Below are 57,671 nucleotides of genomic sequence, written 5' to 3'. Positions count from 1 at the left end.
CTGTTCAATCGCAGCTGCAATCTCCTGCATTCCCTTTTGATAAGTGTCAGCCATCTTGCGCAAATTAAAGGCATTTTCCCGCCTAACAGCCATTCCGTAAACCCCTGCCACTTTACTTTTATCATCATCATCAAAAGCAGGAACTGAAATTACCTTTAAAGGCACACCGTAATAACTCTCATCTATTTCCATAATAACTGGCTGTTTAGTTTGAATAACCTTATCCGCCGGTCCTCCTTTGGCAAACGGTGCACCCACCTTAACAAACGGAACATCAAAATTGGTAGTATCTTTAAAAATAAAATTTTCCAGATCAGTTGCATAAAAAGTTGTGTCTTTCGGAAATAACGGTAAAATCATCTTCACTATCCACGGGAACTCCTCTAAAAATCTGCTTCCCATAATAACATCCCTCCATAACATCAAATCCATTTATACTTACTTTTCGCTTATTTGTGTCTTTTTCCTTTTTTGCTATTAAATTTATTTATAGAAAAATAATTCTATGTCAAGTGATTATCAAGCATCCTTTAAGAAAAATAAAAAATATTATAAAATTAAAAAGTAAATCTATACACTGGGCAATTTATAAAATCTAATATTTTATACAGGAGTTGAATCAGGTGAAATATCTAATCATTGTTCCCGATGGAATGGCAGATTATCCTATACCCGAATTGGGTAATAAAACCCCACTTGAATACGCAAAAACCCCAAATATAGATGGTCTAGCTAAAGAGGCAGTTATTGGTCTGGTAAAAACTATCCCGGAAGGATTTGCACCTGGAAGTGATGTCGCCAATCTTTCAGTGATGGGCTATGACCCTTCAATTTACTATACCGGACGTTCTCCCTTGGAAGCTATAAGCATGGGAGTAAAACTAGAGGAAAGCGACCTCACTCTGCGCTGCAATCTAGTTACCCTTTCCGATGATGAAAATTTAGAAGATAAAATTATGCTTGACTACAGTGCAGGGGAAATATCTTCCGGAGAAGCTAAAGAACTTATCGGCTGTTTACAAAAGGAACTGGGAAGCAGAGAAATAACATTTTATCCGGGAATAAGCTACCGCCACGTCATGGTCTGGAAAAACGCATCAGGCTTGAAACTTAAGCTTACTCCTCCTCATGATATATCTGACCGAAAAATCGATTCATATCTGCCTGAGGGAGATAAGGCGAATATTATTCTTGATTTAATACAAAAAAGTCAGAAAATTCTTAAAAAACACCCGGTAAATAAAAGACGCCGGGAAAAAGGTTTAAAAGAAGCCAACTCCATATGGCTCTGGGGAGAAGGCAGAAAGCCTTCCCTGAACAGCTTCCAGGAAAAATATAATTTGAACGGTTCAGTAGTCGCCGCAGTTGACCTAGTAAAAGGACTAGGGATAGCAGCCGGACTCAGACCTGTCCTAGTTGAAGGAGCTACCGGAAGCATCGAAACCAACTTCAAAGGGAAAGGAGAAGCTGCAATAAATGAACTTAAAAAAGGACAGGATTTTGTTTATCTGCACATTGAATCTCCCGATGAAGCAAGTCATCAGGGAAGCCTTGAAAAGAAGATATGGGCTATTGAGCAGATTGATAAAGAAGTAATAGGACTTATATTATCCGTGATAAACGAATTCGATGATTTAAAAATTATGATTATGCCCGACCATCCTACACCAATATCATTAAAAACACATACCGCGGAGCCGGTGCCTTTTATGATTTATGACAAAAATAATCCGGTTTCAGAAAGTATCAGAACTTATAACGAAAAATACGCCCGTGATGGAATATATTTCTCCAGTGGATATGAGCTTATGGATTATTTTATAAAAGGCGATAAAAAGTAACAGTATATTAATAAATAAGGCAGGGAACAACCCCTGCCTTATTTATTATTCATTGACCCAAAATACTACCGCTTTGTTCCTTATCATTCCAAAGATAACGGCTATTTTATATCCAAAAATCTCAACACGGTTTCCCTCATTTCAGTCTTGTCGCATTTGGTATTGTGAATAACCGGTTTTTTATCTAAATCCTTAATACCAGCAGGAATGGCTAAACCGGTATAAGAAGATAAAAGCTCTAAAACTTCAAATTCATTTTTTTCTTCCATCATATCAGGAGGCAAAACTGCCCGGGCTACACTGCTAGCAAATTTGAAAGGGCTGGCAGTAGATGCAATAACTGCAACCGTATTATCCCCAGAAGCTTTACGGTATTTGTTATAAACATTTACAGCTACTGCAGTATGAGTGTCTAAAAGGTATTTATAATCCTGCCATACCTCCCTGATAGTCCTAATAGTATCTGCATCATTGCAAAAATCAGCCCAGAACAATTCCTGCACTTTTTCACGGGTCAAACTGTCTACTTCATATCTGCCTGTATCTTTTAATCTTTTCATCCAATCCCTGACTTTTTGCGCATCATGTCCGGTAACCTCATATAAAAGCCTTTCTAAATTTGAAGAAATCAGGATATCCATAGATGGCGATATAGTCTTTTCAAACTTCCGGTTGCGGTCGTAAACCCCATTGCGTATAAAGTCAGTCAACACATTATTGGCGTTAGAAGCACATATCAGCCTGTTTATGGGAATACCCATCCTTCTGGTATAAAAGGCAGCCAAAATATTTCCAAAATTTCCGGTAGGAACCACAACATTTATTTTTTCACCTTGTTTTATTACTCCTTTTTTCTGCAAATCTACATAAGCCGCAATATAGTAGACTATCTGAGGTAAAAGTCTACCCCAGTTGATAGAGTTTGCTGATGACATTTTCTTATGGTTAGATGCAAGCAGTTTTCTTATATTTTCATCATTAAATATCTCTTTAACTCCATTTTGAGCATCATCAAAATTGCCTTTAACCGCAGCTACAAAAACATTTCTTCCTTCCTGGGTAATCATCTGCCTTTTTTGTACTTCACTTACCCCTTCATCTGGATAAAAAACTATTATCCGGGTATTTTCTACATCTTTAAAGCCGGCCAACGCCGCCTTGCCTGTATCTCCGGAAGTTGCAACTAAAATTACAATTTCATCAGTTTCGCCGGTAATGCTGGCGCTGGTAGTAAGTAAATAAGGCAGTATCTGCAATGCCATATCTTTAAAAGCACAGGTTGGGCCATGCCACAATTCCTGAATATAAGTCTTATCATCTAGAGGCACCAGGGGTGCAATATCTTCATGATCAAAACTTTCCCAGTTATAAGCTTTATGGACACATTCTTCAATCTGCTTTAGGCTAAAATCAGATAAAAATTGTTTTAAAATATATACTGCCTTTTCCTGATAAGTCAGGTTTTCCATTCCTTTTAAATCTTCACTGGTCAGTTCTGGTATATACTCTGGAACAAACAATCCACCATCCGGGGCTATTCCCAACTTGATAACTTCTGCCCCCTTAAGCCCTTTATATTGACCTCTGCTGCTCTCATACTGCATTATTAATAATCCTCCCTGTTTTAAAACATAATTTTTACACCTAACTCAGTATAATATCTATTTTCAAAAAGATTGCAATAGCTGATAATATATATAATAATGGAAAAGACAGCTTTTGGTAAGCAGATTTTAATCGGGAGGTAAAACATGGGACAGTTTATACTGGCTGTAATAGGGTTTATACTTTTGAAGCTTCTCTGGGATATATATAAAGAGAAAATATCGGAACCCAGAAAAAACAAACCGCAAAAAGGAGGCAAAGTCATTGATGTCAGCGAAGCCTGGATTGATATAAATAACTTGCCTTATACTAAAAAGACAAGCATATTATCTGCTGCAGAAAAAGATGTTTATAATCTGCTCAATAAAACTTTGCCTGCGGATAACTTCAAGATTTTTCCTAAAGTACGCTTGTCCGACTTTATGCAGGTTGATCCACACGTCCAAAATAGCCCCGAATATGTTAAACGAATAAATTCTAAAAGTGTAGACTTTCTCATCTGCCATTTTGAAAGCTTAGAACCTCTTTTTATAGTACAGGTGCATGAAGGCAGCAATGCTAAAAAAGAACAAATTGCTGAAAACTTTCTAGAAAAAGCAGCCAAAACTGCTGGAATACCTGTTTTAACACTTAACTTTCCTCATCTTCCTTCAACCCAAGGCTTAATCCGCAAAATAAAAGAATACGACATAAATATTTGACGGCTAACGCCGACCTAACCTTTTAAGGTCGGCATTTTTTGTTGTCAAAATATTTATTACCGTTATTGATATTTAATGTTTATAATTGTTAAAATAAAAATGCAAGCATTTTTTATTCACTAATAAATCAAGGAGGAACAGCTATGTCATCAACCTTTATGAACACTACCAGAGATCACAAATTTATATTAAAAGAATGGCTGGACATGAATACTGTTTTTAATACTGAACGATTCAAAGACGGCTATTCAGTAGAGGATCTTGATTTTATCCTGGAAAATGCACTTAAAGGCGCTAAAGAAGTGGTTGCCCCTTCAAATGAAGATTCGGATAAAATAGGTGCAAAATTTGAAAATGGCAGGGTAATCACCCCTCAATCCACCAAAGATGCCTACTATTTTATAGTTAACAACGGATTTGCAGCTTCCAATGTAGATCCCGACGACGAATCAGCCCTTCCTTTATCTGTGGTCTGGGCTCTCAACGAATATTTCATAGCAGCCAACCCTTCAATCCAAACCTTATGGCTCGCTAATTCAGGTGCAGCTGGTTTAATAAGGGATTTCGGCAGTAAAGAGCTCAAAAAAACTTATCTCCCCAAAATGTACAGCGGACAATGGTCAGGTACTATGGATTTAACTGAACCTAATGCCGGTTCTGATGTAGGAGATGCAACTACCAAGGCTATCCCTACTGATGAGCCGGGAGTCTATCTCATCAAAGGGACTAAATGTTTCATAAGCGGCGGTGAACAGGATGTAACCGAAAATATAATCCATTTGGTTCTGGCGCGTATAGAAGGGGCTGCTCCCGGTACTAAAGGCTTGTCCCTTTTTGTAGTTCCCAAATATCTGCCTGATGAAAATGGAAATCCCGGAGAATTCAATGATGTTCACTGTGCAGGCATTGAACATAAATTAGGACACCGCGGATCTCCCACCTGTGTGATAAATTTCGGTGAAGAAGGTAAATGTAAAGGCTTCCTTTTAGGAGATCCCCCAGGTGAAGATGGAGCCGGACAGGGCATGGCTCAGATGTTTAAAATGATGAATGAAGAAAGGCTTATGACCGGTTTATCTGCCTGTGCTTTAGCCGCGTCAGCTTATCACAATACAGTTGAATACTGCAGACAGCGCATTCAGGGGCGTCCTACCACTAACCCTAAATCAGGCAGATGCCAAATTATAAAACATGAAGATATAAAGAGAATGCTGATGTTCCAGAAAGCCCATATTGAAGCATTCAGGGCCATGGCAATTCAGACTTTCTGGTGGGCTGATATTGAAAACTACAGTTCTGATCCGGAAATGCGTAAAAAAGCTTCCATATTTCTGGCAGTAAATACTCCTATTGTCAAAGCATACTGTTCAGACATGGCACTGCAATGTATTTCTGAAGCTCTGCAATGCTACGGCGGTTACGGTTTTTCCGAAGAATATCCCATTGCCCAGATTTATAGAGATGCCCGTATATATCCAATATGGGAAGGAACCAACTACATACAGTCAATGGATCTAGTAGGCCGTAAAATGACCATGAAAAATGGCCAGGTTTTCGCTATGTGGCTCGATCACATCCGCCAGTTTGTTGAAGAAACCGGAAATGCACCCGGCTTTGAAAAAGAAATGGCTCTTTATAAAGATGCTTTAGCCAAATATGATGAAATCCTTAAAATCTGGCAGGGACTTTATGCTAAGCCTGGCATGATTCAGCTCTATGCCACCAGAATGCTTCATGCTACAGGCAAACTGTGGGCAGGCAAACTTCTCTTAGAAATGGCATTAATTGCCCAAAAGAAAATTGATGAACTTGGTGAAGATCACTATGACTATAACTTTTATAAAGGCAAAATAGTATCAGCCCGTTTCTTTATAAACAACATCATTCCAGAAATCGGAACCTTCCTCCAGGTTCTGAAAAATGAAGATAGGACCTGTTTAGAAATTGATGATAACATTTTCGGACTCTAAATTTAATATCTGGTGTTGATTAAATAAAAAAGCTTCCAGCTCACATAAGAGCTGGAAGCTTTAATTTTCTTGATTAAATAAAATGGTCGGAGTGACTGGATTTGAACCAGCGACCTCTTGCACCCCAAGCAAGCGCTCTAGCCAAGCTGAGCTACACCCCGACGCAAGGACTATTTTATATCATAATCCCTGTTTCGTCAAGATAATTAAATGGTTTATTCTATTTTGTCGAGCTCGAATTTCTTATGTAAGACTCGAACTGCCTTTTCTAACTCTTTTTCATCTATAACACATGATACTTTAATCTCAGATGTGCTTATCATATGAATGTTGATATTTTCCTCTGCTAAAGCCTCGAACATGTCAGCAGCTACTCCAGGATTAGTCTGCATTCCAGCCCCTACAATAGAAACTTTGGCAACATCATCCGCATAAGAAAAACCAGAAGCAGATATTTCTTTTACAACCTTTTGGACTACTGGGACAGCGCGCTTGAGATCATCTCTTTCTATGGTAAAAGCAATATCATTTCGATTATCGCGCATAGCACTTTGAATAACCATATCAACATTTATATTTTCTTTTGCTAAAGCTTTAAATATTTTCATTGCTATACCAGGAACATCAGGAACATCAAAAAGCGCAAAACGGGCGCAATTTCTATCATCTGCCACTCCACATACAACTCTCTGTTTCTCCATATTTTTTACCTCCGTTACTAAAGTTCCGGGATTAAAATTAAAACTGCTTAAAACTTCAACATCAACCCCATAAAGCATAGCAAACTCAACTGAACGCGACTGTAAAACTCCTGCCCCAAGGCTTGCCATTTCAAGCATTTCTTCATAGGAAATCTGTGAAAGTTTGCGGGCTTCAGGTACTATGCGGGGGTCGGCAGTATAAACTCCGTCTACATCCGTAAAAATAAGACAGCGATCAGCTTTCAATGCTGCAGCAATAGCAACAGCAGTAGTATCCGAACCTCCACGCCCTAATGTAGTTATATCTCCGCAGGGAGAAATACCCTGAAAACCAGCTACTATTACAATACGCCCTTTGGCTAATTCTGCTCTTAGCCTTTCTGTATTAATTTCACTTATTTTGGCTTTGCTGTGTTTATCATCACTCTTTATCCCCGCTTGCCATCCAGTAAGTGATATAGCATCACAATTCATATTTTGCAAAGTCAACGCAAGAAGGGCAGCCGACTGCTGTTCACCGGTAGATAAAAGCATATCCATTTCCCGCGGAGCTAAATTATCCCCGGTTAACTTAGCCAAATCAATCAATTCATCTGTGGTATCTCCCATAGCTGAAACTACTGCTACAACATCATTCCCTTTCTCCTTCATATCTTTAAGGCGCAGAGCAACATTTTTTATTCTTTCTAAAGATGCAACTGAAGTTCCACCAAATTTAGTAACTAATAAGGCCAAAATTTCACACTCCTTGCTGTGTCCAAATTTATCTATAATGTTTTTTCACATATAACTCCATTTTCATATGCCTTGAGATAGAATACATCACTATTTATGCCATGTAAAGCCCAAACATCCTGCATCCTTTTTCCTATGAAATGTTCTCTTTCTAAAGAAAATGCTATAATAGAAGGTCCGGCTCCACTCAATGCAGCCCCTAATGCACCCGCTTTTCTAGCCTCTCTTATTACTTCATCAAAACCCGGAATAAATCGTTTTCTGGCAGTTTGAAAAAGCTCATCAGACATAGCCTTATCTAAAAATTCAAAATCACCATTGTTTAAGCTTAAAGCCAGGAAACAAGCCTTTTGCAAAGCAGAGGTCACCTCTTTTATCCCTACTTTTTCCGGTAAAACTGTGCGCGCTTTTTTGGTCGGAAGAATAAAATCAGGTACTAATGCTATAATTTTCAGTTCACCAGGGAATTTAAGCTTTTTATAATAAACTTCATCTTTATCCACCATGACTGCTGTCAAGCCGCCTACAGCAGCAGGCACCACATTATCGGCATGTCCTTCCAGAAAAACTGCCATATTTATGAGTTCTTTTTCATTAAATCTATTTTTAAGGAGCATATTTCCGGCATAAAGCCCGGCTATTATTGCAGCAGCACTGCTTCCCAACCCTTTACCTACAGGTATGTTGTTTTTTGCATAAAGCTCTATCGGAGGCATCACAGCTCCTGCTTTTGTAAAAACTTTATGCATTGCCTTCAAGATCAAATTAGAATCAGGATTTTGTTTTATATCTGAAGCCCCGTACCCACAGAACTCAATTTTATTTTCGTTTACTGCCGGCTTTATCTTAACTTCAAGCATCAAGTCCAGAGCTAACCCTAAAGTATCAAAACCTGAACCTAAATTGGCAGCAGTAGCCGGCACTTTTACCGTAATCATAGACCCTCCTTACTGTTTATCCAATCCCTCTAACCTTATGATATTATTTATACTGCCTACTGTGTCTAAAGTTTTAACTTCATCCAATGATTTCCGCAAATCTCTTTCTCTAACTTCGTGGGTAATCAAAATAAGTTCAGCCATATCTTCGCCTTCTTTTTGCAAAACAGCAGCAATACTTACATTATTGTTGCCAAAAACCCCAGCAATACCTGCTAATACTCCGGGACGGTCTACCACAGTCATACGGATATAAAATCTTGCTTTCATATCATCAACTTTTAAGACCCTTTTTTCATCATAACAGGTACAGCCTATTCTCCCATTAGACCCACAGCGCATATTACGCACTATTTCAATAATATCGCCAACTACTGCACTGGCAGTAGGCATCTGTCCTGCTCCCTTTCCGTAATGCATTACATCTCCTACCGCATCACCTTTAACAAAAACTGCATTGAAAACATCATTAACACCCGCCAAAGGATGGCTTACAGGAATAAAAGCAGGATTTACCCTTACTTCAACATTACCTTCGTCATCCTGTTTGGCAACGGCTAGAAGTTTTATCACATAGCCCAATTCAGCAGCATAATTTATATCGGCAGGAGTAATCCCGGTTATGCCTTCAACATACACATCATCTAAAGTAATACGGCTGTTAAAAGCAATAGAAGACAAAATCGCAATTTTCCTTGCGGCATCAAGCCCTTCTACATCAGAAGTAGGATCAGCCTCGGCGTATCCTAATTCTTGAGCTTCTTTCAAAACCTGTTCATAGCTTAAACCTTCCCGGGTCATCTTGGTAAGCATATAATTGGTAGTTCCGTTTAAGATACCTATAACTTCTTTTATTCTATTAGCAGCTAAAGACTGTTTCAGGGGATATATGATAGGAATCCCTCCCCCTACACTCGCTTCATAATAAAAATCAACATTATTTTCTTCAGCCGCTTTAAATATCTCCCTACCTTTAACCGCAATAAGGTCTTTATTGGCCGAAACTACATGTTTTCCGCGATTAATCGCTCCAATTACATAGCTAAAGGCAGGTTCGAGGCCACCTATAAGTTCTACCACAATGTCTATTTCTTCATCATTTAAAATATCATCAATATCCTGGGCTATTTTCTCAGCAGGAATACCCAGTTGATAACATTTTTCAACATCGCGTTCCAAAACTTTATGCAAAACTACGGTTTCACCCGCCCGGTTTGCAATAATATCTTTATTCTGTTCTAACAGTTTGACAACTCCTGATCCTACCGTTCCACATCCTAAAAGCCCTATTCTAATCATTTTAAAACCTCCTAATCTCAGCTTCTTCCTACTATTTCTGCCTTTATTACACCATCTATTTTTTGTAAATCCATTAAAAATTCATCAACTGTAACTGTCATCTCTTCAATGCTCAAAGATAATGTTACATAAGCCATCCCATGTAAAGGCAAATTTTGATTTATAGTAAGAACATTAGCTTTAAGTGAGGCAACCAGGTTTAAAACCCCTGACAAAACCCCAGGAACATGGCTTAAAAAAAGAGAAATATTTATTATGCGCATGCTGTCGGCATCAAAAAAAGGCAAAACTCCATCTTTATATTTATAATAAGTACTACGGGCTATCCCTAATCTATTTACTGCATCTAAAACATTTTCCGCTTCACCTTTAGCTAAAATCTCTTTAGCTTTAGCCGTTTTAACAATAGATTCAGGCAGGATATCTTCTCGGACTATGTAATAATTCTTCTTATCTTTCAACATAAAAACCTCACTGTCCGCTATTCATAGATTTTTTTCTTTTTAAAACGGACATTACATATTATAACATCAATAATATGCAAATACAATAAAAAAGTTAAACCCCAGCCTATCATAATGTTTCAGCTGAGGTTTTTAAAACTTTATTTGTTCTTAAATTTTATATTATTATACAAATAAGTCCTCCACTGCCGTCATTTACTATCCGCTGCAGGGTATCCTGCAGTTTCACCTGAGCATTTTCCGGCATACGGTGCAGCTTATTTTGTATACCTTCACGAACTAAATCATGAAGTGACTTGCCAAAAATATTGGACTGCCATATTTTACCAGGATCTTCTTCAAATTCCTCCAATATATATCTTACCAATTCTTCGCACTGGCTTTCAGTTCCGATTATTGGAGTAATTTCTGTTGTAATATCAGCCCTTATAATGTGGAGAGATGGAGCCTTCGCTTTTAGTTTTACGCCAAAACGGCTACCCTGCCTTATAAGTTCAGGCTCCTCTAAGAACATCTCTTCTAATCTGGGGGTTACTACTCCATATCCGGTTTCTCGAACCTCTTTTAAAGCATCTGCCACTTTATCATATTCTTTCTTGGCAATACTCAAATCCTGCATAAGCCTCATAATATCATGAGTTCCTTCAACTGTAAATCCACTTACATCACTCAAACAGCGATAGAACATTTCTTCGGGAACCTCAACATCAATTGAAGCTATCCCGGTTCCTAAATTCATCTCTTTCAAACTTACATAGCTTATGTTTTCAATATCCGAGAGTTTAGAAATCGCTTTTTCAATGTCCTTCACTTTTTGTATCTCGTTTAACACTTCCCTTATTGAGGTTTCCATTTCTTCTCTAAACCAGAAGTCTTCTTTAAGCTCATCCACCCATCCAGGCAGCTTTATGTTTACTTCCTGCACTGGAAATTCATAAAGAACTTCTTCCAAAACAGCATAAATCTCATCAACAGTAATATTAGCTGCATCTATCGGAATTACTGTTACCCCATATTTAACAGTAAGCTCATCAACCAGCTCCAATGTCTCTTTTTTATGTGGATAGAGCGAATTCAAAAGCACAATAAAAGGTTTGTTCAGTTCCTTAAGCTCATTTATTACCCTTTCTTCTGCTTTAATATAATTGTCTCTGGGGATATCACTTATGCTGCCATCAGTTGTTATTACAAACCCGATAGTAGAATGATCAGTTATCACTTTCCTGGTTCCTATTTCGGCTGCCTCCTCGAAGGGAACCTCATAGTCAAACCAGGGAGTTTTTACCATACGAGGTTCATTATCTTCTTCATATCCCAACGCCCCATCAACTGTATAACCCACACAGTCAACCAGCCTGACTTTCAGATTAATTCCGTTGTTTGTGCCTATTTCAATGGCTTCATTAGGTACAAATTTCGGCTCAGTAGTAGTAATTGTTTTACCTGCACCACTTACGGGAAGTTCATCTTTAGCTCTCTCTCTATCATATATATCTTTTATATTAGGAATTACCATCAATTCCATAAATCTTTTAACAAAAGTCGACTTTCCCGTTCTTACAGGGCCCACTACTCCCAAATAAATATCGCCACCAGTTCTTTGCGCAATATCATTTAAAATATTAGTCCCTTCCACTCTGCTTCTCCCTCCCTCGGATTTAGACTCTTAAGGCACCATCCCTCCGAATATATGGATACCCCACAAGCAAATTCAGGCTATAACAGTATAAATATATTTATCAATATTCGGTAATATAACCAGAAAAGAAAAAAAGTGTGGTTTTTATTCACACTTTTTACCATCCTTCTATATCATGGACTATATCTTCTATCTCATGTTTTTTTCGGCGGTTCATTACATTTTCCAGTTCTTCTTCAGGCCTCTTTCCATTATAAAGTATGTTATAACAGGCATGGGTTATGGGCATTTCTATATTCATTTCACAGGCTAGATGATGAACTATTCTGGTAGTATGAACCCCTTCTACTACCATCCCTATCCTCTCCAGGACTTCATCAAGGGAATACCCCCTGGCTATAAGCTCTCCCGCCCTAAGATTACGGGAATATCTGCTTCCACAGGTAACAACTAAATCCCCTATACCGCTTAATCCTGAAAAAGTTCTGGAATCTCCTCCCAATGCTACTCCCATTCGGGTTATCTCGGTTAAACCGCGGGTGATAAGAGCTGCTTTGGTATTGTCTCCATAATTAAGCCCTTGAACGACCCCGGCCGCTAAAGCAATAATATTTTTTAAAGCTCCTCCCAGCTCTACTCCAGCTACATCAGGATTAGTATAAACACGGAAAAATGAAGTCATAAAAGCATCCTGTACATAAAAGGCAGTTTCGCGATTAAATGCAGCCACAGTAACTACTGTAGGAACCTTCCTGGCCACCTCTTCGGCATGACTTGGCCCTGACAACACCGCTAACCGTTTCTTTATCTCTTTGCCCAGGACATCTTCCACCACCTGACTCATGCGCATTCCGGTAGCGGTTTCTATACCTTTGGCAGTAATAACCAGATAGGAGCGGTTTTCCAAGTAATCTGCCATCATTTTCGTTACTTTTCGCACTGCCTGGGCAGGTACTGCTAAAACTATCAAATCCGCATCAGAAAGCGCATAAGACATATCTTTACTTACTTCTATATTGGACGGTAATTTTACTCCGGGAAGAAACCTTTCATTTTCCCTTCTTCTCTCTATAACTTCTACTCCGTCTTCCTTTCTCCCCCATAAGACTACCCTTTCAGCATTAGTACTCAAAAGGATAGCCTGGGCAGTTCCCCAAGAACCTGCACCTATAATGCACACCTTTTTCATCTATTTAAACCTCCCGGCCATACCTGTAAATTTTTAAGCCTTCTGCCCCAATTTCAATTCTTTTCCCTGACGCAACCTCATAATATTTTCGCGATGCTTATATATTACCAAGAAAGCCAGAAAAACACTCAGAATTATATAACTTAGAGGCTGGTCTAAAACTATAGCCATAATAGGAAACATAAAAGCAGCTATAATTGAGCCTAACGAAACATAGCGGGATATAATTACAACCACAATAAAAATAAGCGCTAAAATTCCTAAAATCTTTGGCATAAGAAAAAGAACGACTCCACCAGCAGTAGCTACTCCTTTGCCTCCTTTAAACCTCAAAAAAACTGGATAACAATGTCCAATAACAGCAGCAGCTGCACAAACTGAGGCCCAAACTTCTCCTCCTGCTTTCATACCCAAAAATGCAGCAACAATACCTTTTAAAAGGTCACCAATTAAAGCGGGCAAAGCCGCTTTAATCCCTGCAGTGCGCAAAACATTGGTAGCACCTACATTTCCGCTGCCTTTTTTTCTAATATCCTCTTCACCCCACAACCGGCTGAATATAAAAGAAAAAGGGATTGATCCTATCAAGTAACACAAAACTATCACACCTAAATTCTGCACATTTATCCTCCCCCAATTGAATTTCACATTAAAGGGCATATATATTTCTAAATATACGACAAACCTTTAATCTTCCCTTGCTCTTAGCCTTTTAGTTAAATTCTTTTTTTTCATTCTGTCTGGTTAAAAGCCTTATCGGAGTTCCTTCAAACCCAAAATTTTGGCGCAGGATATTTTCCAAATACCTCAAGTAAGAAAAATGAATAAGCTCAGGATGGTTGGAAAAAAACACAAAAGTAGGCGGAGCAGTTCTCACCTGAGTAGTATAGAAAATCTTTACTTTCTTGCCCCCGCCACCGGGAAGGGGATTTAACATAACTGCTTCATTTATTACCCGGTTAAGCTCAGCCGTAGTAATCCTTCGGTGATGCTGTTCTGCTACAAAATCCACTATCTCCAAAATTTTAAAAATTCTCTGCCTGGTTAACGCAGATACATACAAAATAGGAGAATAAGACAAAAACTTAATTTCATCTCTTATGCTTTTATCATATTGATTCATGGTATGCTCATCTTTAACTACCAAATCCCACTTATTAACTACAACTATGTTAGCTTTAGCCTGTTCATGCACATATCCTGCAATCCTCTTGTCCTGCTCAGTTACACCTTCAACTGCATCAAGCATTATAAGAACCACATCGGCTCTATCCACACTTCGCAAAGCCCTTATCACGCTGTATTTTTCAGTAGCATCTTTAATTTTAGACCTTTTTCTTATACCTGCTGTATCTATAAGAATATAATTACGGCCATTATAAGTAAAAGGAGTATCAATAGCATCCCGTGTAGTGCCAGGCATGTCACTTACAATAACCCTTTTTTCACCGAGCAAAGCATTAACCAGGGATGATTTGCCCACATTGGGACGCCCTACAACCGCAATCTTTATTGCATCATCATCCTCTTCAGGTTCATCAAGAGAAGGAAACTTTGTTACAACCGCATCTAAAAGGTCATTGGTATTCATACCGTGGATGGCAGATACAGGTACAGGATCTCCCAATCCCAGCTGATAAAACTCATAATAATCAAGCTGCTTTGTAAAATTTTCCACTTTATTGGCAGCCAGAACCACCGGTTTTTTCGATTTACGCAACATCTCTGCAACCTGTTCATCCTCTGGAGTAATTCCAATCTGGCTGTCTACAACAAACAAAATAACATCAGCTTCTTCAATAGCAAGTTCAGCCTGCATCTTAACTTCGGCCGCAAATATATCGCCTTCATCAAACCTTATTCCACCAGTATCAATAACAATAAATTCCCGCCCTTCCCATTCGGCAGTATCATAAATCCTATCCCTTGTAATCCCGGGTATATCTTCAACTATTGCTTTTCTTGCGCCTATAAGACGGTTAAACAAAGTAGATTTGCCTACATTAGGTCTACCTACAATAGCCACTACCGGTTTTGCCATAATCGATCCTCCATATTCCTTATTCTACTTCTTCGCAAATCAATCATACAAAATAGTCTCTACCAAAGAAAAGGCACTTCCATCAACCGTATAAATCTCAGCACCAGTTTTATCCTCTATTTCTTTAAGACTTACATCGTCTAAAAGGACATCTTCCCCTTCCTTGCATACTATACGGGGAATAATTACCTTCTTACCTTTATATTTATCACCTAATGCATCAATAATATCACGACCGGTCAAAAGTCCGGTAACTGTAACATATCCTCCGAAAAACTTATTTTCCACCGGAATAAGCTCTAATGATAAACCTTCTATATGGTTAAGCCTTTCCACAATAGGCGTAAGAACTGGAACTCCTGAAAAGCCAGTAACTAAAAACACTTCGCGCGGCTCTATTTTAGATGGCAGATCATGGACAAGTTCTTCAAATTCATCCAATAAAATTCGGGCAAGTCCTATTCCGTTTTCAATCTGACAGTAATCATCATAATACTCTCCTTTGGGAAAAGGTTTTCCTGCCTTTATAAAAAACTCATCTGCCAGATATACCAGCCCAATTCCTAACTCCTCTCGAAATCTTTGCTGATATCTGTCAGTCAAATCAATAATCACTCTCGCTTCTTCAGGTGTAAAAGTTCTAAGAGGCATAAGTTTATCCCTGTATCCGGTAAGCCCTACCGGAACAATTCCTATCGAACAAACTGAAGGATAAAAAGAAGCCAGCTTTTCTATGCTATTTATCAAGACTTCTCCATCATTAATTCCCGGACATAACACTATCTGGGTATGCACTTCTATTCCGGCATCTTTAAGCCTCTTTAAATCAGATATTATATTTTTAGCCTTTGGATTATTAAGCATCTTAGCTCTCAGTTCCGGATCCATGCAGTGTACCGAAACATACAAAGGGCTTAAGCGCATAGACAATATTTTATTCCAGTCCTTTTCCTTCAAGTTAGTAAGAGTGATAAAATTGCCGCAGATAAAAGAATAACGATAATCATCGTCTTTAACATACAAAGTCTTTCTCATTCCAGGAGGCATCTGATCTACAAAGCAGAATATACAGCGATTCTTACATACTTTCATGCGATCAAATACTATGCTGTCAAATATAATTCCCAAATCTTCGTCCCAATCCTTTTCGACATCAATTGTCCATATTTCACCGTTATTTTTCTTTACTTCAAGTTGAACAAACTCGTCCTGAGAATAAAACTTATAATCTAAAATATCATTAACATTCTGTCCATTTATAGTAAGAAGTTCATCTCCCTTTTCCAATCCTATCTCTTCTGCAATACTGTTTTCTATTATTTCAACAATCAAGGCACTCACAACTAAATCTCTCCAAAGCTTTTTGTTCTTAACAATTATCTAATAAAATTCTTCCTTTAGCAAGTTAGTTGCTTCATCAATAATAAAATATTAAGTCAAATAAAAACAAAATAAAAGCCAGGCATCAAGCCCAGCCGTCCAAAATTATTCTATTATTCTATATCAATTCTGCGTCTCTTTTTACCTTCATTTCTCTTGGGAAGTACAATAGAAAGGACTCCATCCTTAAGCTTGGCAGATACCTTTTCTTCATCTACATCTTCTACCAAAAAGGTTCTACTCATAGAGCCAGAGCGTCTTTCTCTGCGGATATAGTTAGCAGTCTCTTCTTTTATTTCTTCATTCTGATTTACAGAAATAGTAAGCCTATCATCCCTGAGTTCAATATTTATCTGTTCCTTGTTTACACCTGGCATTTCAACTTCTACCACATATTCGCTTTCATTTTCCCTTATGTCTGCCTTCATATAGTGGGGCTGATAAAAATTGGGGAAAAAGAAATCGTTGAAAAAGCTTTCCATTACTTCCTGGGGGTCAAAAACCTCAAAACCTCTTCTCCCTAAATCTCCTCTTCTGCGGTTGAACGGTGTTAAACCTCCAAACATTCAACATCCCTCCTTTTATTTGACCTTATTTTTCTTTTTGACTTTATTTGACCTTCTATCTATTAGATACTATCTTTATTAATTCCATGCAATAGCTATAAAGATTGATTTTCGGGAATTTAATCCTTTTAAATGAATTTACATTTTAAAATCTGCATTTTTCTTTTTTTATTTAATGTTTGCATATAAAATAAACTCCATTTTCTAAATCATGTACAACTCCACCTAACACTCGGGCTAAAAGCAAAGCCATCTTTTCTTGTTCTTTTTCATCCTCCGCTAAAAAAACAGGACATCCTCCCCCTGCTACTTTAGTCAGGTCTCTGGTAACAATAGCTAAAATATATTCGGCTATTTTGGTATCCATCAATCCGCCGCCTTTCTTCCGTAAAAACTCTTTAAAGCAGTTCCCTGGGCCGTTTCAATTAGCGGAACATTTCTTATAACCTGTTTAAGTATTTCCCGGTCAGGTTCATTGGGAAGAACAAAAAAAGCTAAATAACCTTTATCTACATGTTTTCTAGCCATAGGGATTACTTCGGTTTCATTTATATCCACCTTGGTTCCTAAAATAGATACTACATCATGAATTATCGCCATGCGCTGACCTGGGTTATGCAAGGTAAGTCGGGCATTATCATCTTTAGGTTTTATTAAAACCCCTATCCCTTCTTCTAAGATTTTTTGTCGGGTGTCAGGAAGACCTACATTCATTATTACCACGTCTTCTACCATTAAAAGGCTTCCTTCAAAATGCAGATCGGCATCTTCAACTTCTGCTATATCTCCTATATATGCACCACGCATAAGACGTATCGATAAATAAATCGAAACTATCCCTGTCAGTATTGCATACTGCCAACCTAAAAGATGGGCTGCCCCACTGGTAATTAAAGCAGTAAGTATAGCCAGGTAATTTCTAGCCTCAAAAACCCTAGCAATTCCCTCAATATAGTCCGTTCCCCGTCTTACCAGTTTAGTTTCTTCCAGCCTGGTCATAGTCTCTCTTTCCATATTTCTTATTTCCCTAAATTGCTGGGCAGCCAGAACGAGGAAAGTCACCGCTGTATAATCCGGTTTTGCTATAGCAGGAACTGCTACTGCCCCTAAACAGGAAGCAATAAACCCTAAAGCCAAATGGGTAAAATATCCATGAGGAAATGCTGGGTAATGTCTGTAATCACTGCGCAGGGTTAAAAGCCTTGATAAAAACCCAGCTAAAACCCCCATAAAAATTACTTCACCATACTTATCCATTACGCTTACCTGCCGACCCTTGATTTAAAAGATAATATCCTCCTACAGCTGCTGCCAAGACTACAATAATACCTATAATAGTACTATAAGCGCTTTTATTTTCTTCCCGATTCTGAGATAAAGGCTTTTGAGCAGGAGGTGCCCCCTGTCCTTCTACCCTTAAAAGAGTAGGCATAATATTAGCAAACTCTTTTATTCCTTCTATTGCATCATTTTTATCATTGGTATGGGCGCCAACTTCTATAAGCATTGCCCTAGGGCTTAAATCCTGGTTATAATCTCCTTTACCTATAAATATTCCATTAGAAAGTCCAGGTTTCTGTTTGTCCATAACCGTTTTAATCCTTTTGGCAAACTCCAGATTAGTTTTGGAATTAGGATTAGATCTTCCTACTACCAGTTTAACCTTGGTAACTTCCTTTCCTTCAACATTAGCCTGATACTGCTGTGGGGGAACTGCATCCCTGTGAACATCAAATATAATTTCCGGATTTTCTTTTAAAAGTTTTATTGCCGTTCTTCTTGAACGACTATAAGCATTAATATCATGAGGATTATGATTGTTTTTGCTGTATTTAACTTCAAAGCCATTTTTTCTAAGTTCACCGACAAAGGCCTCAGCTACATCATAAATACCACCATTTCCTGGTTTACTTTCAGTACCATCAGTTGGCACATATGATTCATCACTATGAGTGCAATATACAGCAATAGTCGGTTTATTTTTTCCACTAACAGTTGGAACTGCCTTTTCAGCTAAAATGTCTCTTTCGGCAGTTTTGTTTTTATCTTTTTCCCAGTTTATTTCAGGCATTTTTTCTTTGCCTTTATATCTACAGCGTGCAGTATGCCCTATAATTTCTACCACTTCATATCTGGAGTTATCTTCACTTATATATTCATCTCCTACATGAACTTTAATAGAAGTTTGATGGATTATATTGTTATGTTCATCAACCAGTGTATAATGCTGCCCTGCTGGGGTTTCCTCATGAGCACACAGCGAAGCTGGATTTAAGGTTAAAATAAAAGCAGAAAGAAAAATTAAAATAAAAAGTTTATTCCTGATTTTCATTATTTTCCCCTCCTCTCTCATTCATAAAGCCTTCTCTTTCCAAAGGCTTAGCAGCCGGCTGTGGTTCTCTTAAATTCTGTATAAGTTCTTCTGGCCTGTCATCGGTATCCGGCCCCCCCTGTATTCTTTCCAAGGTTTCACCTATAATTTCAGCCAATAAAACTGCTAGTATTCCGGCAAAAACCAGAGAATCAAAAGCCCCACCCCCACCAACTGCAACCGTTCCTCTGATATTGTTAGTTACCAGATATACATACTGTCCAATATCAAGGGCTAATACCCCTATTACTGCTGCAAAGAAAGCCCCTCTTCTGGATCTTCCTGCCAGGTATCCAACTATACCTGCAACTATCGGATAAATATATATAGGATCAATAAATATCTGCTCCGGTTCTGCTCCTAAAAATCTAGCCGCCAGGAACAATACCAGGGCAGTTACAGCCGCTGCTACTATAGCTCTTATTTTTTCATAAGCTGTTCCTGCTCCAGCCAGCAGATAAATAGCCAGTATAACAGTTATAATCCCGCCTAAATTAATTGTTACCCTGGAAGTTAAAGGGACATCAAAGAAGCTACCGATAATAATAGCCGCAATAACTGCTAAAGCGGCTTTGTCACTGAGGCGCATCCGGTCCAAAACCCGGTGAGCAGCTCCAAAATATATCAATATAGACACTGCCACCAGAGCAATCAGCCCAATAGGGAAGTTGGTCATTTATATCATCCTTTCCATTCATATTTTTTTGTAAATATCTTTCCCTGCTGAGCTTTTTTTATGCTTTCATTCCGGCACACCGCAAATTTAAAACTGTGTTTTTTAATACAAATATTTTATATTTGTTTTAAAACTACAAAAACGGGGACTAATACTTCCCCGTTTTCGCATTTTTAAGGTACCGGAAAAACCAGAGCGCTTTTGCCCTGATATTCAGGAGGAATCTGCCCTGTTTTCCAGCCCTTATTGGTAGTCTCGATATAAAAATATTTTACTCCATCTTTTGCAAAGTAGCTTCCATATGCACCAGGACATTCTACCCCTACGGCTGCATGTCCCGGATCGCCTTCAAAAATAAGCAAAGCTGTCTTATAACCCAGCGATTTTAATAAAGCAGCCAAAAGTATAGACTTGTCTTCACAGTCTCCGCCTTCTACCAGAGTTTCGGCCGGATATTTAGGATATTCGCCTTCCTCAAATACATATGGCAGAGCTTCCTGAACAAATGCTGCCACAAATTCTATTCTATCTCTATCATTTGAAGGTGCTTTAACCTTCAGCAATTCTGCCAGCTTTTCAACCAGAGCAAAGTTAATCTGTTCTATAACATAAGGCACATACCCTTCCCGAATAAGTCGCTCCACCTCTTCCTCATAATACCTCTTTAATCTCTGATATTCCTGATTAAGCCTTATTCTCTCCTGATTAAGGCTTGCCATTACCTGATTTAAGGATTGATATTTATACATGGCTTCTTGGGGAGAATCCTCCGGATATATCTTATAATACCAGTACCAGTATTCTATTTGCTGATCAATCTCATTCTCCTTGTGCTTCAGCTTTTCGATTTCTGTCTTGTAATCCTTAACCAACTGCTCATGTAGTCTAAGTTTATCATAGGAATAAGAATATATTGCCTCAGGAATATCAACTTTCCATGTCCATTTGTTTCCGTATCTATCATGCCATGTATATTCTTTGGTTATAAACGCATCATAATTGTTATAAACCGCAGTTTCCAGTGTATCTTCTTCTACGAAATACAGTTCCGAATTTTTCGGGTCATTGTCTTTTACCATAACCGTGATTTTTTTTTCTAACTGGTTCCATTCAACCTGTGCGTCTAAAGCCTCGGCTATCCACCTTACCGGGAGCATCAATCGATTTTTATATATTTCTGGAGCGACATCCATTACAACCTGTTTATCATCAACATATAAAATACGGCTCCCCAGCTTTACCTTTACCCTTTTGTCTTCTGCCTTTAAAAGTGCAGTATTCAAAGCTTGATCCCACAAAATATCTTCGTCCTTAACACCTGCTGCGTAAGCGGCAAACCGCAAAGGCATAAATGTGCGGTTATCTTTGATATAAGGAGCAACATCCATGGAATATCTGACATCGTTAAGCCAAAAATAATTTTTCCCAACATAAAATTCCGCCTGATTTGAACTTACGGAATATACAGGTACAGACAAAAAGAAAATTGTTAAAAAAATAAAAGTTAAGCTGTAAAGAAAGATTTTCTTATACACACCGAAACTCCTTTCCCAGTTAATAGCTGCGAATAGTTCTATAACCTCTGTGACCAGTAAGAAGGATCTATACCTCTAAGCTTCAGCCATTCGCCGGTTTTGCCGGTTATTAAAACCGGTTTTTGTCTTATTTCATCAATATTCCGGGAGCCGGTCATAAGAAAAACAGATTTAAGACGATAAATCATTTCCTCTATTTTTTGGTCCAATTCCTCTGCACCTTTATATAGCAAAATCTTGAGAAATGATCCGGCAATTCCTACTAAATCAGCTCCCATAGCCAAAGCCTTAGCTGTATCTGCTGCAGTTCTTATCCCCCCCGAAGCTATAACCGTAATCGGGAGGTCAAGGCTTAACACCTCAGATAAGCTGCAGGCAGTAGATATCCCCCAACTATCTAGCTCACGGTTAAATAAGCCCCCCCTTTTATCTTCAATAACTATGAAATTAGTTCCCCCCATTCCGCCTATATCAATTATTCTTACCCCTGCTTGGTAAAGGAGAGAGGCGCTTTCCTTTGAAAAACCAAATCCAACTTCTTTAGCTATAACTGGAACCGGACAATTCTCTATAATATAAGCTACATTTTCAATTATCCCCTTAAAACAGCGATCTCCTTCAGGCATAGCCAATTCCTGAGGAACATTAAAATGCAGTTGAACTGCATCAGCCTTTATCATTTCAACTGCTTTCAGAACATCTTGAATAGAGCGATTTGCGCCTACATTGGCAACAATTATCCCTTCGGGGTTAATTTCGCGAACTACACTGAAAGTAGATTTAAGCTGAGGTTCATCTATACTTATAGTTTGAGACCCTACAGCCATGGCCAAGTTGTATTTCCGCGCAATATATGCCAAATCACGGTTTATTTCTTTCGCTCTTTCAGTTCCACCGGTAATGGCATTCAAAATCACCGGCAAATTCAACTTTTTTTCCAAAAAACAGCATGATAAATCAATTTCATCCATATCAAGCTCTGGTATTGAATTGTGCACAAGATAAATCTCCTCAAAACCGCTGGTATTAGGGCCATCTTTCGAGTGAACTGCAATATTAATATGTTCATCCTTTCGCTTGCCTCTTATAATAATAACCTCCCTGCTATTTTTTCTGCCTTGATTAAGTCTTCTTCACAATTTATATTATGAAACATTTCGGTCTTATCCCCAAATCTCTTTAACTCTTCTTCATCTAACGCTAAAGCATTTAACTCCTTGAATAAAAGAGACATTTTAAGCTTCTTATGCTGTAAATTTTCCGTTAATACTGGTAAGCTGCTTTTCCTATAAACTGCTGCCGTCATGTGCAAAAAACCATCAATTTCAGGAACTACCGCATCATATCCGTTTATCCTCTCCAGCATATAATCTATCATTTCCACAGGTATAAAAGGCATATCACAAGCCAAAACAAAAGAAGCATCATGTTTAGCATATGTCAACCCCGAATGTATGCCGCTCATAGGACCCAGTCTTGGATAAATATCTGTATATACAGGAACATTTAAACTGCTGTATAACAAAGGTTCATTGCTTATGATAATAGTTTCATCAAAGTAAGAAAAAAACTTGGATAAAATTATTTCAATTATTTTTTGCCCATTTATCAAGGCAAAAGCCTTATTATTAAAATTCATGCGGGAGCTCTTTCCCCCGGCTAAAATTACCCCCGTTACCTCTTTCATTCCCTTTTCCTCCCGAAAACTACACTTTACTGCTTTTATCTCTGATAAAAAGAGACTGCATAAAGCAGCCTCAGCAAAATTTTAGCCTTTAGTTTTTACAGCCGCTGCAACCTGAGCAACTGGTAGCAGTGCAGGAAGAAGCAGCCGAACCTGGTGCAAAGAAGGATGACAATTGTTTTTCGACCTTATATGAGCCACATTTGGAGCACCTTGCTTTATCTAATTCTTTAAAAGAGAGCAATAAATCAAATTTGTTTCCACATTCTTTGCACTTAAAATCATATACCGGCATTACATCAGCACCTCACCGCAATTTACTTTATTCATTATTTCCCCCCTGTTTTGCAAGATATTCTTCAACTTCTCTGCGGTCAATATCGCTTAATGCCTCTTTAATTGATAAACTTATTCTTTTTTCTTCATTATCAATGCCTAATATTTTAACGCGAACTTTTTCTCCTATTTTAACTACATGTTCCGGTTTTTCTACCCTGTGGTTAGCCATCTGGGAAATATGACAGAGCCCGTCTACTCCCGGTTCAACTTCAATGAAAACCCCAAATGGAGCCATTCTAACAACAGTTCCTTCAATTATATCGCCCGGTTTATATTTTTCTACTACTATCTCCCAGGGATTTTTGAGCAAGGCTTTGCGGCTTAAAGATACCCTTCCTTTTTCAGAATCTACTGCTATAACCTTAACCTCTATTTCATCCCCTTCTTTTAGAACATCAGCAGGATGTTCAATGCGCTTATAATCTAATTCAGATACATGCAAAAGACCTTCAAAACCGTCTAAATCAACGAAAGCCCCATAATCTAAAATACGTTTAACTATCCCTTTTTTTATCTGTCCTTCCGCAATACTATTCCAAAATTCCTGTTTTCTTCTTTCTCTTTCCTGGGCCATAACCTCTTTACGGGAAAGAACTACCTGTGAACCCCGTCTTTTACTGCGGTTAAATTCGATAACCTTAAAGGTAAAAGTTTTTCCTTTATATTCATCCAGATTCTTTACATATCCTTCCTCAACATGTGAAGCAGGCACAAAAGCTACTACCCCTGCATCTACTAAAAGCCCACCTTTAACTACATCAATTACCGTTCCTTCTATCAGACTACCTTTTCGATATGCTTCTTCTAAGTGATCCAGGGCTTTTATAGCATCAACCTTTTTCTTTGACAAAAGAATAGTTCCATCATCATCCCATCTTAACACAAGAACCTCAATGGTATCTCCTACTTTAACTACTTCCCTGGCTGAATTGACTTCTTTTACTGTTAACTCACGTAGTGGGACAACCCCTTCTGACTTTCCTCCTACATCGACCATTACTTCATTATCGCGAACTTCAACTACTACACCTTTTATAATATCCCCGCGTTCCGGGGGGATAAAATCCGCAATTTCCGCTTCAAGCCTGGCGAATGATTCTTCCACCCCTTGTTCCTGTTTGTTGTTTTCCTTATAAGCTGCCATTTTATCCACTACCTCCTTAATTATCCAATCCGGGGTGGAAGCTCCTGCAGTTACACCTACCACAGCAACTCCCTTCAGCCATTCATCCTTAATCTCTGCAGCATTTTGAATTAAATATGTTTTTACCCCGGTATTTTTACACTCTTCAAATAGAGTGTTGGTATTTGAACTGTTCTTATCGCCAATAACTAACATCAAATCTACCTGCTGGCTAAGCCTTACAGCTGCTTCCTGTCTTTGCCTGGTCGCCGAACAGATGGTATTAAAAATCCTTACTTCATATGCTTTAGACAACAAAGCTTCAGCCGCTTTCAAAAATTCAAATTCATCTTTAGTAGTCTGAGATAAAAACCCTATTTTCTTACTTCCTTCAATTTTCTTCGCTTCATCTGTATCGGCAACTACTCGGGCTTTATATTTACACCATCCTAAAATAGCTTGAACCTCAGGATGATTTATATCTCCGAAAATTACAATATCATACCCTTCATTCTCCAACATAGACACCAGGTCATGTATCCTTTTTACCAAGGGACAGGTAGCGTCTTTTATAATTAGACCCTTTTTTCGTGCCTGTTTTACCACCTCCGGCGGAACCCCGTGCGAACGCAGGATGACGCCACTGCCCTCTTCAGCTATATCTTCTATGCTTTCTACCGGCATAATGCCTTTTTCTTTAAAATATTCTACCACCTGACGATTATGAACTAAACTCCCTAAAGTATACCACTTTTCAGGCTTATCCACTGCATCTTCTGCAATTTCAAAAGCTCTTCGGACTCCGGCACAAAAACCCGCCTTATCGGCCAGGCGAATCTGCAAATTTAACACCTCACAACATTTATAATATTCGCAAAAAAAAATATAAATCCTGCTTATTTTTGCAAAAGAAGATTAATTTCATACATAATCTGTTCGCTTACTTCTTTTAACATAAGAGAGTTAATCTTCTGCCCTTTAAATTCTTCTAAAAACATAGGTTTGCCAACCTTTACCTTAAGAGGTTTTAGCCATCCTATCGGCAGTTTGCGATCGGTGCCAATACATGCTACCGGAACAACAGGAACCCCTGTTTTAAGTGCAAGCATAGCAGCTCCGCTTTGTGCTTCCAGATCTTCTCCGGTTTTATTGCGCTGACCTTCGGGAAAAATTCCCAAAATCTGACCTTTTTCTAAGACCTTTAACGCATTTTTTATTGCCGCGCGATCAGCACTACCCCTTTTTACCGGAAACGCATTGAGCATAGTAAGAATTCGCGCTAAAAAACTATTTTCAAAAAGTTCCGCTTTGGCCATAAAATAAATAGGTCTTTTAAAAGATATGGCAACTACGATAGGATCCCAGTTGCTTACATGGTTGGCAACCACAATTGCTGCCCCTTTTTCCGGCAGGTTATGTACATTTTCCATTCTCAAACCTAACAAAGTAAAAAAAGTTCGCATAATAAACCAGGCAAACCTATAAAACATCTCATTTCTCCCCAATTATCTTTAATAATTCTTCTATTACATCTTCTATTCTCATACAGGTAGTATCTATAACAATAGAATCATCCAATATCTTCAAAGCCCCCACTTCACGGCTTGCATCAGCTTTATCTCTCTTTATTATATTTTCTTTTAAATCCTGTAAATCCACATCATATCCTTTATCATCCAGCTCCTTTTTTCTTCTTCTGGCTCTTTCCTCTACACTGGCGGTAATAAAAAATTTATAATCAGCATCAGGAAGAACACATTCACCAATATCTCTTCCATCCATAACTACTGATTTTTTTTCTGCCAATCTCTGCTGCTTTTCTACCATAATTTTTCGAACCGCAGGAAATGATGCTACCCTAGAAACAGCTTCATTTACTTGGGGTGCTCTTATAGCTTCACTTACATCTATGCCATCACAAAAAACCCTCTGTTCCCCATCATGATAAACAAAAGTTATATCGGTATCATGCACAAGACTCGCAAGTTCCTTTTCATTATTTAAATCAACCTTATTTTGCAAAGCCTTCAAGGTAAGAGCTCGATACATAGCTCCAGTATCTATATAAGTAAAACCCAGTCTTTTTGCCAAAATTTTAGCAACCGTGCTCTTGCCAGCTCCTGCCGGTCCATCTATAGCTATTTTCATAAACCATCACCTGCAAATATTCTTTTTCATTTTAGCACAGTCCAATTTTGTATAAAAGATTTTCCTGTTCAAATCACTATGTCATCCAATATATACCAGAATTCCGGAAAAGAAATAGCTACTACTTCAGCATCATCAATGCATGTTTCTCCATCAGCAATTAAACCAGCAACAGCCAGACTCATAGCTATGCGGTGATCATCATGGCTTTCTACACATGTTCCTTTGAGTTTTTCCTTATCACCCTCAATTATAAATCCATCCTCAAGCTCAGTAATATTTACTCCCATTCGCCCGAGTTCTAAAGCTATTGCTTTTATGCGGTCAGTTTCTTTAACCCTCAATTCTTCGGCCCCTCTCACCGCAGAAGTTCCTTCTGCTGCCGCCATAGCCACCGCAATAACCGGAATTTCATCAATAAGACGCGGAATTATCTCCCCTTCTATTTCTATCCCCTTAAGTTCTGAGCTTTTAACCAGGATATCTGCAATTATTTCCCCCCCAGCAGTTTTCTGATTTAAAATCTTTATATCCGCACCCATTTTTTGTAAAACTTCAATAATTCCTGCACGTGTAGGATTTATCCCAACTTCCCTTATTACGAGTTCAGAATTCGGGACTATGCTGGCAGCCACCAGAAAAAAGGCAGCTGATGATATATCAGCAGGTACAATAAATTCCTGTGGTGAAAGTCTCTGTCCCGGAGTTAAAGTTATGGTAAGACCGTCAACCGCTAAATCAGCCCCCATCGCCTTAAGCATCCTTTCCGTATGATCCCTGGATTTGGCAGGTTCTGTCAATATCGTTTTCCCTTCTGCATTAAGTCCTGCCAGTATTAAAGCAGATTTAACCTGGGCACTGGCTACCGGAATATCATATTTTATCCCTTTGAGTCTTTTCCCCTTTACAGCCAGAGGGGGATAGTTGCCTCCATTTCTTCCCCATATTTCTGCCCCCATCAGAGCAAGCGGAGCTATCACCCGTTTCATAGGTCTTTTATTAAGGGAATCATCTCCGGTTAAAACCGTAAAAAAAGGATAAGAAGCACAAAGGCCAGTTAAAAGGCGCATGGTAGTCCCCGAATTGCCACAGTCCAGAACAGTCCCAGGTTCTCTCAGACCATAAAAACCTCTGCCTTTAATTATGACTTCATTTTTACATTCTTCTACATCCACACCTAAACGGCGCATGCAATTTAAGGTAGACAGAGTATCGTTTGCCCGCAAAAAGTTTCTTATTATACTCTCTCCTTCTGCCAAAGCCGAAAAAATAGCAGCCCGATGAGATATAGACTTATCTGCTGCTACTCTTATTTCTCCTTTTATGCCTTTTGATTTTTCTATTGTCTTTCGCAAAACATTTCCTCCTCATCTTACCCATGACTTTATGTTGCAGGACTGTAAAATAGAAACAGCGCGCTCTGCCTCTTCCCTGTTTCTAACCCCGATGCGAATACTTCCTCCATCACCTTCACGAACCCGTAATATCTCAATATCTACAATATTTATATTTTCTTTTCCTAAAATCTCTCCTATTTTTCCTATTATTCCGGGTTTATCCGGGACTATACAAACAAGTTCAGAAAATTCAGGCAAAAGTCCTTTCCGTTTATGCGGTATCTGATCCCTAATCTCCTTGGCACGGCAAAGTTCCGTATATACTGTTTCAGAGTCATCCTCTTCTAATGCTTTCTTTATTTTAAATAAAAATTTAATAAGTTTGTCCAATTTTTGTCCAACATATTTTCGGTTAGAAAAAAGTATATCCTGCCACAGCTCAGGGCTTGAAGAAGCAATACGGGTAGTATCTCTGAACCCCCCTGCTGCCATCATTAAATTATCATCCCTGCCCTCAGTAAGGTTTACCAAGGCAGCAGCTGCTAAATGGGGAACATGGCTTATAGTAGCTACCAGTTCATCATGCAGAGAAGCAGGCATTGTTTTTATTTTTGCCCCCGTAAAGCTTAAAAGTTCTCCAAGCAAATTTACCTGTTCTTCTGGAACATCGGGAGCAGGAGTCAGGACATAAACCGCATTTTCAAAAAGATAACGGTCAATGCCATTTATGCCTTTAATCTCGGAGCCAGCCATAGGATGTCCCCCTATAGCCCATACCCCTTGAGGAAGATTACTGAAAAACTGCATAACTTCTTCTTTGGTGCTTCCAACATCAGTAATGATAGTTCCTTGCCTTACTACATTCCGCAGCTCATTAATTATCAACGGAAAAAAACTTATAGGAGTGCAAAGAAAAATCACATCTGCATTTTTCCCGCCCTCGTCTATACTTTTAAATTCATCGATAACTCCAATTTGTAAAGCTGTTTCAACTGTTTTAATATCAATATCAAAACCAAATATCTTATTAACAAGAGGTGATTCCCTGAGCGCAAGTCCCAGAGAACCACCTATAAGCCCCAGACCTATTATAAAAAGATTTTTTTTCATAATTTCTCATACCTCTTATATATTCTGAAGTGCCTCATGAATAGCCCTGACTTTAGTGACCAGGGATTCAAAATTATCGGGCATTAAAGACTGAGGTCCATCTGATAAAGCTTCGCTTGGATTTTGATGAACCTCAACCATAATCCCATCGGAGCCTGCTCCTACGGCTGCCACAGCCATAGGCTCAACCAGCTCCCACTTGCCGGTGCCATGGCTGGGATCCACAATCACAGGCAGGTGGGTAAGCTGCTTGATTAAAGGCACAGCACTTAAATCCAGGGTATTGCGGGTGTATTTTTCAAAAGTCCGAATACCCCTTTCGCACATTATGACCTGTTCATTGCCTGAAGAAATAATATATTCTGCAGCCATTATCCATTCTTCTATAGTGGAAGAAGGCCCTCTTTTCAAAAGAACCGGCTTACCCGCTTTTCCAAGCTCTCTCAGCAAAAAGAAATTCTGCATATTTCTGGCGCCAACCTGTAAAATATCTGCATACTCAGATACAACTTCAATCATGCGCGGATCCATAACCTCAGTTACTACCGGAAGACCGGTAACCTTACGGGCTTCTGCCAGTATCTCCAGCCCTTCGCGTTCTAGCCCCTGAAAAGAATAAGGTGAAGTGCGTGGCTTAAATGCCCCGCCCCTTAACATATCAGCCCCTGCTTCCTTTACGGCTAACGCCACTTCCATCAGCTTTTCCCGGCCTTCTACCGCACAAGGTCCGGCAATTATAGTAAGGCTTCCATCTCCTATAATTTTATCTCCCACTTTAACTGTCGTAGGTTCAGGTTTAAACTCCCGCGAAGCCATTTTAAAAGGCTGAAGTATAGGAATAACCTTTTCTACTCCGGGCTGGCGCATAAAATACTCCATAATGGCCTGGGTTCTTTCACCAATAGCTCCGATAATAGTCCTTTCTACCCCTTCTGAAAGATGTACCTTGAATCCTTTCTCCTGCAGTTTCTCAGCTACTGCATTAATCTCTTGTTCAGCCGCATTTTTTTTCATTACAATGATCATTTTACTACCTCCTTTTTTTCTGGAGGGTGAGAAAGAGCTAAAAATAAAACCATTGGCAGTAAAAATGGGCACACCAATGGTAACACAGCTCACGCGTATATTCCCACCATCCTACCATACTACAATTTTTTATTTTTAAAACCGTCCTACACTATACTAGGGTAAATTAAATAAGTTAAAAATTCAATAGCTTTTTTAAACTGCATTGCCTATTTTTATTAAAGCCCCGTGAATAAAAATTTAATCTTAATCTGTAAGCCCAAATTTATGAACAAAATTCCGCAGTTTTTCAGCTTCCCCCAGCAAAAACAAAACATCGCCAGGCATGATTAAATCACGGGCGCCGGGATTGGGGACAACCTTATTTTCATGTTGGATAGCAACAACTGTAACTCCGTGTTTCTTTCGCAACTCCAAATCCTCAATTTTTCTTCCGGCAACAAATGAATTAGACGGCACTCTCAGGCTGGTGATTTCCATTCCCATAAAAATCTGCTTATTTTTATCTATCTTTAGATCTGTTTCTGAAAGGCTGCGCAGCATTTCATAACCTTCGCGCCGTACTGTTTCCACATAAGCTTCAATCTCTTCATGGGGAACAAGATATTTAGCCAGTACCCGGGCAAAAATTTCAATAGATGTCTCAAATTCTTCCGGAATAACCTCGTCAGCACCCAGCTCATACAAATCATGCATATCAGCCACAAACCTGGTTCGGACTATGATATAAGCTAATGGGTTTAACTTTCTTACCATATAAGTAACCCTTCGGGTAGCAGCCGAATCAGATATGGCAACAACTACCACCCTGGCCTTTTCCACACTAACATGTTTTAAAACCAGTTCATGAGTAGCATCTCCATAGTATATAGGTTCACCTTTAGCCTTTTCCTGACGGACAGTATCAGCATTTATTTCCAGAATAACATAAGGTATTCCGGCATAGGAAGCTGCCCGGGAAAGGTTCCTGCCATTAAGTCCATAACCGATTATAACCAAATGGTTTTCCTTGTTTATATCTTCATCTATTTCCTCCATTTCCGGTATTGCCCCTTTCAAAAGCTTTTTCGGCAAAGGCAGTTTATAAACTAAACGCGCTACTCTGGGAGCAAAATTCATAAGAAACGGAGTTAACATCATGGTCAATATAGCTGATGAAAGGAAACCCTGATAAAGACTGTCAGTTATAAGTCCATATTTCATACCTACTTGAGCTAGAATAAAAGAAAATTCCCCAATTTGAGCCAAAGCAAATCCTGTTAAAACAGCTATTCTTAAAGGATAACCTAACACAACAGCAGCTAAACCAGCAATTATACTCTTACCTGCGATAAGTAAAAAGGTAAATAACAAGATTACACCTATATGCCCTGCCAAGACATTTATATCCAAAAGCATACCTATAGAAACAAAAAATAAGCTGGTAAAGGTATCTATAAAAGGCATAATATTCGACAAAGCCTGATGGCTGTATTCAGACTCAGAAATAATAAGCCCGGCCAAAAAAGCACCTAAAGCCAACGATAATCCGGCACTGTAAGTAAGCCAGGCTACAAAAAAGCATATGGCTATTATGCTGAACATAAAAAGCTCCCGGCTCTGGGTGCGGGTAATCTGATATAAAAGAGGCGGAACTACATAAAGAGAAAGTATCAATACCAGAATAATTATGCCAACTGCTTTAAGCAAAATCAGAGAAAGAGGCTCAGAGGCTCCTCCACCTTCTCCCAGCAAAGGTGTAAAAAGCATCATAAGAACTACAATTATATCCTGATAAATAAGTATCCCTAAAGCAGTCTTTCCATGGGGAGCATTTATTTCTACCCTTTCGGTAAGCTGTTTTAAGACAATAGCAGTACTACTTAATGAAACTAAAAAACCTAAAAAAACAGCGTTGTTTGCTTGTATTCCCATAAAACTAGCCAATAAAAAAGTAAACAGAATAGTTAAACCTACCTGAATACTGCCACCTAATAAAATAGTCTTCTTAATACTGGCGAGATTTTTAAAAGAAAATTCAAGGCCTATACTGAAGAGAAGCATAATAACCCCAATTTCCGCTACTACATGAACATGCTCGGACGATTCTACCAGACCTAATCCGTAAGGCCCAACTAAAACACCCGTAAGCAAAAAACCGACTATAGACGGAATCTTGAGACGGTGGCATAAAAAAAGCACTCCCACCGCTAAAACAAAAATAACTACAATTTCTCTTAAAATTTCAAACTCCATACCTCTCCCCCACAACCATTCTCCCTTATTCCAAGACATAAAAAGCTCAAATAATTTTCTTATTTTCCAGACTGGAAAGTTTTTTTACTTTTTCCATCAGATTGGCAAAACTATTAAGATCAAGCGATTGTTTGCCATCAGATAAAGCCTTTTCTGGATCTTGATGCACCTCAACCATTATACCATCTGCCCCTGCTGCTATGGCTGCTTTAGCCACTGGAGTTACCAGTTCCCATTTGCCGGTAGCATGGCTAGGATCAACAATAACTGGAAGATGAGAAAGATTTTTTACTAAGGCAACTGCCCCCATATCCAGAGTATTACGGGTATAATGTTCAAAAGTCCTGATTCCCCGTTCGCAGAGAATAACTTTTCCATTGCCGCCATTTAAAATATATTCCGCTGCTAAAAGCCATTCTTCAATAGTCGCTGATAAACCTCTCTTAAGCAAGACCGGCTTGTCCACTTTGCCCAGCTCGTCTAAAAGCGCAAAATTCTGCATATTTCGGCTTCCAACCTGTAAAACATCTATCATGTCATATAAAATATCCAAATCTCTTATATCCATAATCTCCGTTACGAGAGGAAGCCCTGTTTGCTTCTTGGCTTCAACCATTATATCCAAACCTTCCTTACCCAATCCCCGAAAAGAATAAGGAGACGTACGCGGCTTAAAAAGCCCTCCCCTTAACATATGCACCCCTATATTTTTAAGAAACTTAGCAGTCTCAAGATATCCTTCCCAGCTTTCTACTGCACAAGGACCGGCAATAACCGTGCAGTAGCCTTCACCTATAAAAACAGGTTTAAAATCTGATTTTATTTCAATTATCGTATTCTGATCCTTAAATTCCTTAGATGCCAATTTAAACGGCCGCATAAACTTTCCTCCATAAAAACATAAAAAATAAATCCTTTAATTATATTGCCCAATATTGCCCAATTTTAAAGCCAGTATCTCTTTGCTGACCTTAAAACAGGTGTTCTTACTCTATTAGTATAATACAATAAAATGGTATATAATTAGTAAAAAAAATCTGTTTATTTATAGATTCCAATAATTGAGGAAGGGACATATGTCAAAGCTCAATGTTGCTGTATGTCAAATGAAAGTAGAAAATGACAAAGAAAAAAATCTTAAAAAAGCAGAAAAAATGATAGCTGAAGCGGCAAAAAAAGGAAGCGAACTGGTTGTATTACCGGAGATTTTCAATGCACCCTATCAAACAGATATTCTCCCACAATATGCAGAAGTTTATCCCGGTCCTACCACCTCATTTTTAAAAAACCAGGCACAAAAAAATCAGATTTACCTGGTGGGAGGATCTATTCCGGAAAAAGATAGAAAAGGCAGGATATACAACAGCAGTTTTACCTTTGACGACAGAGGGGAACTGAAAGGAATATATCGCAAAGTCCATCTTTTTGATGTAGATATTCCCGGCAAAATAACTTTCAAAGAATCAAATATTTTTACCTCTGGTAATAAACTCAGCATAATTTCACATCCTAAAGCAGCTTTTACCGTTATAATATGTTATGACTGTCGTTTTCCAGAATGGGCAAAATTAGCCGCTTTAAAAGGAGCCCAGATACTGATTATACCTGCCGCTTTCAGCCTTAAAACCGGGGCTGCCCACTTTGAACTCTTGATGCGAACCCGAGCAGTAGACAATCAGGTTTATGTAATTGCCGCTTCCCCAGCCCGTAATCCTGAAGCTTCTTTCCAGGTATGGGGACATTCCATGATAGTCAATCCCTGGGGAGAAATAATCGCTGAAGCAGGCAGTGAGGAAGAAATAATTTATGCTGAACTCGATCTTTCATTGGTCGATAAAATACGAGAAGAACTGCCGCTTCTTAAACAGTTTAGACATGATGTATATGAAACAATATATAAAAAATAAATCGTTTTAAGGAGGAAAAAAAATGAAATCCTACACCGAATATTTGTGGTTTAACACAGCCAAAAGAAGAGAATATATTCGCATAACTGATAAAGTGCGTGAAGCCTGCAAAAAAAGCGGAATAAAGGAAGGTTTTATACTGGTAAGCGCTATGCATATAAGTGCAGGAGTATTTGTAAATGATAATGAAAGCGGAATCCTTCAGGATATAGATAACATGCTCGAACAAATCGCCCCATTTGGTCCAGACTATAACCACCACCGCACCGGTGAAGACAATGGAGATGCACATCTTAAAAGCATCCTCGTTCATCATCAAATTATCGTCCCGGTAACTGACGGCGATTTAGACTTAGGCCCCTGGCAGGAAATATTCTACGCCGAATTTGACGGCAGAAGGCGCAAGAGGGTTATTATCAAGGTTATAGGGGAATAAGGTTCGAAATTAACTGCTTAAATCCTGCCTTAACTTTTTAGCTTCTCTGAGATAAATATGTCTTATTTCTTCTTGGCTTTTTTCGGTATTAATATGTACCAGAACCCGTATACATTTAGGAAGGGCACCGGGAACCTCTATCTCCTGAAAGCACAATAAAGGCACTTTATCCCATCCTATCATGCGAGCAGCCTGGGCAGGAAAAATAGAACGCACATCAGAAGTTACTGTGAATAAAATACTGGCAATATCTTCTACTGCAAATTCATTTTCTTCTTTAATTTTAAACAATAACTCTTTAGTAGCCTCCAGAACTTCCTGAGGCGTATCTTCTTTTACTGTTATGGCACCTCTAATTCCTCTTACCTTCAATCTTATCAGCCTCTCACCTTAATAAATATTTCATGAAACAGCCCTGTGGCCTAATCCAATTGCTACTTCATCTAAATGCAAAAGGCCAATGCCTAAAAATATTGCCACACTTACATGGTCTTTATGTCTGGCAATTCCGATTTTCCCCCCTACGTTAAGTCCCAATGCCTTTGGCATAAGCTGGGCTATTGCTTCCCTTGCTGCTCCTGCTACTGCACCTTCTTCTGCATGAGTATCTTTTATTACTCCTTCTCTCTTGGCTGCTACCACCGACCTTTCTACAATTTTTCCCACTGAAGTTATAAATTCCCCTCCATAATCTACCGCTACTGCTTTTACTCCATAATTGCTGAAAAGTTCTTCCTTTAATATATTTTCTTCCTGACGGGTAGCGGTTAAAGCCATTTTTATAGCTGAACTTGCTACTACCTTGCTTCCCACTTCCATAATCTACCCCACCTTAAAAATTCAGTTTTTTCATTTCATTTTACCATAACTTCGCCAATCATTACCATACCGCCATCCTGTCCCCCGTTTGAACAATATACTGTTCCTTTTTCAGGATAAGCCAAATTATCTGAAACTTCTGTTATCTTAAATTCAAGCGGGATATCATAGGCAGTAGAATCAATTTCCACTACATCCCCTGCCATAACCTTAAGCCGTACTTCCCGGTTTTTAAAGCTTTCCACTTCCTTATTATTAACTAAAACAACTGCTTTAGGCAAGCTGGAGTATTTATCCGCAGAGATAACTAAAAATGCATAGGGGGGTTTTATACTTAAATCTTCATCTGCATATGAATCTATTTTGTTAACCGGATATTCAATTTTTTGACCCTCCAATCGCTCTCCCCAACTTAAATATAAGCGAAAAGGTTCTTCAGTCATAAGCCCCTGTACTGCTACTATAATTAAAACGGTTATTACAATAATACGAATCAATATCTTTTCTACCAGATTAACAAATTTTTTCAAACTCCTCCACCTCAAAGATAAGCTTCTCCTCTATATTATGCCCAGAGGCTGAAGTTTATCACTTTTAAATAAAAAAGCCCCTTGCACTTTTGGTGCAAAAGGCATATCCTTTATTATCAACAAATAAATTACCAGTGCCTGCGGGCATATTCAATTCCCGCTAAAAATGCCTCTTTATTCTTTTGAATAATTTCTTCCTTTTTCCCTTTAAATATAACATCAAAATACTCTAAGGTTCTTTCAACTTCCACTACCTGAGTTTTTTCCATATAAGCTCCTAATAATATCATATTAGCTCCCCGCGGATTTCCCAGTTCATCTGCCAGTTTGTTTACCGGGATTTTGAGTATTTTCAAATCATCCCTTTCAGGTTCACGATCTACCAGAGAAGAATTTACAACCAAGGTGCCATTTGGCTTTATCTTATTTTCAAATTTATCAAGAGAAGGTCGGTTTAAAATAACTGCCATCAAAGGGTTTTCAGTTACAGGAGAACTTATTTCCTCATCTGATATAGTAACTAGGCAATTAGCTGTGCCTCCGCGCATTTCAGCTCCATATGAAGGTACCCATGATACATGTTTACCTGCACTTAAAGCTGCATGGGTTAAAAACTGACCCATAGACAAGACCCCTTGCCCCCCAAATCCGGCAAATAAAACCTGTTTTTCTGCCATCCTTCCATTCCTCCTTATTCCTTAACCTTGAACTCTCCTAACGGGAAATAAGGAATCATTTCCCTTTCTACTCTTTCTAAAGCTTCAATCGGATTCATTCCCCAGTTGGTTGGACAGGTAGATAAAATCTCTACCATCGAAAAACCTTTTTTCTCCATCTGAGTTTGAATAGCTTTTTTAATAGCCTTTTTAGTTTTTAAAACATGGGCTGGATTATGTACTGAAGTACGACAAATATAAGCTGATCCTTCATTGGTAGCTAGAAGCTCGGCCATTCTTATCGGATAACCTGTCAGTTCAGGTCTTCTTCCATAAGGCGAAGTGGTAGTAACCTGGCCTATCAAAGTAGTAGGTGCCATCTGCCCACCAGTCATACCGTAAATAGTATTGTTGATAAAGATAACTGTGATATTTTCGCCCCGGGCCGAAGCATGAACTATTTCTGCCATACCAATAGAAGCCAAATCTCCATCTCCTTGATAAGTAAAAACAAAATTATCTTGAAGCATGCGCTTTATCCCGGTTGCTATGGCAGGTGCCCTACCATGAGCTGCTTCCAGCATATCACAATTAAAATACTCATAAGCTAAAACTCCGCAGCCCACCGGGCAAACCCCAATCGTTTTTTCCCTCAGCTCCATCTCATCAATACATTCTGCAATTATCCTGTGGATAATGCCGTGGGTACAACCCGGACAGTAATGGAATTTTTTATAATAAAGGCTTTCCGGCCTTTTGGCAACAACCTTCATTACAGCCCCTCCCTTTCTGCAATTCCGAAGACTACCTTCGTAATCTCTTCCGGATTGGGTATAACACCTATCCTGCCGTAAAAATCAGCTTTAGCTCTGCCATTTAAGGCTAATTTAATATCTTCTACCATCTGTCCCATATTAATCTCCAGTGATACAAAAATTTTAGCTGTCTCAGCTGCTTCTATTATGTGCTGATCCGGAAAAGGCCACAGGGTTATAGGTCTTATAAGTCCTGCTTTTATTCCATTTTTGCGGGCTTCAATAACTGCTTTCTTAGCTACTCTAGACATAAGACCAAAAGCAACCAAAACCAACTCAGCATCCTCTACCATAAAAGCTTCTGCCCGCTTCTCTTTGGATTTTATTTCATCATATTTATTTTTTAAATGTTTATTCCTCTGTTCTAATTCTTCCGGCGGTAGATGCAGGGTTGTAATAACATTAGGTTTTCTTCCCTTGCATCCAGTAGTCGCCCATGGTTTATCATAAAATTTTGTAACCGGCTCGCGTAAAATAATCGGTTCCATCATCTGTCCCAAAGTTCCTTCTGCCATTATCATAACCGGTATTCGATATTTATCAGCCAGTTCAAAACCTTCAATAGCAAAGTCCATCATCTCCTGCACACTGGCTGGAGCTAATACCATAACATGATAGTCACCGTGTCCCCCACCCCGGGTAGCCTGAAAATAATCGGACTGAGCAGGCTGAATGCCTCCTAATCCTGGACCTCCCCGAGATATATTTATTATAAGACATGGAAGTTCAGCCTCAGCAATATAAGAAATTCCCTCCTGCTTCAAACTTATCCCCGGTCCAGAAGAAGCTGTCATGACGCGGGCTCCAGTTGAAGCTGCACCATATACCATATTTATCGCAGCAATTTCACTTTCTGCCTGTAAAAAAACCCCATCCGAGTCCGGAAGCTTGCGTGCCATATATTCTGCAATTTCGCTGGACGGAGTGATAGGATAGCCAAAATAAGCCTTGCAACCAGCCCTTAAAGCTCCTTCAGCTAAAGCTTCATTACCCTTCATTAAAACCTTTTCCATGCTGCCATCACTCCCTTTCTACCTCAATAACCAGATCCGGGCACATTAAAGCACATGTTCCGCAACCTGTGCACCTTTCGGGATCTACGACAGTAGCCGGATGATATCCTAAAGCATTGATATTCTTTTTATCTAAGCCTAAAGCACCTTTGGGACAAAACTTTATACATAATTCACATGCTTTACAACGATCAGAATAAAATCTGACCCTTCCTTTAGCCATATTATACTTCCCCCTATACCAGCTAAACTAGAGCCATTGCGGCCGCAAATTGAGATTTAATCCTTTTATTATATCCGGATAAAAAGCTGCAAGTTCAGGATAAAACCTTTCTTCAACAGTTAAATACCTTATGGGAAGATTTAATTTGTCAGCATACCGCACAACCTTTTCATGTCCTTTTTTTATAATATCTGCGGTAGTCTCTTCTACCAGATTGGGATTACTTATAATAGCCGTAAACTTCAAACCAGAAGCTCTTTCCAGACATTTCTTTAATTCTTTTATGCTTTCAATATCCCCGGCGAAAGGTCGGTAAGGATTTATTACCAGAAAAAATTCAAAACCCTGCCTTTCGATTAAATACTCGTGAATATAGCCCAACACTATTGCCCCTATCTCATCACCTGCCAAATCAATTATCATATCATTATCTTGTTTTAAAATACCAATAATTTCCGGAGGTATGTTGGGAACATCCCCAAAAGATAACTCTTCCGCCGGACACAACACCCTTATCCCTCTTGAGTTTAAAGCCCCTTTAACCTCACGGGACGCAAAGTAAGGATTAACCAGATCCAAATCTGCTAATATTACTTCCCCGCTGCCTTCGCTCTTTTTTTGTAAAGCAAAATTTAATGCTATTTCGCTTTTTCCGCTACCAAATCCACCTGAAAATATTCTGGTACTTTGCAAAAGAAATCCACCCTTTTTCAAACAAAAAAAAAATATATAATAAGAAATTATATTATCAAAAAAAATATATTTCCAGTGTTTTTTGTGTAAAGTATACAAAATTATTCCATTTATAAAAAAATAAACTGCTGCTTCCACAGTCCAGTTTATTTTCTGCGTATATTAAATTAGCGAAATTTGTCAAATCATGAAGCTTTGCTCATCCACAAATATATCTGTTAATTCGTTAATTATAACATAAATATCATTTTCGTCTAAACCTAAAATCTTCAAGGCTTCAGCTGAAACAGTATAAAGCATCCCGTCAATACCTATCCCTATTCCCATAGATACACAAACTACATCAGCCAGGTGAACTATAGAGGTAAGCCTATTATTTACATGCGCCCTCTCCGGATTATGATGATGAGCAATAGTATCTACTAGCTCAGGGGGAAGATTCCATTTTTCTGCCACCCTAGCCCCTACCAGGGCATGATTGAAACCTAATACAGCATTTTCAGCCTCTATGAAATCTATGTTCTTTTCATTTATCCGGGCTACTACTTCATGATAGGCTTCTTTCATGGCATTATTAAGTATAACTTTTCCAATATCATGCAAAAGTCCGCCGGTATATGCCAAATCAAGCTGAGCAAATTTAACCTTGCGGGCAATATGTCTGGCTGCCATAGCTACACACTGGGAATGTTTCCATAATTCTCCATGTTCTAAAGCATAACCTGGTATCTCAGTATTTAGGATATCGCTTACAGAAGCAGCCATAACAATACTCTTAATAGTTTTAAATCCCAAAAACACAGTAGCATCAGTTACTGTAGCAATACGCCTGGGAAACCCATAAAAAGCAGAATTGGCTAATTTTAAGACCCTCGCTGTCATAGCCTGATCTTGGCTTAAAGCATTATTTATATCCTGAGCAGTAGAATTTGGATCTTCCGTAAGCTTCATTATTTTAGTTACCACACTCGGTAGCGCCGGCAGATCTCTTACTGCCTGCACTATATCCTCAATAGAAATCCTGCCCATTTATTTCCCTCCTCAACCCTTACTTCCAGCTATCTATCTTTCTCTCCAGATAAACCTTATAGTTGGCCAACTCTTCGGAAATTCTGAGCAAAATCCTTCCCATTTCCAATTTTGACAAAACCATCTCTTCCGGTTCTAAAACTTCAATAGTTCTAAATTCTTCCTTCATGGTAAATTTTATTACATCTTCCAAAGAATCGGCGTAAAAAGTTACAATCACGGGAGCATAGGCTAAAATTTTACCAGTAAACTCATCATGGACCGAATAAACTTCTTGGCTCATATCAATATCTTCAATGGTTATTCCCTGAACAGGAACATTTCTCATAAGTAAAACCTTATTTTGCCTTATTTCTTCTGCTACCTGTTCACTTGTTTTGCCTCCAAATAATTTGCCTTGCTTGGCTTTTCCCAGAAAGTCAAATCTAACCCTGATTTTTATCTTTTTCGACATGTATTTACCCCCATCTCTGCTTTTTAAATGCTTATATGTTGCTATCGTTATTAGCCTATCTATTGAAAAATATTAAATCAAAACCAAAGTTCTTTAATTTATTATAACAAAGCTTATATATATTCAGTAATCTATTCCTCTTTTAGCTTTAATTCCTTCATTAAACGGATGCTTTACGTTTTTAATTTCACTTACTAAGTCAACTAAATCCAAAAGTTCTGGCGGACAGTTTCTCCCAGTAAACACAATATCAGTTTTATCGGGGATATTCTTCAACAAACGCATAATATCTATTTTAAAGCGTGGAAAAAGGTTATAAACATTCACTATTTCATCTAATACTACTACATCCCAAAGTTCGGACAATATCTCCTTCTCCGCTATTTCTAATCCTTTATTTATTATATCGTAATCATCTTCTTCAATATTTGAAGGTAAAACTATACATTCACATTTTCCCGGACAACAATCCTCATTTTCCTCATAAGGACATCTGCGGCCAAACGAAAAAAAAACTAAATCAGAACTGGATAGGAGATTGATAGCTTTAAATTCACCGCTTCTAAGGGCATCTTTCAAAAAAGAAATAAATAAAACCTTTTTGCCCTGTCCCCATGCTCTTAAAGCCAAACCTACTGCACTGCAGGTTTTGCCTTTTCCATCACCTGTAAATATAAGTTTCATGATTTAACTCCTTCATTTAAGGCTATTTGCTTTAATTTCTTTACTTCATCAAGGGTTAAATAGCGATATTCCCCAGTATCCAATCCTTCCAGATTTAAAAATGCGAAAGCAGTTCTTTTAAGCTTAATAACCGGGTATCCTACTGCAGCACACATGCGTTTTATTTGCCTTTTTCTTCCTTCATGAATTTTTATTTCCAATAAAGTTTTATCTTTTTTCCTTTTCACTATCTTTACTCCAGCTGGAGCAGTAATCCCGTCTTCTAAAATAACCCCCCGCCGTAAAATATTTAATGCTTCTTCAGTTATATTACCCTTTACCCATGCTTCATATTTCTTGGTTATTTTGTAGCGGGGATGAATCATGAGATTGGTAAACTCTCCATCATTGGTAAGCAAAAGGAGCCCTTCTGTATCAAAATCCAGCCTTCCCACCGGATAAATCCTGGTATTTATATTTTTAATCAGATCAACTACCGTAGGCCTGCCCTGTGGATCATGGACACTGCTTATATAACCTGCAGGCTTGTTCAATAAAATGTATATTTTATCAGAACCAGTTTTTCTTACTATTTTGTCATCAACTTCAACTACATCTTCTTCCGGATTAATCTTAACTCCCTGTTTTTGTATTAATTGGCCATTAACCTTTACCCTTCCTAAGGCAATCATCTCTTCTGCCTTGCGTCTCGAAGCAATCCCTGCCTCTGCCAAATACTTTGCTAATCTCAACCTCAGCCTCAACCTTTCCTTTCCACCAAAAATATAAATAATTAATTTGATTTCTATAAAACACTTTTTTTCTCCTCTATTTTAGTATTGCACAAGGCACATAATATTTTAACTACCAGATAATTAAAACAACAAGTCCCACTATAAACAGCCTTACAACATCTCATAAAATTATTTAATATTCCATTTTCAGCATACCAATTACTTTTTCCAACAAGATGTGCTAAACTTGATTTATATGCAAACATGAGTATAAATACTTTTGTTTACTATTGTCTAAACTATATAAAAATAAAATAATAAAAATAAAATGACTTTTTTAGACATTTAATATACTTAATCTTCTAAAGTCTGGAGGAGTTAAAATGATCAATAAACAGATTGATAAACCTAAAATCGAACAGGCTTTCCGTATGATTTTAGAAGCGATTGGGGAGGATCCGGAAAGAGAAGGACTCAAAGATACGCCCAAACGGGTAGCGAAAATGTATGAAGAAATTTTCTCCGGTTTATGGTGTGAACCTAAGGAATTTCTTCAGGTATCTTTTTCCGAGTTTCATGACGAGTTGGTTTTAGTAAAAGATATTCCATTATACTCAATGTGCGAACACCATTTTCTTCCTTTCTATGGGAAAGCCCATGTTGCTTATATTCCCCGCGGAGGAAAAGTCATAGGGATAAGTAAATTGGCGCGGGTAGCAGAAGCCTATGCTAAAAGACCTCAACTTCAAGAAAGGCTTACTTCCCAAATTGCTGACTGTATTTATGAAACCCTTAATCCGCACGGAGTAGGAGTGGTAATCGAAGCGGAACATATGTGCATGACTATGCGGGGAATAAGAAAACCCGGCTCTGTAACTGTAACATCAGCTTTAAGAGGACTTTTCGAAACTAGACATCAAACACGGGAAGAACTTCTCTCACTGATTTTAAACAAAAGGTAAAGTATTTCTTCCAAACTAAAAAAACCGATTTCAGTTTCTATTCTGAAATCGGTTTTTTTATATCGGAAAACTTTATTACTAAATCCTTTTATACTTATCTCCCATCTTCCTCCGATACAAACTTCTTAATCTTTCAACTGTTTCCGTCCCCATATCCTTTTTCCTTATTAAAAATGCCTGATTAACATTAAAATAGTTTATAAAATAATCCTTCGACTCCAACACCTGGTAAAGCTGATCATACTTAATCTTGAACTCACCTTCAAAAGCTGAACTTTCCCTAACAAAAAAATCCTCGTAAAAATCCAGGGTTTCCTGAGAATTAAATACCCCTGTTTTATCTGTCTTTATTCTTTGTCTGTTTTTTATTTCAACCTTGAAAAACACTACAAGAATAGCAATAAAGACCAGTATAATCCAGTATATAAAAAACTTCACCATACCGAACTGTTTTTCACCATATACAAGTAAGAAGGCCATTAATGCAGATATAAAAAATATAAAAGGAATTATTATCTTACTTCTGCGAAAGGTTGCTATATAAAGAAATTTATGAAAATCCCTTTCTTCCATACAGGTTATCACCGTAAACAACTTGTCTTCCATCTAAATAAACCTCCTAACTTCCGGCTGCTATCTGATACCGGGAGCTTAATATGTCTACCTTCTCCTGTATCTCCATTCCTTTAGTTGTAAGATAATTTCCAATTATACAACCATTAACTCCGCACTCATAAGCTTCCATCTCCCTATCTCCAAGCGCATTCTCTTTTCCTCCAGCAAGAATTATAGTCTTTTCAGGAAGAATAATCCTAAAAAGTGCAAGGGTAGTAAAAATCTCCTCAATTTCTATGACTTTTATATTTTCAAGAGGTGTGCCTTTTATAGGATTCAAAATGTTGATTGGGACAGAATCAACATCTAGCTTCCGGAGTTCAAAGGCCAGCCTGATCCTTTCTGTCATATCCTCACCCATCGAAATTATTCCACCGCTGCAGACCTCAAGTCCCGCCTCCTTTGCAATTTTCAAGGTTTCTAACTTTTGCTTCTGAGTATGGGTTGAACAAATATTTCTAAAATAGCTGCTGGATGTTTCTAAATTATTATGATATTTTCTTACCCCTGCCTGCAAAAGTTTTTTAGCCCTTTCTCTGTTGAGAAATCCTAATGAAGCACATAAAAAAATATCATAATTTCTTGAAATATATGAATAAATATTTACAATTTTCTCAAATTCAGAGTCGCTTAACTGTCTGCCGCTAGTAACAAGTGAAAGCCTTTGGACAGGAAAGGTCACTATATTCTCAATGTATTCTACAACTTCTTTAACTGATGCTATATCTTTAATTTCAACTTTGCAATCATGATAAACAGATTGTGAACAAAACTTACAATCCTCCGGACATAATCCTATCTTGGCAGGAAAAATCGAACACAGTTCGACACTATTTTTGAAATGATATTTTTTAATGGTATCAGCTAAATTATGTATTAAAGCAGCATCTTTTTGCGCGATTTCATAAAGCATAATTGCTTCATTAAAATCAATGTTATAATTCCATTCAATTATTTTTTTCTCAATCTCTTTAACAAAACGAACTGACTGCGAAAAACTAGGCATTATTTTCATCTCCATTTTGAAGTTTATCAAAATACTAAAGTGAAATAAAAATACAAGTAGAGAAACTTTCTTGGTTTTATGCAAAAAAAAAAAAAGGGGGGATATTTTAAATCCCCCCTTTTTTTATTCTTAGAACAACCCAACAATTTCTCCATTCGGCAGAATATCAATCTTTTCAGCAGCAGGAACTTTTGCTAATCCCGGCATGGTCATAATTTCGCCGGCATAAGCTACAATAAATCCTGCTCCTGCAGATACTTTTGCATCTCTTATAGTGATTTCAAAACCACTGGGTCTTCCTTTGAGATTCGGATCATCTGACAGTGAGAATTGAGTCTTGGCCATGCATATCGGCAGATTGCCGTAGCCTAATTCTTCAATTTTAGCAATAACTTTATTTGCATTCGGAGTATAAACTACTCCTTTTGCCCCATAAATTTCAGTAGCAATCTTTTCAATTTTTGCTTTAACAGGCATATCTACATCATAGAGGAACTTGAAGTTGCTGGGTTTTTCAGCAGCAGCAATGACCTTGCGTGCCAGTTCTTCTCCACCAGCACCACCTTTAGCCCATACCTGAGATACAGCTACTTCTGCACCCAGGGCATTACATTTCTTAACAATGAGGTCGATTTCTTCCTGAGTATCAGTTGGGAATTCATTCAAAGCTACAACTACCGGTAAGCCGAATTTCTGAACATTTTCTAACTGTTTTTCTAAGTTGGCAACGCCTTTTTCCAAGGCTTCCATATTCACTTCGCCCAACTTATCTTTAGGTACTCCACCATGATTCTTTAATGCCCTTATAGTTGCAACTATAACTACGGCATCAGGCTTCATGTTGCCATAGCGGCATACAATATTGAAGAATTTTTCAGCACCTAAGTCAGCACCGAATCCTGCTTCAGTTACCATGTAATCAGCAAGTCTTAATCCCATCTGGGTAGCCATCAAGCTGTTAGTTCCATGAGCAATGTTGGCAAAAGGTCCACCATGGACAAAAGCCGGGGTATTTTCCAAGGTTTGTACCAGATTGGGTTTTATAGCATCTTTCATTAACAGAGCCAGAGAACCAGCAGCCTTCAGATCATCAGCAGTTACCGGTTTACCGTCATAGGTATAAGCAACTACCATTTTCTTAAATCTTTCTTTAAGATCCATCAAATCTTTCGCTAAACAGAGACATGCCATAATTTCAGAAGCAACACTGATGTCAAACCCGGTTTCGCGCGGAACACCATTAGCTTTTCCGCCCAATCCTACAATAACATTTCTGAGGGCTCTGTCATTCAAGTCAACTACTCTGCGCCATACAACCTGACGCGGATCTATGTTAAGCTCATTGCCTTGATGCAGGTGATTGTCAATTAAAGCAGCTAAAAGATTGTTGGCAGTAGATACTGCATGAATATCACCGGTAAAGTGGAGGTTTATATCTTCCATAGGTACAACCTGTGCATATCCACCACCAGCTGCTCCACCTTTTACTCCAAAGCTCGGTCCAAGGGAAGGCTCGCGAAGAGCAATAATAGCAGTCTTGCCTACACGATTTAATGCCTGTCCTAAACCTACTGTAGTAGTTGTTTTACCTTCTCCGGCCGGAGTAGGATTGATAGCAGTAACCAGAATCAATTTTCCGCAAGGTTTATCTTTGATTCTTTCCCATACATCAAGAGAAACTTTAGCTTTGTACTTGCCGTAAAGTTCAAGATCATCTTCGGTAAGGCCTATCTTTTTAGCCACGTCAACAATGGGAAGCATTTTGGCTTCCTGTGCAATTTGAATATCGCTTTTCATTATTCAGTCCTCCTTCATTAAAAAAAATTATCTATTTTTAGGCATTTAGCCTAAAAATCCGCTGTTTTTAAGAACTTCTAAAGCTTTTTCATAGTCTTCCTTGGCTACTAATACTACCGGACCGGTGCAGCCCATACCGCTTGAAGCATAAATTTTATTCTTCCACAATGCCTTTACCGCATCATCTATTTCTAATATGTCAATTCCGCTTATCTGGCTTTCTACTACTTTTTCTGGCGGCATTTCTACTGTTTCTTCTTCTGCTTTTTTCTCTGCTTTTGGGGCTTCTACTATCCAGCCGGCTCTCTCTGCTTTTGCTATTTCTTCTTCTTTTATCTTCAATAATTTACCTCTTACCATTGATGCACAATACTCTATCGCATTGGCTATTACCGGGGTTCCGGATGCACGCGACAGTATATGAATTAAACGGTTAAATCCTTTTCCTATACCTGGGCCATACCCATAACCGGTAGTTTCATAGTTGCCTCCACTGCTGTATGCACTAAACATTTTCATTAAGACATTTCCGGTTAAGGTATCTGTTACCAACACATCTACACTACCCATTATTAAATCATTTCCTCTTAAGACCTGTCCACCATCACTTCTAGCGGATTCTCCCCATTTGAAGCTGTATCCTTTTTCCTGCATAGCCTTAAGCTGTCTTTCTACCTGTCTTGCTCCCTCTATATTGAGAATTCCTACTGTCGGGTTTTCTATTCCGTCTGCTTTAGCTACTGCTATGCCATATACTGCATTTTTTACCATAGCCTGAACCCGATTGGTATCACTAGTTCCGGTACTGGTTGCAATGTACATGGTCTTTCCACGCGCCGGAGTTACTACTTTCCCTACAGTTGATACTCCAATGGGGAATGGGTAATGCATCGTTACCGCTCCATGTATTTCTCCACTGTCTAAGAGGTTTTCCAATGTCTTATGAACAGTTTCTTCATCTTCAGCCGGATACGATTTCAAGCTGTCATCAGAACACGGCCCTATTATTACCACTTCTATACCAGAATCCCTCTGCATCGCCAGTTTAGCTCCGGCAACCAATGCTTCTACTCCTACTTCGCTTCCAAAGGTGGTCAGCCCTATTTTTACCGATGGCCTACCTTTTCCACTTTTTAGCATCTCTGCTGTTTCATTTAGTACTTCTATGGCTAGTTTCCTGGCTCTTTCTGTCACCCTTATCACCTCCCAGCCAGAGAATCTGCTACCTCTTTTATTGCTCCTGCTATCAGTTCTCTTATTTCCTGCTTTAATGCTTCACTGTCTTCTTTTATTTCTTCGGTTTTACCGCTGTTTTTCTCAATTATAAAGCTTATTCCGTCAAACAGGTCAGTCATTCTGCCCAAGAACAAGCTGCCCTTTCCAATTATCATCGCTCTTTGCATTTTGCCTTCTTTTATTTCATCTACTACATGCCCAACAAGCGGTACCCCTGATGGTATATGTCCCTGGGTAGGTGCAAATCCAGGCACCCCATGTTTTTCTGCAAACATCATCAGGTCTTTTTTATCTATTTCGCCTTTTTTAACTGCCATTGCTCCTATCATTTTGTAGTTGGCCATCGGAACATCTCCTGCTCCAGCCGGTACAGTAAGCTCCGGATTTTGCAGCTCAGGGGCAAATACATCTATATCAGTTATTTTAAGCCCGTTTTCTTCTAACGGATCTGCTACTATTGCTTGTATTACTGCCTGTGGAGATGATCCAGATGCAATTTTGTGTTTTCCTACTATATCTGTTCTTACTACTGGACTTACTCCATCATTTTCACTTATTAATATAGCATAGCCTCCTACCATATCTTCCAGCGCAGGCATATCTTTTTTAACATGGTCGCGGCTGTTCATTCCTAATTTTGCTGAAGATCCCCCTGCCAAGACTACTACATTTTTGAATACCCCTGCTTTTACCATTGCACAGGCATGTATTATCCCATGGGCAGGTCCGGCACAGAATCCTCGGACATCAGATCCGGTAGCATTCAAACAGTCACATACTTCCCCAATAGCTTTGGCCAAGTTGCCGCCGCCTCTCTGGTTCATATCTCCTATGGCTTCTTCGGAAGTTTCAATTATATAATCTATATCTAAAGGATTGATACCGTGTTTTTTGATAAGATTTGCTAATACTAAGGCTCCTGAGGCTTTGGATACCAGGTTTTCAAATACTACATGGGCAGAAAGATTTTCATCAGTCTCATGAGCAGCTCTTACACATCCTACCAGCTTACCGTCAAGGTATAAGCCGTCTGCTTCATTATTTGCTACCATTTTTTCTATTTCGGATAAGTCAAGGGTTTTATCTAATGCGGCAAGCTGTTTCGCACTGAAAAGGTTTCTAGCCTCAATTTTGGGCTTGATTTGTGAAGCAAACTCAGGACTAAGTTCTACTAACTCAAAACGGTCTACTATTCTTAAAAGACCATAGAATTCATCTTCAGGCATGATTTCACCATATTTCCCGTCTCTGCTACCAGACACAGGATTGGCATACCAGGGGGTGGGATATCCTCTTAATTCTTCAGGTTTCATGTTGCCGATATATACCTGGTTGGGAGCATAATTTACTGCATCATCGAAGCTTCTTAAATATTTAGGTAGGACTTTAAGGTATTCGGAGTCGGGATTTAAAAGTCTTTCTGTGGTAATGGTGGTTCCATGCTCTAAAAGGATATTGGGAGCATGTACCAGAACATAAGCTGCTGCTTTTATTACTGGATAAGTCAATCTCCTTACCTCCTTTGTTTGTTAAATCAGAGGTTAAGCCTCAAATTCGAGGCTTAACCTCTATAATTTAGAAAACAGTCTGTTCTTCAACATCAGTAGTCAAAGCTTTGAGGGCTTTTTCTACAATCTGTCTCCGTAGAGCTTTTTCTTCTTCCGGACTCATCTTAGGATCTCCCAACGGATGCGGAATTGCTATAGCCGGAACAATTCGGTTCGCTCCAACCGTCTTGGAAATCGGAACTACTGTACAAATATGAACAGCAGGAACATCAGCTACATCTTCCAGCTCTTTTATCATCGTTGCACCGCAACGTGTACAGGTACCTCAGGTAGATGTAAGTATAATTGCATCTACTCCAGCTTCTTTAAGTTCTAGGCCAATCTCATGAGCAAATTTTTTGGAGTTGGCAACAGAGGTACCATTTCCAACTGTAGTATAGAAAACATTGTGTAGACTGCCAATGATACCTTCTTTTTCCATTTCTCTCAGGACATCTACTGGCAGAACCCGGTCGGCGTCTTGATTTGCATAAACCGGGTCATATCCGCCATGGGCAGTTTCATAAGTCTCTTCAGTAAGGTCATATACCCCGGTAATATCATATTTGCCATATTTAGAAGCACTGGAAGATTCGATTCTGTCCGGGTTTCCTTTGGGAACAATACCGCCGGAAGTAACCAGAGCAATTTTAGCTTTGCTTAGATCTTTAACTCCCGGACGCGGAGTAACCCGGTCAAATATAGGCATAGGATATTCAGTTTTGAAAGGTTCGCCTTTAAGTTTAGCAACCAGCATATCGACTGCACGGGCAGAACCTCTTTTTTCATGGAATACATTTTTGCGAATTCCTTTGGCAAAATATCCTTCTTCATCCGGCGAACCTACCGGCAAGCCTTTAGCCAGTTTAACTGCCAGTTTTGCCATGGCGGGAACTGCTTTACGCATCTGAGCAGCGGAATTACCGGTCTTTATGATATAAATATCTTTTTTAAACATATCAGTACCGGGATTTTCTTCATATAATCCGGTTAAAGCCGGAATATTAAGCCTTTCTTGAACTGCTTTACATACAGTTCCGCAAGCCATTCCATAACGGCCGGCGTTGAAGCCAGGACCTGCAATTACTATATCTGGATTATAGCTTTTAATCATTTCAATTATTTTATTTAAAGCAGTTTCAGTATTTTCATTGAAATAGGAGTCACCGCAGATTACGGTTCCTACAATTTTCATATCTTCATCTAAAGCCTGCTGAAGTGCAGTTCCCGGTCCTACCGGTCCATCCTGTTTCAAGGGAGCTATATCAGCTTTTTCTTCTCCACCTATTTGACCAAAAAACTGGTTCAAATAATGGACTACCCTAATCTCTGCCATTCTGTTTCAACTCCTTCTCTTAACCGATTAGCATCCACATTCTTTTCTTATATTTTCCATTTCTTCACATAAAGCATCTACATCTAAAACCATTTCCATCATGCTGAGTTGTTCATCATATACAGCAGGATCGATGAGGTCTTTAAGTTCAAAAATATGGAATACCTTTAACTTAAGTGCCACATTGGTTAAGGGACCAGCCATAGTGGGATCTCCTACCATTACTGTTTCAGCAGTTAATCCGGCTGATTCAGGTTCAGCAGCACCTATCACTACTACAACATTTTCATTGCCGTATTTTTCAGCAGTTTCTTTTATGCGAGCCTGATTGGCCATGTCCATGGCCCCGGCTGCAGTTCAGACGAAGCATTCGGTGCTGGTAAAGATGATTTCTCCTCCGATAGTTTCCATGCAAGCAGCTATTGCCGGACCGGGAATACCGTCACGGTCTCCTAATATACAGATTTTTTTATTCTCAAAAAAGCTTTTGTCCATTTAAAACACTCCTTCCTTCAACTCTTTTTTTATTAGAATCCTAAAGCACCCATTTTGTTATAACCTAACTCATTGGTTGCACCAGTAATGGCCTGAATTTCAACAGTTATAGAACCATCTTCAGCTAATGATCCGTCAAATCCGCCTGCAATTACATTGACTGCATCTATATAACCAATTACTCTGTCTAATTTAGGAAGAGTAATTACTTCGTTAGCGTTCCCGCCGCTTACCACTGCATCAGCTGAAGGATGTGAATCGGCAAGAGATTGAGAAGCACCGTCCCTTCCGGCATATTCGTCAGTTACACAAACAGTCTTAACTCCTAAAGCTGAAATCTTGCGGCAGTTCATAATAAGGTCAGCATCCGGATTGCCAAATCCTTCTTCGCTGATGATTACTCCATCAACACCTAAAAATTCAACCAATTTGGCGGTAAAGTTAGAGCTGCGTTCTTTGTCTAAGAGAGTAACATTTTCATTGGTGCAGATAACCCCAACAAAGTTATAGTCTTTCCCATGTCTTTCATAAAGGTCATAGATAATCGGGTTATTCATGTGATGGAAAGTGGTATTCTTATCACATGATGAAACACAGTTACCGCTTATTATTGCTCCATCCATAACTTCAGTCGGATAAATAAAAGTAGGTAAAATCTGTTTTGCATCTACACCATAAAGGTAAGTATCATGCATTAATCCCTGGCTCTGCAGCATATAAACATAAGCAACTTTAGGAAGTTCGGGATATTCATTCAATTGTTGAGCTAAAGGCTTAGTTTCATATACTTTGATTTCATCAGGCTCAACATTTCTTGCTACTTCAGCAATATAACGGGTAGCCTTTAATCCTGCCATTCTTACAGCTGCTTCATGTTCATGCTGTTTAAGCCCTTCAACTTTATCTGCTAATATAACCAGGTTTATTGTTTTGGAAAAAGGCGTATAATCGGCACCAGGTCCAGTCATGTCAATTATTCCTTCCTGGAAGCCAACAATTTTACCTACGGTTAAAACTGTCATACCCTTTAAAACATGAGTTCTTCCGGAACCTACTACTTCAGCATTGCCAAAGAATCCAGGAAAAACCTGTCCGTTACCGGATACTTTAACCCTTGGCTCTAGGACATCCTTTACAGGGCAAATTCTTACCGAATCACCAGGACGTACTATGTCAACATCAATTTTAGAAAGACGTTCATCCTGTAATTCTTTAATTAATTCTTCTTTGTTGACATATACTATTCCATCTTTAAATTCGGTTTTAGCCCCGAACTGTACATCCTTGACATAGATATTGCCAAGTTCCAATCGCATCTTTATCCCTCCAGACTATTCAACATACTTTTTAATCTTTTCTTCTATATCCTCCGGGGTAATATCCTGACCGGAAAGCTCATCTACTTTTTCACCATTTTTATAAAAGAGCATAGCCGGCAGGCCTAATACCTTCTGGCTTATTGCCAGTCTTCTGTTGCCTTGGGTATTGCAGGAACAGAATTTCATCTTACCCTGGTATTTTTCAGCAAGTTCTTCTACATACGGCATGAGCTCTAAGCATTTTTCACACTTAGGGCCCCACCAGTCCACCATGACAACCCCTTCTGCATTGAGAACTTCCTGTTCAAAGTTGTCCTTATCGACTTCTAAAAGCTTTGCACTCATCATTTCTTACCTCCTTTTTTTTATAAATTGGTTATAGCTTTTAAGCTTTCCAAGCTTAAATCATAAGTCTCTGCCTTTATTTCGCCATTTACAAAGAGGTGCACTAAAGGCAGTTTGCTCTTATCTATTCCATAACGCCTTTCTACCAGCTCATTCCGGGTAGCATCTACCTTTACCAGTGACAGTTTGTCGCTGTTTTCACGGACAAACTGGTCTACTATACCTACTTTTTCGGTTCCTTCCATATCAGTAGGATTGTAGTATGCTACTAATACCGGTTTTTCAGCTTTTAATACCTCATTTTCCCACAGGTCAGTTTCCTGCACATATTTTTCAGCTGCTACTGCTGCTATTGCTCCATCTGCTGCTGCAGTTACTACCTGTCTTAAATATTTTGCCCGGACATCTCCAGCCGCAAATACCCCTTCTATATTGGTTGCCATTTTTTCATCGGTGATGATATAGCCTTGGGGATTAAGCTCAAGCTGATCTTTTACCAAATCACTCATCGGCTGGGTTCCGATGAAGATAAATACTCCATTAGTCGGATATACGGTTTCTTCACCGGTCTTGATGTTCTTTAAGGTTACGCTTTCTACCAGTTCATCACCATTGATCGATTTTACGGTTGAGTTCCAGATCCATTTGATTTTGGGATTCTTGAAGGCTCTTTCTGCTGATACCTTGTTGGCATCTACCTTACCTTCGTCATGGATTACGATAACAGTTACAGTTTCGGCAAATTTAGTAAGATATTCAGCTTCTTCAACTGCTGCATCTCCACTGCCGACTACTACTACATCTAGCTCTTCAAAAAGGTCGGCATCACAGGTAGCACAGTAGCTGACGCCTTTTCCTCTGAGTTTGCCTTCCCCAGGAACATTAATCATTCTGGGAACCGCACCTAAGGCATAGATAACTGCCTTGCCGTAGTATTCACCTTTTCTGCCTACCACTTTTTTAGGATTCGATTTAAGGTCTAAAGAAACTATGGTGTCCTTTATCAATTCAGCTCCAAAATCTAAAGCATGATTGAGCATAGCTTCGGTGAGACCCGGTCCGGTAGTTCCCCGGCCAAATCCCGGATAATTTTCCAATTCGGAAGTGGTGGCAGCCTGTCCGCCTGCCCTTCCTTTTTCAATTATTGCAGTTTTTAAACGCCCTCTTGCGCCATACATAGCAGCGGAAAGCCCGGCGGGACCACCGCCTAAAATCAGAAGATCATAGACATTTTCCACTTAAAGTCACCTACCTTTCAAGTAATGAAGCTAAAGCATTAAGCAAAAGTTCTTTATCAACCAGCTGAAAATCTTCAGCATAGTTTACTTTAAGGTCAGGACGAGTTGCTTCTAAAGCCATATTTTCAACCTTTTCTAAACACTGATTTATAATTTTCAAATCCTCATCTGCCGCTCCCACACTATTTTTAGTAACAACGATTGAACGATAAGGATTCTGATTTGGTTTAATACTTCCTGCTAGAGGATGGGAAAGCAGTTTATGTCCTAAACCTATAAAATTTAAGGTTTTATAATAAACTTCTTCCGGGTTTCCATCTATCCAGCAGATTTCATACCTATCTATATTTTTAACCAGTGGATTGTTAGTTATTATTAAAAGCTCATCCTGACGCATTCCTTTATCCTCCAGAATTAACTTAAAAAAAGAACAGAAGACTTCAGGTGATCCTTGTCCTCTGTTCCTTGACCTGAGAGATTCGCCTTATTTAAAAGGCTTGCACCTTCGGTGTCTTACGACTTCCCAGAGTTTCGTCCAGAGACGATACTGAAACCTGAGAGTTTCACTGGATACTGGATTCGGTATGCCAGCTTGCTCCTTCGGTGTAAGGAATAATAAATATTCCTTAACTCTCTCGCCTCTGTCATCCGAAGCTATAAAGTTTTAAAGTCCGTTCAAATTAAACCGTTCCGTCCGAAAAAAATTCTAAGCTTCTAACATTTTACATACGGCCTGATAAATTTTTTCCTTGCTCGCGTTACCTTGCTTTAAAAATTCCTCGATTTCTTTCTTTCTATTGTTTACATAAGCTTCATCTTTAATAGAAGGCAGGTTTATTTTTACATTCATAACCGCACCTTCTAAACCAGTATGAGCTGCCAAAGAAGCTACTCCAACATCACTGATGGCATTGGTATTAGCTTTATCAACAATGCTCTCAGCTAGAGTTAAAACGTCCAAACAGGTTTTTGCAATATTAAAAGGAACATCTGCAGCTTTTTTATAAGCTTCCTGAATAGCGGCTCTTCTAGCTTCTTTTTCTTCGTCAGTTTCTTTAGGCATTTTAAAAGCAGCCATTACTTCGTTAAAAGCATTAGTATCATCATCAACCAACTGGGTCAGCTTTTGATGAAGAGCTTCAGCTTTAGCTAAAGCCTGTTCCATTTCACTCTGCACTTCTTCATAGCCTTTTTTGCCGATAGTTAAACGACATACCATAGCTACCAACCCAGCAGCTAAAGCACCAGATACTGCCGATACACTTCCGCCGCCAGGAGCGGGAGAATCTGATGCGAGCTCAGCAATAAAATCCTTTACTTTCATTTCAACTAACATTCCTCTTCCTCCTTACAGTCCAATGAGATGATTTTCAATAATCTGTTTTCTATCCCAGTCAACCAGCTGGAGGTAATATTCTACACAATTAAGCAGTGCATCTAAATGAACTGTTCCTACTATCTGGGTTCCTACTACCTGAAGGCCGTATCTGGCCGCTTCAAATTTTACTACTTCCAATGCCCTGTATATCGGGGTGTTGTCTGTATCAAACATGTTCATGGATACTGCTACCTGATTTCTGTCTTCCAAACGGAATCCTACTGCACGAACAGTTGAAAATCCTCCGGACGGTCCTCTCATCATCTTGGCTATCTTCTTGGCTATTTCTAAATTATTGGTGTTTAAGATTATGTTTACTGCAGTAAGCCCTCTTGTGGCTGCACTTACTATGGTTGCTCCTGCGGTCGGATGCAGTGCTGCAGGTCCAATATCCGGAGCTCTCTCAGGTGTATGGGCTACTTCTTTCAACCCTTCATACTGCCCTTTTCTTATAAATGCCAGGTCTTTTCTCTGTTCATTGCGGGCATTTTCTCCGCTGAAATATACCGGCACCTTATAACGATTGTATATCTCCTGCCCGATTTCTTCTGCCAACTGAACACATTCTTCTAAGGTTATGTTAGCTAACGGGAAGATGGGAATGGTGTCCTGAGCTCCTATGCGCGGATGGCTTCCACTCTGTTCTTCCATGTTTATAAGTTCATATGCTTTCCCTGCCATCTGTAAAAGAGCTTCTTTTAATGGTTCAGGTTCCCCTATTACTTCTACTACTGTCCTGTTAAAGTCATAATCCGGATAGTAGTCTATAAGTTTTACTCCCGGTACTCCTTTTAATGGTGCTACTATTGCTTCGATTACTTCAGTCCGTCTTCCTTCACTGAAGTTCGGCACTGCATGAATGTACTTCTTCAATTCTGGTCTCCTCCTTGTTTTTTTATAGTAAGGATTAAGGCTTTAAGCCTTAATCCTTTTTTTCTTTTAATCTTCTTTTTCAATAAATGCTACTGCACGAACCGGTGAACCGCTGCCGTCTCTGATGTTTAAGGGAAGTCCGATGTATAAGAATCTCTTTCCTACTACTTTATCTAAATTGCAGAGGTTTTCGGTGTTGGTTATGCCGTATTTGCCGCATACCCAGTGTCCGGAGAAATCTAAATCATCAGGAGTTAAGTCGATAGCAGGTGCATCTACCCCGATGTTTACTACTCCCTGCTCTGCCAGCCATTCAGCTGCTGCATAAGATAATCCGGTATGTTTGCTCTTCGGTCCGCCGTAGTCTTTGTCCGGATAAGTTCTGTCATAATGTCCGGTGTACATGAGGAAGATGTCGCCTTTTCTTATTTCAAGACCGTGTTTTTCTAAAGCTGCTTTTAAGTCTTCTACTTCGATGTAGTCAGGATAACGAATATGGCTTAAGTCTACACAGATGGCATCTCCCCAGAAGTATTCTAAAGGCATTTTTTCAATGGTCGGCCCTTCCGGATTGTATTCCCACACTGCATCAGAATGGGTCGGTCCATGTTCGCTTATCAGCATATTGCGGGCTGCAAAACCTAATGTTTTTGAACCGGTATCCTTCATGTTCTGCTCATGGGTCTGATTGAGCATGAAGAAGGTCTTCTGGTGCATACCAAATACCGGCATGCCTTCATAGATTTCCTGGGAAAGGTTGATTACTTCAAATCTCTCATGATAGCTCTTTTTCACTTTACATCTGCTCCTTTCGCTTTATAATTTCCCGCTCTAACTTTACTCCTTAATAGTCGGAATTACACAGTAATTATTGGCATCAATTACGCCCTTGTCAGTTA

60 protein-coding genes, 1 tRNA gene and 1 riboswitch (1 of these 62 running past the window's edge) are annotated in these 57,671 nt (G+C 38.9%); of the genes, 6 read left to right on the top strand and 55 right to left on the bottom strand.

The window, feature by feature from the left end:
• On the bottom strand, positions 1-402 hold the 5' portion of the coding sequence (locus H0Z36_RS08415; protein WP_296865439.1) for a methyl-accepting chemotaxis protein. 426 nt of this gene lie to the left of the window's left edge; only the first 402 of its 828 coding nucleotides appear in the window; its start codon is at positions 400-402; its stop codon lies beyond the left edge, outside the window.
• 221 nt (positions 403-623) lie between these two features.
• Here H0Z36_RS08415 and H0Z36_RS08410 point away from each other — a divergent pair, with 221 nt between their 5' ends.
• A complete protein-coding gene (locus H0Z36_RS08410; RefSeq protein ID WP_296865438.1) occupies positions 624-1,841 on the top strand; it encodes a cofactor-independent phosphoglycerate mutase in 1,218 nt (405 codons plus the stop codon).
• A gap of 101 nt (positions 1,842-1,942) precedes the next feature.
• On the opposite strand, the gene thrC is transcribed toward H0Z36_RS08410, so the two are convergent.
• Complete coding sequence (thrC, locus tag H0Z36_RS08405; protein WP_296865436.1) at positions 1,943-3,445, bottom strand: threonine synthase; 1,503 nt, start codon at positions 3,443-3,445, stop codon at positions 1,943-1,945.
• Positions 3,446-3,592: 147 nt separating this feature from the next.
• On the opposite strand from thrC, the gene H0Z36_RS08400 reads away from it, so the two are divergent.
• Both H0Z36_RS08400 and H0Z36_RS08395 read left to right on the top strand, forming a co-directional pair.
• On the top strand, positions 3,593-4,147 hold the full coding sequence (locus tag H0Z36_RS08400) for a DUF2726 domain-containing protein (RefSeq protein WP_296865435.1): 555 nt from the start codon (positions 3,593-3,595) through the stop codon (positions 4,145-4,147).
• 143 nt (positions 4,148-4,290) lie between these two features.
• Complete coding sequence (locus H0Z36_RS08395; protein ID WP_296865434.1) at positions 4,291-6,117, top strand: acyl-CoA dehydrogenase; 1,827 nt, start codon at positions 4,291-4,293, stop codon at positions 6,115-6,117.
• An 83-nt stretch (positions 6,118-6,200) separates the two neighbouring features.
• Here the strand turns inward: H0Z36_RS08395 and H0Z36_RS08390 are convergent.
• The 27 genes from H0Z36_RS08390 to aroF (H0Z36_RS08265) all read right to left on the bottom strand — a co-directional run bounded on the left by H0Z36_RS08390 (position 6,201) and on the right by aroF (H0Z36_RS08265) (position 33,533).
• A tRNA-Pro gene (locus tag H0Z36_RS08390) sits at positions 6,201-6,278 on the bottom strand.
• Positions 6,279-6,332: 54 nt separating this feature from the next.
• Positions 6,333-7,553 (bottom strand): aspartate kinase, encoded by a 1,221-nt coding sequence (locus H0Z36_RS08385; protein WP_296865432.1) that lies wholly within the window; start codon positions 7,551-7,553, stop codon positions 6,333-6,335.
• Positions 7,554-7,585: 32 nt separating this feature from the next.
• Positions 7,586-8,491, bottom strand: coding sequence for a homoserine kinase (thrB, locus tag H0Z36_RS08380; protein WP_296865430.1), 906 nt, complete (start codon positions 8,489-8,491; stop codon positions 7,586-7,588).
• 9 nt (positions 8,492-8,500) lie between these two features.
• Positions 8,501-9,790, bottom strand: a complete 1,290-nt coding sequence (locus tag H0Z36_RS08375) for a homoserine dehydrogenase (protein ID WP_296865428.1) — start codon at positions 9,788-9,790, stop codon at positions 8,501-8,503.
• Between the two features lie 17 nt (positions 9,791-9,807).
• On the bottom strand, positions 9,808-10,254 hold the full coding sequence (locus tag H0Z36_RS08370; RefSeq protein ID WP_296865427.1) for an ACT domain-containing protein: 447 nt from the start codon (positions 10,252-10,254) through the stop codon (positions 9,808-9,810).
• Positions 10,255-10,411: 157 nt separating this feature from the next.
• On the bottom strand, positions 10,412-11,890 hold the full coding sequence (gene spoIVA, locus H0Z36_RS08365; RefSeq protein ID WP_296865425.1) for a stage IV sporulation protein A: 1,479 nt from the start codon (positions 11,888-11,890) through the stop codon (positions 10,412-10,414).
• 160 nt (positions 11,891-12,050) lie between these two features.
• Complete coding sequence (locus tag H0Z36_RS08360) at positions 12,051-13,082, bottom strand: NAD(P)H-dependent glycerol-3-phosphate dehydrogenase (RefSeq protein WP_296865424.1); 1,032 nt, start codon at positions 13,080-13,082, stop codon at positions 12,051-12,053.
• 33 nt (positions 13,083-13,115) lie between these two features.
• Positions 13,116-13,703: a glycerol-3-phosphate 1-O-acyltransferase PlsY gene (gene plsY, locus H0Z36_RS08355; RefSeq protein WP_296865422.1), complete on the bottom strand. Its 588-nt coding sequence runs from the start codon at positions 13,701-13,703 to the stop codon at positions 13,116-13,118.
• Between the two features lie 91 nt (positions 13,704-13,794).
• Positions 13,795-15,123 carry a ribosome biogenesis GTPase Der gene (gene der, locus H0Z36_RS08350; RefSeq protein WP_296865420.1) on the bottom strand — a complete coding sequence of 443 codons (1,329 nt, stop codon included), beginning with the start codon at positions 15,121-15,123 and terminating at the stop codon, positions 13,795-13,797.
• Between the two features lie 39 nt (positions 15,124-15,162).
• Complete coding sequence (locus tag H0Z36_RS08345) at positions 15,163-16,464, bottom strand: DUF512 domain-containing protein (RefSeq protein ID WP_296865417.1); 1,302 nt, start codon at positions 16,462-16,464, stop codon at positions 15,163-15,165.
• 152 nt (positions 16,465-16,616) lie between these two features.
• Positions 16,617-17,069, bottom strand: coding sequence for an Hsp20/alpha crystallin family protein (locus H0Z36_RS08340; RefSeq protein ID WP_296865414.1), 453 nt, complete (start codon positions 17,067-17,069; stop codon positions 16,617-16,619).
• Between the two features lie 172 nt (positions 17,070-17,241).
• On the bottom strand, positions 17,242-17,436 hold the full coding sequence (locus tag H0Z36_RS08335; protein WP_296865412.1) for a hypothetical protein: 195 nt from the start codon (positions 17,434-17,436) through the stop codon (positions 17,242-17,244).
• Positions 17,436-18,326, bottom strand: coding sequence for a YIEGIA family protein (locus tag H0Z36_RS08330; RefSeq protein ID WP_296865409.1), 891 nt, complete (start codon positions 18,324-18,326; stop codon positions 17,436-17,438). Before H0Z36_RS08330 ends, H0Z36_RS08335 begins: the two co-directional genes overlap by 1 nt.
• Complete coding sequence (gene spoIIP / locus H0Z36_RS08325) at positions 18,319-19,401, bottom strand: stage II sporulation protein P (protein ID WP_296865407.1); 1,083 nt, start codon at positions 19,399-19,401, stop codon at positions 18,319-18,321. The genes H0Z36_RS08330 and spoIIP overlap by 8 nt, the downstream gene beginning before the upstream one ends.
• Positions 19,385-20,116 carry a DUF1614 domain-containing protein gene (locus H0Z36_RS08320; protein ID WP_296865405.1) on the bottom strand — a complete coding sequence of 244 codons (732 nt, stop codon included), beginning with the start codon at positions 20,114-20,116 and terminating at the stop codon, positions 19,385-19,387. Before H0Z36_RS08320 ends, spoIIP begins: the two co-directional genes overlap by 17 nt.
• 173 nt (positions 20,117-20,289) lie before the next feature.
• Complete coding sequence (locus H0Z36_RS08315; protein ID WP_296865403.1) at positions 20,290-21,651, bottom strand: stalk domain-containing protein; 1,362 nt, start codon at positions 21,649-21,651, stop codon at positions 20,290-20,292.
• A 38-nt stretch (positions 21,652-21,689) separates the two neighbouring features.
• Entirely contained in the window at positions 21,690-22,739 is a 1,050-nt protein-coding gene (fni, locus tag H0Z36_RS08310; protein ID WP_296865501.1) for a type 2 isopentenyl-diphosphate Delta-isomerase, read from the bottom strand.
• Positions 22,736-23,338, bottom strand: a complete 603-nt coding sequence (locus H0Z36_RS08305) for a molybdenum cofactor guanylyltransferase (RefSeq protein ID WP_296865401.1) — start codon at positions 23,336-23,338, stop codon at positions 22,736-22,738. Before H0Z36_RS08305 ends, fni begins: the two co-directional genes overlap by 4 nt.
• A gap of 88 nt (positions 23,339-23,426) precedes the next feature.
• Positions 23,427-23,630: a zinc ribbon domain-containing protein gene (locus H0Z36_RS10670; RefSeq protein ID WP_366508881.1), complete on the bottom strand. Its 204-nt coding sequence runs from the start codon at positions 23,628-23,630 to the stop codon at positions 23,427-23,429.
• A gap of 27 nt (positions 23,631-23,657) precedes the next feature.
• Complete coding sequence (locus H0Z36_RS08300) at positions 23,658-25,640, bottom strand: bifunctional 4-hydroxy-3-methylbut-2-enyl diphosphate reductase/30S ribosomal protein S1 (protein ID WP_296865399.1); 1,983 nt, start codon at positions 25,638-25,640, stop codon at positions 23,658-23,660.
• A gap of 53 nt (positions 25,641-25,693) precedes the next feature.
• Positions 25,694-26,287: a lysophospholipid acyltransferase family protein gene (locus H0Z36_RS08295; protein WP_296865397.1), complete on the bottom strand. Its 594-nt coding sequence runs from the start codon at positions 26,285-26,287 to the stop codon at positions 25,694-25,696.
• A 1-nt stretch (position 26,288) separates the two neighbouring features.
• Positions 26,289-26,945: a (d)CMP kinase gene (gene cmk, locus H0Z36_RS08290; RefSeq protein ID WP_296865396.1), complete on the bottom strand. Its 657-nt coding sequence runs from the start codon at positions 26,943-26,945 to the stop codon at positions 26,289-26,291.
• Positions 26,946-27,013: 68 nt separating this feature from the next.
• Entirely contained in the window at positions 27,014-28,300 is a 1,287-nt protein-coding gene (aroA, locus tag H0Z36_RS08285) for a 3-phosphoshikimate 1-carboxyvinyltransferase (protein WP_296865395.1), read from the bottom strand.
• A gap of 12 nt (positions 28,301-28,312) precedes the next feature.
• Complete coding sequence (locus H0Z36_RS08280) at positions 28,313-29,392, bottom strand: prephenate dehydrogenase (RefSeq protein ID WP_296865393.1); 1,080 nt, start codon at positions 29,390-29,392, stop codon at positions 28,313-28,315.
• Positions 29,393-29,407: 15 nt separating this feature from the next.
• Positions 29,408-30,418 carry a 3-deoxy-7-phosphoheptulonate synthase gene (gene aroF / locus H0Z36_RS08275; RefSeq protein ID WP_296865392.1) on the bottom strand — a complete coding sequence of 337 codons (1,011 nt, stop codon included), beginning with the start codon at positions 30,416-30,418 and terminating at the stop codon, positions 29,408-29,410.
• A 246-nt stretch (positions 30,419-30,664) separates the two neighbouring features.
• Entirely contained in the window at positions 30,665-32,653 is a 1,989-nt protein-coding gene (locus H0Z36_RS08270; RefSeq protein WP_296865390.1) for a cation:proton antiporter, read from the bottom strand.
• Between the two features lie 46 nt (positions 32,654-32,699).
• Complete coding sequence (gene aroF / locus H0Z36_RS08265) at positions 32,700-33,533, bottom strand: 3-deoxy-7-phosphoheptulonate synthase (RefSeq protein WP_296865388.1); 834 nt, start codon at positions 33,531-33,533, stop codon at positions 32,700-32,702.
• 196 nt (positions 33,534-33,729) lie between these two features.
• Between aroF (H0Z36_RS08265) and H0Z36_RS08260 the strand changes: the two genes are divergently transcribed.
• Together H0Z36_RS08260 and H0Z36_RS08255 are read left to right on the top strand one after the other, a co-directional pair.
• The gene (locus H0Z36_RS08260) at positions 33,730-34,560 is read left to right on the top strand and encodes a carbon-nitrogen hydrolase family protein (protein WP_296865386.1); all 831 of its coding nucleotides are present in this window, start codon (positions 33,730-33,732) and stop codon (positions 34,558-34,560) included.
• A gap of 22 nt (positions 34,561-34,582) precedes the next feature.
• Positions 34,583-34,996 (top strand): secondary thiamine-phosphate synthase enzyme YjbQ, encoded by a 414-nt coding sequence (locus tag H0Z36_RS08255; protein ID WP_296865384.1) that lies wholly within the window; start codon positions 34,583-34,585, stop codon positions 34,994-34,996.
• 9 nt (positions 34,997-35,005) lie between these two features.
• Here H0Z36_RS08255 and aroH read toward each other — a convergent pair whose 3' ends face one another.
• The 12 genes from aroH to H0Z36_RS08195 form a co-directional block, all read right to left on the bottom strand.
• Positions 35,006-35,368 (bottom strand): chorismate mutase, encoded by a 363-nt coding sequence (gene aroH / locus H0Z36_RS08250; protein ID WP_296865382.1) that lies wholly within the window; start codon positions 35,366-35,368, stop codon positions 35,006-35,008.
• Between the two features lie 30 nt (positions 35,369-35,398).
• Positions 35,399-35,818 (bottom strand): HutP family protein, encoded by a 420-nt coding sequence (locus tag H0Z36_RS08245; protein WP_296865500.1) that lies wholly within the window; start codon positions 35,816-35,818, stop codon positions 35,399-35,401.
• A gap of 32 nt (positions 35,819-35,850) precedes the next feature.
• Positions 35,851-36,345, bottom strand: a complete 495-nt coding sequence (locus tag H0Z36_RS08240) for a hypothetical protein (RefSeq protein WP_296865380.1) — start codon at positions 36,343-36,345, stop codon at positions 35,851-35,853.
• A 128-nt stretch (positions 36,346-36,473) separates the two neighbouring features.
• Entirely contained in the window at positions 36,474-37,022 is a 549-nt protein-coding gene (locus H0Z36_RS08235; RefSeq protein WP_296865378.1) for a 2-oxoacid:acceptor oxidoreductase family protein, read from the bottom strand.
• Positions 37,023-37,036: 14 nt separating this feature from the next.
• Complete coding sequence (locus H0Z36_RS08230) at positions 37,037-37,774, bottom strand: thiamine pyrophosphate-dependent enzyme (RefSeq protein ID WP_296865376.1); 738 nt, start codon at positions 37,772-37,774, stop codon at positions 37,037-37,039.
• Entirely contained in the window at positions 37,774-38,829 is a 1,056-nt protein-coding gene (locus H0Z36_RS08225) for a 3-methyl-2-oxobutanoate dehydrogenase subunit VorB (protein WP_296865375.1), read from the bottom strand. Before H0Z36_RS08225 ends, H0Z36_RS08230 begins: the two co-directional genes overlap by 1 nt.
• Before the next feature lie 7 nt (positions 38,830-38,836).
• Positions 38,837-39,052: a 4Fe-4S binding protein gene (locus H0Z36_RS08220; RefSeq protein ID WP_296865373.1), complete on the bottom strand. Its 216-nt coding sequence runs from the start codon at positions 39,050-39,052 to the stop codon at positions 38,837-38,839.
• A gap of 27 nt (positions 39,053-39,079) precedes the next feature.
• The gene (locus tag H0Z36_RS08215) at positions 39,080-39,745 is read right to left on the bottom strand and encodes a hypothetical protein (protein WP_296865371.1); all 666 of its coding nucleotides are present in this window, start codon (positions 39,743-39,745) and stop codon (positions 39,080-39,082) included.
• Positions 39,746-39,925: 180 nt separating this feature from the next.
• The gene (locus H0Z36_RS08210) at positions 39,926-40,774 is read right to left on the bottom strand and encodes an HDOD domain-containing protein (RefSeq protein ID WP_296865369.1); all 849 of its coding nucleotides are present in this window, start codon (positions 40,772-40,774) and stop codon (positions 39,926-39,928) included.
• Between the two features lie 19 nt (positions 40,775-40,793).
• Complete coding sequence (locus H0Z36_RS08205) at positions 40,794-41,228, bottom strand: hypothetical protein (protein ID WP_296865367.1); 435 nt, start codon at positions 41,226-41,228, stop codon at positions 40,794-40,796.
• A gap of 123 nt (positions 41,229-41,351) precedes the next feature.
• Positions 41,352-41,912: a cob(I)yrinic acid a,c-diamide adenosyltransferase gene (locus tag H0Z36_RS08200; RefSeq protein WP_296865365.1), complete on the bottom strand. Its 561-nt coding sequence runs from the start codon at positions 41,910-41,912 to the stop codon at positions 41,352-41,354.
• Positions 41,909-42,643 (bottom strand): pseudouridine synthase, encoded by a 735-nt coding sequence (locus H0Z36_RS08195; RefSeq protein ID WP_296865364.1) that lies wholly within the window; start codon positions 42,641-42,643, stop codon positions 41,909-41,911. The genes H0Z36_RS08200 and H0Z36_RS08195 overlap by 4 nt, the downstream gene beginning before the upstream one ends.
• A gap of 365 nt (positions 42,644-43,008) precedes the next feature.
• Between H0Z36_RS08195 and folE the strand changes: the two genes are divergently transcribed.
• On the top strand, positions 43,009-43,587 hold the full coding sequence (gene folE / locus H0Z36_RS08190) for a GTP cyclohydrolase I FolE (RefSeq protein ID WP_296865363.1): 579 nt from the start codon (positions 43,009-43,011) through the stop codon (positions 43,585-43,587).
• A 78-nt stretch (positions 43,588-43,665) separates the two neighbouring features.
• Here the strand turns inward: folE and H0Z36_RS08185 are convergent, their stop codons facing one another.
• The 14 genes from H0Z36_RS08185 to H0Z36_RS08120 all read right to left on the bottom strand — a co-directional run bounded on the left by H0Z36_RS08185 (position 43,666) and on the right by H0Z36_RS08120 (position 57,567).
• On the bottom strand, positions 43,666-44,193 hold the full coding sequence (locus tag H0Z36_RS08185) for a YcxB family protein (RefSeq protein ID WP_296865362.1): 528 nt from the start codon (positions 44,191-44,193) through the stop codon (positions 43,666-43,668).
• Positions 44,194-44,206: 13 nt separating this feature from the next.
• Positions 44,207-45,208, bottom strand: a complete 1,002-nt coding sequence (gene bioB, locus H0Z36_RS08180; RefSeq protein ID WP_296865361.1) for a biotin synthase BioB — start codon at positions 45,206-45,208, stop codon at positions 44,207-44,209.
• A 129-nt stretch (positions 45,209-45,337) separates the two neighbouring features.
• On the bottom strand, positions 45,338-47,005 hold the full coding sequence (locus H0Z36_RS08175; RefSeq protein WP_296865360.1) for a formate--tetrahydrofolate ligase: 1,668 nt from the start codon (positions 47,003-47,005) through the stop codon (positions 45,338-45,340).
• A gap of 45 nt (positions 47,006-47,050) precedes the next feature.
• Positions 47,051-48,199 carry a glycine/sarcosine/betaine reductase complex component C subunit alpha gene (gene grdD, locus H0Z36_RS08170; RefSeq protein ID WP_296865359.1) on the bottom strand — a complete coding sequence of 383 codons (1,149 nt, stop codon included), beginning with the start codon at positions 48,197-48,199 and terminating at the stop codon, positions 47,051-47,053.
• A gap of 5 nt (positions 48,200-48,204) precedes the next feature.
• The gene (grdC, locus tag H0Z36_RS08165) at positions 48,205-49,749 is read right to left on the bottom strand and encodes a glycine/sarcosine/betaine reductase complex component C subunit beta (protein ID WP_296865358.1); all 1,545 of its coding nucleotides are present in this window, start codon (positions 49,747-49,749) and stop codon (positions 48,205-48,207) included.
• Between the two features lie 67 nt (positions 49,750-49,816).
• Positions 49,817-51,124 (bottom strand): glycine reductase complex selenoprotein B, encoded by a 1,308-nt coding sequence (gene grdB, locus H0Z36_RS08160; protein WP_296865357.1) that lies wholly within the window; start codon positions 51,122-51,124, stop codon positions 49,817-49,819.
• Between the two features lie 27 nt (positions 51,125-51,151).
• On the bottom strand, positions 51,152-51,619 hold the full coding sequence (grdA, locus tag H0Z36_RS08155) for a glycine/sarcosine/betaine reductase complex selenoprotein A (RefSeq protein ID WP_296865356.1): 468 nt from the start codon (positions 51,617-51,619) through the stop codon (positions 51,152-51,154).
• Positions 51,620-51,651: 32 nt separating this feature from the next.
• On the bottom strand, positions 51,652-52,935 hold the full coding sequence (locus tag H0Z36_RS08150; protein WP_296865354.1) for a glycine/sarcosine/betaine reductase component B subunit: 1,284 nt from the start codon (positions 52,933-52,935) through the stop codon (positions 51,652-51,654).
• Positions 52,936-52,950: 15 nt separating this feature from the next.
• Positions 52,951-53,286, bottom strand: coding sequence for a thioredoxin family protein (locus H0Z36_RS08145; protein WP_296865352.1), 336 nt, complete (start codon positions 53,284-53,286; stop codon positions 52,951-52,953).
• Positions 53,287-53,303: 17 nt separating this feature from the next.
• On the bottom strand, positions 53,304-54,521 hold the full coding sequence (gene trxB / locus H0Z36_RS08140) for a thioredoxin-disulfide reductase (protein ID WP_296865349.1): 1,218 nt from the start codon (positions 54,519-54,521) through the stop codon (positions 53,304-53,306).
• A 10-nt stretch (positions 54,522-54,531) separates the two neighbouring features.
• Positions 54,532-54,918 carry a GrdX family protein gene (locus tag H0Z36_RS08135; RefSeq protein WP_296865347.1) on the bottom strand — a complete coding sequence of 129 codons (387 nt, stop codon included), beginning with the start codon at positions 54,916-54,918 and terminating at the stop codon, positions 54,532-54,534.
• A gap of 135 nt (positions 54,919-55,053) precedes the next feature.
• Positions 55,054-55,169: riboswitch (glycine riboswitch) on the bottom strand.
• Between the two features lie 58 nt (positions 55,170-55,227).
• Positions 55,228-55,857 carry a cyclodeaminase/cyclohydrolase family protein gene (locus H0Z36_RS08130; protein ID WP_296865345.1) on the bottom strand — a complete coding sequence of 210 codons (630 nt, stop codon included), beginning with the start codon at positions 55,855-55,857 and terminating at the stop codon, positions 55,228-55,230.
• A gap of 12 nt (positions 55,858-55,869) precedes the next feature.
• Complete coding sequence (gene ftcD / locus H0Z36_RS08125; RefSeq protein ID WP_296865343.1) at positions 55,870-56,772, bottom strand: glutamate formimidoyltransferase; 903 nt, start codon at positions 56,770-56,772, stop codon at positions 55,870-55,872.
• 66 nt (positions 56,773-56,838) lie between these two features.
• Entirely contained in the window at positions 56,839-57,567 is a 729-nt protein-coding gene (locus H0Z36_RS08120) for a cyclase family protein (RefSeq protein WP_296865341.1), read from the bottom strand.
• Between the last annotated feature and the right edge of the window lie 104 nt (positions 57,568-57,671).

Source organism: Thermosyntropha sp., assembly GCF_017656155.1.
Taxonomy (GTDB): domain Bacteria; phylum Bacillota; class Syntrophomonadia; order Syntrophomonadales; family Syntrophomonadaceae; genus Thermosyntropha.
The sequence above is the reverse complement of the archived record's forward strand: the minus strand, read 5'-3'. Positions and strand labels throughout refer to the sequence as shown.

Bases quoted from the DNA above. Each gene is read 5' to 3' on its own strand.
- thrC (WP_296865436.1), bottom strand. From the start codon at position 3,445: ATGCAGTATGAGAGCAGCAGAGGTCAATATAAAGGGCTTAAGGGGGCA.
- H0Z36_RS08400 (WP_296865435.1), top strand. From the start codon at position 3,593: ATGGGACAGTTTATACTGGCTGTAATAGGGTTTATACTTTTGAAGCTT.
- H0Z36_RS08395 (WP_296865434.1), top strand. From the start codon at position 4,291: ATGTCATCAACCTTTATGAACACTACCAGAGATCACAAATTTATATTA.
- thrB (WP_296865430.1), bottom strand. From the start codon at position 8,491: ATGATTACGGTAAAAGTGCCGGCTACTGCTGCCAATTTAGGTTCAGGT.
- H0Z36_RS08375 (WP_296865428.1), bottom strand. From the start codon at position 9,790: ATGATTAGAATAGGGCTTTTAGGATGTGGAACGGTAGGATCAGGAGTT.
- H0Z36_RS08370 (WP_296865427.1), bottom strand. From the start codon at position 10,254: ATGTTGAAAGATAAGAAGAATTATTACATAGTCCGAGAAGATATCCTG.
- H0Z36_RS08360 (WP_296865424.1), bottom strand. From the start codon at position 13,082: ATGAAAAAGGTGTGCATTATAGGTGCAGGTTCTTGGGGAACTGCCCAG.
- der (WP_296865420.1), bottom strand. From the start codon at position 15,123: ATGGCAAAACCGGTAGTGGCTATTGTAGGTAGACCTAATGTAGGCAAA.
- H0Z36_RS08340 (WP_296865414.1), bottom strand. From the start codon at position 17,069: ATGTTTGGAGGTTTAACACCGTTCAACCGCAGAAGAGGAGATTTAGGG.
- H0Z36_RS08335 (WP_296865412.1), bottom strand. From the start codon at position 17,436: ATGGATACCAAAATAGCCGAATATATTTTAGCTATTGTTACCAGAGAC.
- H0Z36_RS08330 (WP_296865409.1), bottom strand. From the start codon at position 18,326: ATGGATAAGTATGGTGAAGTAATTTTTATGGGGGTTTTAGCTGGGTTT.
- spoIIP (WP_296865407.1), bottom strand. From the start codon at position 19,401: ATGAAAATCAGGAATAAACTTTTTATTTTAATTTTTCTTTCTGCTTTT.
- H0Z36_RS08320 (WP_296865405.1), bottom strand. From the start codon at position 20,116: ATGACCAACTTCCCTATTGGGCTGATTGCTCTGGTGGCAGTGTCTATA.
- H0Z36_RS08305 (WP_296865401.1), bottom strand. From the start codon at position 23,338: ATGAAAGAGGTAACGGGGGTAATTTTAGCCGGGGGAAAGAGCTCCCGC.
- H0Z36_RS10670 (WP_366508881.1), bottom strand. From the start codon at position 23,630: ATGCCGGTATATGATTTTAAGTGCAAAGAATGTGGAAACAAATTTGAT.
- H0Z36_RS08295 (WP_296865397.1), bottom strand. From the start codon at position 26,287: ATGTTTTATAGGTTTGCCTGGTTTATTATGCGAACTTTTTTTACTTTG.
- cmk (WP_296865396.1), bottom strand. From the start codon at position 26,945: ATGAAAATAGCTATAGATGGACCGGCAGGAGCTGGCAAGAGCACGGTT.
- H0Z36_RS08280 (WP_296865393.1), bottom strand. From the start codon at position 29,392: ATGAAAAAAAATCTTTTTATAATAGGTCTGGGGCTTATAGGTGGTTCT.
- aroF (WP_296865392.1), bottom strand. From the start codon at position 30,418: ATGATCATTGTAATGAAAAAAAATGCGGCTGAACAAGAGATTAATGCA.
- H0Z36_RS08270 (WP_296865390.1), bottom strand. From the start codon at position 32,653: ATGGAGTTTGAAATTTTAAGAGAAATTGTAGTTATTTTTGTTTTAGCG.
- aroF (WP_296865388.1), bottom strand. From the start codon at position 33,533: ATGCGGCCGTTTAAATTGGCATCTAAGGAATTTAAGGATCAGAATACG.
- H0Z36_RS08260 (WP_296865386.1), top strand. From the start codon at position 33,730: ATGTCAAAGCTCAATGTTGCTGTATGTCAAATGAAAGTAGAAAATGAC.
- H0Z36_RS08255 (WP_296865384.1), top strand. From the start codon at position 34,583: ATGAAATCCTACACCGAATATTTGTGGTTTAACACAGCCAAAAGAAGA.
- H0Z36_RS08235 (WP_296865378.1), bottom strand. From the start codon at position 37,022: ATGGCAGAAAAACAGGTTTTATTTGCCGGATTTGGGGGGCAAGGGGTC.
- H0Z36_RS08230 (WP_296865376.1), bottom strand. From the start codon at position 37,774: ATGAAGGTTGTTGCCAAAAGGCCGGAAAGCCTTTATTATAAAAAATTC.
- H0Z36_RS08225 (WP_296865375.1), bottom strand. From the start codon at position 38,829: ATGGAAAAGGTTTTAATGAAGGGTAATGAAGCTTTAGCTGAAGGAGCT.
- H0Z36_RS08220 (WP_296865373.1), bottom strand. From the start codon at position 39,052: ATGGCTAAAGGAAGGGTCAGATTTTATTCTGATCGTTGTAAAGCATGT.
- H0Z36_RS08210 (WP_296865369.1), bottom strand. From the start codon at position 40,774: ATGGGCAGGATTTCTATTGAGGATATAGTGCAGGCAGTAAGAGATCTG.
- H0Z36_RS08205 (WP_296865367.1), bottom strand. From the start codon at position 41,228: ATGTCGAAAAAGATAAAAATCAGGGTTAGATTTGACTTTCTGGGAAAA.
- H0Z36_RS08200 (WP_296865365.1), bottom strand. From the start codon at position 41,912: ATGAAACTTATATTTACAGGTGATGGAAAAGGCAAAACCTGCAGTGCA.
- folE (WP_296865363.1), top strand. From the start codon at position 43,009: ATGATCAATAAACAGATTGATAAACCTAAAATCGAACAGGCTTTCCGT.
- H0Z36_RS08185 (WP_296865362.1), bottom strand. From the start codon at position 44,193: ATGGAAGACAAGTTGTTTACGGTGATAACCTGTATGGAAGAAAGGGAT.
- bioB (WP_296865361.1), bottom strand. From the start codon at position 45,208: ATGCCTAGTTTTTCGCAGTCAGTTCGTTTTGTTAAAGAGATTGAGAAA.
- H0Z36_RS08175 (WP_296865360.1), bottom strand. From the start codon at position 47,005: ATGAAAAGCGATATTCAAATTGCACAGGAAGCCAAAATGCTTCCCATT.
- H0Z36_RS08150 (WP_296865354.1), bottom strand. From the start codon at position 52,935: ATGCGATTGGAACTTGGCAATATCTATGTCAAGGATGTACAGTTCGGG.
- H0Z36_RS08145 (WP_296865352.1), bottom strand. From the start codon at position 53,286: ATGATGAGTGCAAAGCTTTTAGAAGTCGATAAGGACAACTTTGAACAG.
- H0Z36_RS08135 (WP_296865347.1), bottom strand. From the start codon at position 54,918: ATGCGTCAGGATGAGCTTTTAATAATAACTAACAATCCACTGGTTAAA.
- H0Z36_RS08130 (WP_296865345.1), bottom strand. From the start codon at position 55,857: ATGTTAGTTGAAATGAAAGTAAAGGATTTTATTGCTGAGCTCGCATCA.